The organism is Streptomyces sp. 7R007, assembly GCF_054850255.1.
Genome location: NZ_JBTWMV010000024.1, coordinates 56,797 through 113,854 on the forward strand (window position 1 = coordinate 56,797; position 57,058 = coordinate 113,854).

Below are 57,058 nucleotides of genomic sequence, written 5' to 3' on the forward strand. Positions count from 1 at the left end.
CTCCGCCACGAAGATCCGCTCTCCCGCGTACTCGTCGAGGATCAGCCGCCACTGGCGGTAGATCTCGTGCACCCCGTCCTGGTCGAAGAACGGCATGACATCGTTGCCCAGCAACTTGAGTTGGTCATGCGCCCCGAGGTCGGGCAGCCCCTCCGCCTTCACCAGGCCGTGGGCCACGTCGATGCGGAAGCCGTCGACGCCCATGTCGAGCCAGAAGCGCAGGATAGAGCGGAACTCGTCGCCCACGGCCGGGTGTTCCCAGTTGAAGTCGGGCTGCTCCGGCGCGAAGAGGTGGAGGTACCACTCCCCGTCCGCCACCCGCGTCCAGGCCGGCCCGCCGAAGATCGACTCCCAGTCGTTGGGCGGGAGTTCGCCGTTGACGCCCTTGCCGGGACGGAAGTGGTAGCGGTCGCGCAGCGGGGAGCCGGGGCCCTCGCGCAGGGCCCGCTTGAACCACTCGTGCTGGTCCGAGGAGTGGTTGGGCACCAGGTCGACGATGATCCGCAGGCCCAGCTGGTGGGCGTCGCGGATCAGCGCGTCGGCGTCGAGCAGGTTGCCGAACATCGGGTCCACGGCCCGGTAGTCGGCGACGTCGTAGCCGGCGTCGGCCTGCGGCGAGGCGTAGAAGGGGCTGAGCCACACGGCGTCCACGCCCAGGTCGCGCAGGTACGGGAGTCGGGATCGTACGCCTTCCAGGTCACCCATGCCGTCGCCGTTGCTGTCGGCGAAGCTGCGTGGGTAGACCTGGTAGATCACCGCGTCCCGCCACCAGTCGCCGCGCTTGGCTTGGGCGGGGGTCGGGGCCGGGGCGATGGCGGTGTGCTGCTGGCTCATGGCGTCCTTGGGGCTCAACGGAGTCATCGGGTCAGGTGTGCATACGGTGATGACGAGACGGCCGCGGTGACAGCGGGGTCGGATGGACACCGCGGCCGTCTCGGGCAGGGGGGTGCGGGGCGCGGTCAGCCCTTCGTGCCGCCCGCGGTCAGGCCCGTCACCAGGTTCTTCTGCACGAGGTAGAAGAACGCGGAGACGGGTATCGCGATCAGCACGGCCGTCGCGGCCATCAGGTTGCGCTGGGCGTCGTGCTCGCTGACGAAGGTCTGCAGACCGACGGCGAAGGTGTACTTCGTGTCGGACAGCATGAACGTCGAGGCGAACGCGACCTCGCCGAAGGCCGTGAGGAAGCTGTAGAAGGCCGCGACCGCCAGGCCCGGCCTGGCGAGCGGGAGGATCAGTCGGGCGAACGTGCCGAAGGGGCTCAGCCCGTCGACGCGTCCGGCCTCGTCGATCTCGAACGGGATGGTGTCGAAGTAGCCCTTGAGCAGCCAGGCGCAGTACGGCACCGCCGTCGAGCAGTAGACGAGGACGAGACCGAGGTAGCTGTCGATGAGCTGCAGGTCCGACAGGATCTGGTACATCGGCACGATGAGGACCGCTATCGGGAACATCTGCGTGAGCAGCAGCAGCCACATGAACTTCCGGTAGCCCGGGAAGCGCATGCGCGAGACGGCGTAGCCGGTGGTCGCGGCGATCAGCACACCGATGACGGTGGTGCCGAGCGAGACGATCAGCGAGCTCTTCAGCCAGTCGAAGAACTCCGTGTGCCGCAGCACGAACGAGTAGTTCGTGAACGACATCTTCGCCCAGATGCCGCCCGGGTGGAGGTAGTCGTCCTTGTCCGGGCCGAGGGAGAGGAAGACCAGCCAGGCGATCGGGAACAGCGCGATCAGGCTGGCGACGATCAGGATGCCGTGGGAGGCGGACTTCGCGGCGAGGCTCTGCTCACCGCGCCGGCGGAACGGGCGCGGCCGCGAGGCGGCGAGGACCTGCGGGGTCACCGGACGATCCGCCGTGATGTCGGGGGGTGTTGCGGTGTTCATGGTGACTCCTGCCTCAGATCGCGAGCTGCTGCTCATTGCGGTTCAGCCAGCGGCGGTAGAAGGAGGTGAAGACGATCAGGATGGCCAGCAGCAGGATGCCGTACGCGGCCGACTGCGCGAAGTCGCGCGGCTGCTGCCCGAAGCCGAGGTAGTAGGCCCAGGTGACGAGGATCTGGGCGTCCGGGGCGGTGTTGCCGAACAGCAGGAAGATGACGGCGAACTGGTTGAACGTCCAGATGATGCCCAGGAGCACGACGGTGGAGCTGACGGACCTCAGTCCCGGCAGGGTGACGTAGCGGAAGCGCTGCCAGGCGCTCGCGCCGTCCATCTCGGCGGCCTCGTACAGGGAGGTGTCGATGGACTGCAGTCCGCCGAGCAGCGAGACCATCATGAACGGCACGCCGCACCAGGTGTTGACCATGACGGCGGCGAACCGCTGCCAGAAGGTGTCCTCCAGCCAGTCCGGCGCCGGCAGGTGCAGCGTGTGCAGGAAGGAGTTGACGATGCCGCCGTCGGCGAGCATGAAGCGCCAGCCGAAGACGGTGACGAAGGTCGGCACCGCCCAGGGCAGGATGAGGATCAGCCGGTACAGGGTGCGGCCGCGCAGCTTCTGGTTGAGCAGCAGCGCGAGGCCGAGGCCGATCGTGTAGTGGAGGGCGACGCAGAGCGCGGTCCACACGATCGTCCAGATGAAGTGCGACCAGAAGCGGTCGTAGGCCGTCGGGCCGAACAGGATGTCCTTGTAGTTGTCGAGCCCGATGAACTTGTAGGTGGCGTCGATGTGGTTGACGCCGATGGTGCGCGCCGTGTTGAGGCTGTTGGCGTCGGTGAGGGTGAGGTAGAGGCCGTACACCAGGGGGTACAGCACGAGGACGCCGAGCACGACGGCCACGGGGGCGATCATCGCGTAGGCGTACCAGTTCTTCTGGTAGCTGTGCTTGAGGCGCTGGCCCAGCCCGGGGCGCTGCCCGCGGTCACCGCGGACCTTGCCGGTCGCGCGGTCGATGGCGACTGTCATGGTTCGACACCTTCGAGTTTTCGGGGGGAGTACGGCGCGCAGGCCGACGGCCGCCGGATCGCTCCCCCCATGATCAGGGCGATCCGGCGGCCACCGGTGCTTACTTGCTGAAGTCCGGCACCAGCTTGGCGATGGCGAGTTCGGCGTTGCTCAGGCCCTTGTCGAGGGACTCGTTGCCGCCGGCGATCTTCGGCAGCTCGGTGTCCAGCGGGCCCCACAGGGAGCTGTACTCGGGCAGTGCCGGGCGCGGCTGGGCGGCGGGCAGGACCGTCTGGAAGCCGGCGATGCCCGGGTCGGCCTTGACCTCGGCGGTGTAGGCGTCGTCGCGGGTGGGCAGCGTGGAGTTCTTCAGGGCGATCTCCGTCTGCGCCTTGGCGGAGGTCATGAAGTTGACGAACTTCAGGGCCGCCTTCTGGTGGGCGGAGTCCGAACCGGCGTAGACCGACAGGTTGTGGCCGCCGGTCGGGGCGCCCGACTTGCCGCTGGAGCCGGCCGGGACGGTGGCGATGCCAAGGTTGGACTTGTCGCTGAAGGCCGAGCCCTTGTAGAAGTTGGTGATCTCCCACGGGCCCTGGATGATCGCGGCGACCTTGCCGCTGACGAACGCGTCCTGGATGTGGGCGTAGGCGTCGGCGGTGACGTCGGCCTTGTGCAGGCCCTGGCCGGAGAACATGCTCAGCCAGGTGCCGTACGCCTTCTTCGCGGCGGCGGAGTCCACGGTGATCTTCTTGGCGGAGGCGTCGACGGTGTCGGTGCCCTCACCGTAGAGGAAGGTCTGGGCATAGTAGGCCTGGGTGGAGCCCCAGTAGCCGTAGACGTGCAGCTTGGCGTCGATCTTCGCGGCGTCGGACTTCAGCTCGTCCCAGGTCTTGGGGGCCTCGGTGATGCCGGCCTTCTTGAACAGGGCCTTGTTGTAGACCAGGGCGAGGGTGTCGGTGACGAGCGGCACGCCGTACGTCTTGCCCTCGTACTGGGCCTGCGTGATCAGGTTGGGCTGGAACTTGTCCTTGTCGGCGAGGGCCTCGGTGCCGTCCAGCGGCAGGAAGTAGCCCTTCTTGGCGAAGGCGGGGGTCCAGCCGACCTCGGAACGCAGCACGTCCGGGGCGCCCTTGGAGCCGGCGGCGGTGTCGAACTTGTTCTGCGCCTGGCTGAAGGGGACGTTGACGTACTTGACCTTGATGCCCTTGTTGGCGGCCTCGAACTCCTTGACCAGGGCCTTGTACGTCGGCGCCTCATTGGTGGCGTTGGAGGTGTCCCACCAGGTGATGGTGACCGGCCCGCTGCTCTTGTCGCTGCCGCTGTCACTGCCGCCGCAGGCCGTCGCCGCGAGGGCGAGGGACGCCACCAGCGCGGTGGCCGCTATGCCACGCCGCATGAGTTCTCCTTGAGGGTTAAAGCCCGTGTGGTGCAGGGGCCGGCCCCGTCTGCCGTCCCTGCTGTGCCGACTGCGCCGTTGCGGCCGCCGGGCGTCAGGGAACGTAACAGCGTTGTAAGCGTTGCGAAAGACCTTGCAGCAAAAAACTGCAAGGAGGGTGCGGAGTTATCGCGTCGTGACCCCGTCCAGACCCCTTCGCAACCGCCTGTTGCAGCCTTTGAGCGCGCCGGGGAACACTTGTGCAAGACTCTGCAAGCTCTTGCCATCCAGCTCCGGCACGGCAATCATCCCCTTGCGGGACAAGCGGCGCCGACCAGAACAGAGGGACCGCGATGACGATACGGCCGGTACAGTCCGGTGGCGTGACCACACGGCTTGCCGACATCGCTGCTCAGGCGGGGGTGAGCGAAGCGACCGTCAGCCGCGTCCTCAACGGGAAGCCGGGCGTCGCCGCCACCACCCGCCAGTCCGTGCTGGCCGCCCTGGACGTGCTGGGCTACGAACGCCCGGTACGCCTGCGGCAGCGCAGCGAGGGTCTGGTGGGCCTGATCACCCCGGAGCTGGAGAACCCCATATTCCCGGCCCTGGCCCAGGTGATCGGCCAGGCGCTGACCCGGCAGGGCTACACGCCCGTGCTGGCCACGCAGACCCCGGGCGGCTCCACCGAGGACGAGCTGACGGAGATGCTCGTCGACCGGGGCGTCGCCGGGATCATCTACGTCTCGGGACTGCACGCCGACACCACCGCCGACATGGAGCGCTACGAGCGGCTGCGCGCGCAGGGCGTGCCGTACGTGCTGGTGGACGGTTTCTCGCCGAAGGTGCAGGCGCCGTTCATCTCGCCCGACGACCGGGCGGCGATGACGCTGGCGGTGACGCACCTGGTCTCGCTCGGCCACACACGCATCGGCCTGGCGCTCGGGCCGAAACGGTTCGTGCCGGTCCAGCGCAAGATCGAGGGCTTCGTGCGCACGATGCAGGACCAGCTGGGCCTCGGCGCCCAGGAGATCGAGTCGGAGCTGGTCCAGCACTCCCTCTACACCCTGGAGGGCGGTCAGGCCGCCGCCACCGCGCTGATCGACCGCGCCTGTACGGCGGTGGTGTGCGCGAGCGACATGATGGCGCTGGGCGCGATAAGGGCGGCGCGACAGCACGGCCTGGACGTGCCGAAGGACATCTCGGTCGTCGGGTTCGACGACTCCCCGCTGATCGCCTTCACGGACCCGCCGCTGACGACGATCCGCAAGCCGGTGCCGGCGATGGGCCAGGCGGCGGTGCGCACGCTGCTGGAGGAGATCGGCGGGACGCCCGCGCCGCACAGCGAGTTCGTGTTCATGCCGGAGCTGGTGGTGCGCGGTTCGACCGCCTCGGCCCCCGGGGACCGCCATCGTCCTCGGGGCGGAGAAATCCGGGGTACGGGCAGTGCGGCGGGAGGAGGCGAGGGGGTCCGCCCGCGGTAGAACGTGCGGCCTGAACCCGACCAGGGGATGATCGGGGGGAGAAGGCGTTTCTGGCAGACTTTGTGCCTATGGGTGACTCGACCGTGACCAGGCCGGACGACCGCGAGCAGGCGGCCGTTCCGCAGCCGGTCGCGGCCCCGCGGACGCCGGGTCCGCTCCGGCGGCTGCGCGTCCCGCGCCGGCCGCGGCTGTGGTTCGAGGTCCTGCTGATCGCGGTGAGTTACTGGACGTACTCCCTGATCCGCAACGCCGTTCCGGAACAGCGCGGCAAGGCGCTGCGCAACGCGGACTGGATCTGGCAGACCGAGCACCACCTCGGCATCGCCGTCGAGCAGTCGGTCAACCACACGCTGAACTCGGTGACTTGGCTCATCGTCGGCATGAACTACTACTACGCCACCCTGCACTTCATCGTGACGCTGAGCGTGCTGGTCTGGCTCTTCCGCTGCCATCCCGGCCGGTACGCGGCGACGCGGCTGGTGCTGTTCGCGACGACGGGCGTGGCCCTGGTCGGTTACTACCTGTATCCGCTGGCGCCCCCGCGGCTGATGCGCGGCAGCCACTTCATCGACACGGTCACCGCACACCACACCTGGGGTTCGATGGCCTCCGGCGACCTGAAGCACATGTCGAACCAGTACGCCGCGATGCCGTCCATGCACATCGGCTGGTCCCTGTGGTGCGGGCTGACGATCTTCGCGCTGGCCAGGGTGCCGTGGGTGCGGGTGCTCGGGCTGTGCTATCCCGCGGCGACGCTGATCGTCATCGTCGCCACCGCCAACCACTTCTGGCTGGACGCGGTGGGCGGCATCCTGTGCCTGGCGTTCGGCTTCGGGGTGGCGTGGGCGTGGTACGGGAAGCTGCCGTACGCGCTGCCGAGGACGGTGGCGGCGCGCGGGGCCAGGGGTCCGCTGCTGCCGACGAAGGCGTAGGCGGGCACCCGCTAGCCGCCGTAGAACAGCTCCTCCACCACGCCCCTGGCCCGGCGCGCCGTACGGCGGTAGGCGTCCAGCATGTCCCCCACGTGTCCGTCCCCGTACCCCAGGTAGCGCCCCACCGCGGCGAGCTCCCGCCCGCCGGAGGGGAACGTGTCCCCGGCCCGCCCGCGCACGAGCATCACCGCGTTGCGCACCCGGGTGGCCAGCACCCACGCCTCGTCGAGGATCGACGCGTGCTCCTCCGAGACCAGCCCGGCGTCCCGCGCGGCACCGAGGGCCTCCCGGGTGCGCGTGGTGCGCAGGCCCGGCTCCCGCGCTCCGTGCCGCATCTGCAGCAGCTGGACCGTCCACTCCACGTCCGACAGGCCGCCCGGCCCGAGCTTGGTGTGCAGCTTGGGGTCGGCGCCGCGCGGCAGCCGCTCCGACTCCATGCGCGCCTTCAGCCGCCGGATCTCGCGTACGGCGTCGTCGCCGAGGCCCGCCGCCGGGTACCGCAGCGGGTCGACCAGCTCGACGAAGGCCCGCCCCAACTCCTCGTCCCCGGCGACCGGTTCGGCCCGCAGCAGGGCCTGCGACTCCCAGACCAGCGACCAGCGGCGGTAGTAGGCCTCGTACGACTTCAGCGTCCGCACCAGCGGCCCCGACTTGCCCTCCGGACGCAGGTCGGCGTCGATGAGCAGCGGCGGGTCGGCGCTCGGCAGCTGCAGCAGCCGGCGCATCTCGGCGACCACCTTGTTCGCCGCCTCTGATGCCTCCCGGTCGCCCACGCCCGCGCGCGGCTCGTGCACGAAGAGGACGTCCGCGTCGGAGCCGTAGCCCAGTTCGTGCCCGCCGAAGCGGCCCATGCCGATGACGGCGAACCTGGTGGGCAGCTCGTCTCCCCAGCCCTCGCGCACCACCGCGCGCAGCGTGCCCGCCAGCGTGGCCGCCGTCAGGTCGGAGACCGCGCCGCCGACCCGGTCCACCAGGGCGCCCTGGTCGGCCTCGGCGGGCCGGGCCTCGGTGCCGTAGGAGCCGACGATGTCGGCGGCGGCCGTACGGAAGAGCTCGCGGCGGCGGACGCCACGGGCCGCCGTGACCGCCTGGACCGCGCCGTCCGCGCGGCCCACCGCGGCGAGGATCTCCTGCTCCAGTTGCTCCCGCCCGCGCGGCGCCAGCCCTCCGGCGTCGCCGTCGCCGAGCAGCGCCACCGCTTCGGGGGCGCGCATCAGCAGGTCGGGGGCGAGCCGCCCGGCGGACAGCACGCGGGCGAGGTTCTCGGCGGCGGCGCCCTCGTCCCGCAGCAGCCGCAGGTACCACGGTGTCTTGCCGAGCGCGTCCGACACCTTGCGGAAGTTGAGCAGGCCGGCGTCCGGGTCGGCGGAGTCCGCGAACCAGCCGAGCAGCACCGGCAGCAGGGTGCGCTGGATGGCGGCCTTGCGGGTGACCCCGGAGGCCAGCGCCTCCAGGTGGCGCAGGGCGGCGGCCGGGTCGGCGTACCCGAGCGCGACGAGCCGCTCGCGGGCCGCCTCCGGGCTCAACCGGGCCTCACCGGGCGCGAGTTGGGCGACGGCGTCGAGCAGGGGCCGGTAGAAGAGCTTCTCGTGCAGCCGGCGCACGACGGCCGCGTGCCGCCGCCACTCGCGGTCGAGCTCGGCGACCGGGTCGGCGCGCAGGCCGAGGGAGCGGCCGATGCGGCGCCGGTCGGCCTCCTCCTCGGGGACGAGGTGGGTGCGGCGCAGCCGGTAGAGCTGGATGCGGTGCTCCATGGAGCGCAGGAAGCGGTAGGCGTCGTCGAGCTGGACGGCGTCCGCCCGCCCCACGTACCCGCCCGCCGCGAGGGCCTGCAAGGCGTCCAGCGTCGTCCCGCTGCGCAGCGAGGCGTCGGCCCGTCCGTGCACCAACTGCAGCAGCTGGACGGCGAACTCGACGTCCCTGAGGCCGCCGGGGCCGAGCTTCAGCTCGCGCTCGACCTCGGCGGCCGGGATGTTCTCGATCACCCTGCGGCGCATCTTCTGCACGTCCGCGACGAAGTTCTCCCGCTCGGCGGCCTGCCACACCAGCGGCTCCAGCGCGGCGACGTACGCCTGGCCGAGCTCGGTGTCGCCGGCCACCGGGCGGGCCTTGAGCAGCGCCTGGAACTCCCAGGTCTTCGCCCAGCGCTGGTAGTAGGCGAGGTGCGAGGAGAGCGTGCGCACCAGCGGGCCGTTGCGCCCCTCGGGCCGCAGGTTGGCGTCGACGGGCCAGATGGAGCCCTCGACGGTGGTCTCCGAGCAGATCCGCATCATGTGCGAGGCCAGCTTGGTGGCCGCGCGCAGCGCCTTGCCCTCGTCGGCGCCCTCCGCCGCCTCGCCGACGAAGATGACGTCCACGTCGGAGACGTAGTTCAGCTCGTGCCCGCCGCACTTGCCCATCGCGATCACCGCGAGCCGGCACAGCGCCGCCTCCTCGGGGGCGGCGGCCCGGGCGAGGGCGAGCGCGGCGCGCAGGGTGGCGGTGGCCAGGTCGGCGAGCTCGGCGGCGGTCTCGGCGACGTCGGTGGTGCCGCAGACGTCCCGGGCGGCGATGGACAGCAGGCAGCGGCGGTAGGCGACGCGCAGCGACACCGGGTCGGTCGCCTCGGCGAGCCCCCGCTCGAACTCCTCCACGCCGGGGTGCAGGTCGCGCGGCTCGTACATGACCAGCGCGTGCCAGTCCCGGGGGTGGCGGGCGAGGTGGTCGGCGAGGGCGGCGGAGGCGCCGAGCACCCCGAGCAGGCGGTCGCGCAGCGGCTTGGCCGCTATCAGCGTGTCGAGCAGCTCGCGGCGGGCGGTGGGGGCGGGCTGGGCTTCGAGCAGCCGGACGAGGCCGTGCAGGGCGAGGTCGGGGTCGGCGGTCGCGCCGAGGGCGTCCAGCAGCACCGGATCGTTGCGTACCGGCATCAGCTCGGCGCTGTCCAGGAGCCGCTCGGCGGCCGAGGGATCGGTGAACCCGTGCCGCAGCAGCCGTGTGAAGGTACTGCTCCTGCGCCCCGGCGCCGTCATCCCCGGCCTCCCGTCGGATCAAGGTCGTACTGGGGCCGAGCCTAACCGGAGACACTGACAGCAGCGCCCGGGCGGGCGGGGCCTTCCTGCGGGGCGAGGAAGCGGAACCGGGTATCCCGGTGGCGCGCGGGCCGGATGTGGGCTTGTGTAAGGGGTCGTACACACCGGTCCCACGCATCCGAGGGGTCAGCTCATGGACATGACGCTCGAAGTGATCCTGTTGCCGGTCACCGACGTGGACCGGGCCAAGGAGTTCTACCGGGACAAGGCCGGCTTCCACGTGGACCTCGACGGGGAGGTGATGCCGGGCGTGCGGATCGTGCAGCTGACGCCGCCCGGGTCGGGGTGCTCGATCGCGCTGGTGGACGGCCTCCAGGTGCCGACCGGGATGCCGGAGCCGGGGTCGTACCACGGGATGCAGCTGTGCGTGACGGACGCGAAGGCGGCGTACGAGGAGCTGACCGCGCGGGGGCTGGAGGTGAGCGAGCCGCAGCAGTTCGCGCCGCAGGACGGGGCGACGTTCATGTACTTCAAGGACCCCGACGGGAACGGCTGGGCGATCCAGGAGTACCGGCGGCGGGCGACGGAGCCGCTGTACCAGGTGCTGGCCGAACAGGCGCAAACGCGCGGGTAGTCGACGAGGGGACGATTCGCCGGGCTGCCGTTCACCGGATCTTCATCCTCCCGGCCGGACGGCTTCCGGCGGGGGCACTTTGGCGTGTGCATGCTCTCCCCGCACCGCCGTCCCCGCCTTCCCCTCACCGGAGGTTGATGTGTCCGGCACTTCCGTGTTCCGCCGCGGCCGCGCCGCCCTGGCGTCCACGCTCGCCCTCACCGCGGCGGCCGTCGGCCTGTGGACCGGCCTCGGCGGCTCCTCGCAGGCCGCCTCCGCCGTGCCGACGCCCGACCACGTCGTCGTGGTGGTCTTCGAGAACCACGCCTACAGCCAGGTCATCGGCTCCTCCAGCGCCCCGTACATCAACTCGCTGAAGACCGGCGGCGCCAACCTCACCCAGTCCTACGCCGAGACCCACCCGAGCCAGCCCAACTACTACGCCCTGTTCTCCGGCTCCACCCAGGGCGTCACGGACGACAGCTGCGTCACCCCCGGCTTCTCCTCGGCCGCCAACCTCGCCTCCGAGGTGATCGCGGCCGGCGGCAGCTGGGCCAGCTACAACGAGTCCCTGCCCAGCCAGGGCTCCACGACGTGCAGCAGCGGAAACTACGCGCAGAAGCACAACCCGTGGTTCGGCTTCGGCAACGTGCCGACCTCGACCGCGAAGACCTTCGCGCAGTTCCCGGCCGACTACTCCACCCTCCCGGACATCTCCTTCGTCGTACCGAACCTGTGCAGCGACATGCACGACTGCTCGGTGTCGACCGGTGACACCTGGCTGAAGAACAACCTGGGCGCCTACGCCACCTGGGCCAAGACCCACAACAGCCTGCTCGTCGTCACCTTCGACGAGGACAACCGGCTCTCCGGCAACCGCATCCCGACCGTCCTGTACGGCCAGCCGGTCACCGCGGGCTCCAGCAGTTCCACCACGTACAACCACTACAACCTCCTGCGCACCCTGGAGGACACCCAGGGCCTGACCACCCACGCCGGCAACGCGGCCTCCGCGTCCGACATCACGGGGATCTGGGCCTCCTGACATGTACGTAGCGGACAGCCGCGCGAGCGATCCCGCCGCGCCGGCGTCCGCGGCAGGCGCCGCCCGGCCCGTCAGCGCCGGGCGGCACCTGACCGCGGTCGCCCCGACCACCGTCCTCGCGCTCGGCACGGTCAGCCTGATCACGGACGTGTCCTCGGAGATGGTGACGGCGGTGCTCCCGCTGTACCTGGTGACGGGCCTGGGCCTGTCCCCCCTCGGCTTCGGGCTCCTGGACGGCGTCTACAACGGCTTCTCGGCCCTGGTACGCCTGGCCGGGGGCCACCTGGCCGACCGCGGCGGCGGCCGGCACAAGTGGGTGGCGGGCCTCGGGTACGGCATCTCGGCCGCCTGCAAGCCGCTGCTGCTGCTCGCGCAGTCGTTGACGCCGATCGGGCTGGTCCTGGCCGCCGACCGCACGGGCAAGGGCCTGCGCACGGCCCCGCGCGACGCGCTGATCTCGCTGTCCGCCACGCCGGAGACCCGCGGGCGGGCCTTCGGTGTGCACCGGGCGATGGACACGGCGGGCGCGCTGCTGGGCCCGCTGGTGGCGTTCCTGATCCTGCGGGCGACGGTGGACGGCTACGACGCGGTGTTCACGGTGAGCTTCTGCGTGGCGGTGACGGGGGTACTGGTGCTCGTGCTGTTCGTGCCGGGCTCCTCGGCGGCCCCCGCGGTCGAAGCGGCCGTACGGCCCACCTTCCGCGCCGCCGTGCTCCTGCTGGGCCGTCGCGATCTGCGCCGGCTCGCCGTCTGCGCGCTGCTGCTGGGGCTGGCGACGGTCAGCGACTCCTTCGTCTACCTGCTACTCCAGCACCGCCTGGGCGTCCCGGACCGCTGGTTCGCCCTGCTGCCGCTGGGCACGGCCGCCGCCTTCCTGCTGCTGGCGATCCCGCTGGGCCGCCTGGCGGACCGGGTGGGCCGGCGCCGGATCTTCCTCGCCGGGCACGGCGCGCTGCTGCTGGCGTACGGCCTCCTGCTCACCTCGTGGCACGGTACGGCGCTGCCGTACGCCGTGCTGCTCCTGCACGGCGGTTTCTACGCGGCGACCGACGGCGTGCTGATGGCGGCCGCGTCGGACAGCGTGCCGCAGGAACTGCGCTCGTCGGGGCTGGCGGTCGTGCAGACCGGGCAGGCCCTCGCGCGGTTCGTCTGTTCGCTGGGCTTCGGGGCCGCGTGGTCGCTGTGGGGCGACCGTACGGCGTTGCTGGCGTCGACGGTGGCGCTGGCGGTGTGCGCCGTGGTGTCCGCGACGGCGCTCCGGGAAGGGACCTCATGACCATCCGCAACCGCTTCCTCGTCCTGCTGGCGGCCCTGCTCGTGCTGGCGGTGGTCGCGGTGGCGTCCGTGCTGCACGCGTCGGCCCGCGCCGCCCGCCGCGACCAGGCCCAGCCGGGCGGTCCCCGCGTCACCCCGGGCACGGTCACCCTCACCACCCCCGGCCGCATGGTCTTCCGCAACATGGCCTGGGGTCCCCACCGCGACGAACTCACCACGGTCCCGGCCTCCGACCCCTCGGGCCCCCGCACCGCCTCAGGCGTCAAGTGCCTCCGCTTCCACGCCGCTTCGGGCACGGGCGTGTGCCTGCAGGCGGTGCACGGCGCGGTCTCGGACACGTACCGCGCGCTGATCCTGGACGCCCGGCTGAAGGAGAAGGCGCGCTACGACGTCCCCGGCATCCCCTCCCGCGCCCGCGTCTCCCCCACCGGGCACTACGCGGCCTGGACGGCGTTCGTGGGCGGCGACTCCTACGCGGGCACGGACTTCTCGACCCGGGCGGCGATCGTGGACGTCCGCACGGGGAAGCTCACGCCGTCCCTGGAGGCGTACCGGATCGTGAAGGACGGCCACGTCTACCACGCGGCGGACGTCAACTTCTGGGGCGTGACGTTCGCGTCGGACGACCGCACGTTCTACGCGACGCTGGCGACGCGGGGCAGGACGTACCTGGTCCGGGGCGACCTGCGCGCCCGCACGGTCACCACGCTCCACACGAACGTCGAATGCCCGTCCCTCTCGCCCGACGGGACGCGCATCGCGTACAAGAAGCGGGTGCAGGGCCTCCCGAAGGACGCCCCCTGGCACCTGTACGTCCTGAACCTGCGCACGATGAGCGAAACGCCCCTCGCGGAACCCCGAAGCGTCGACGACCAGGCGGTCTGGAAGAACGACACGACCCTGGTGTACGCCCTCCCGGGCGACTACGGAGCGGACCTGTACACGATCCCGGCGGACGGCACGGGGAGGGCTCGGCTGGTTAGTGGGGCTGCCGTGTCGGAGGCGTTTGTTCCGTGATCGGAGGCGTTTGTTCCGTGAGAGGTTCGGGACCCTGAGTGGTGCGGGTGCCGGAGCGAGGTCGAGGAATGGAGGGCAAGCGGTGCTTGCGAGGCTCCAGTTGCGGCGGGAGTGCGCGTTCAAGAGCGCGGGAGGCCTGGACCAGCTTCGTGGAGGACCGACGCAGCCAGATGGTGCTGGGCATGATGTCCAGCAGGAACAGCCGTACCAGGATCCCTCGGTGCGGCTCGCGCTCCTCGGTACGTAGGTTGACCAAGGTCACGTACATGCCGCGTTGGATCTGCGGGGCCGTGCAGAGCTCGAAGGAAGCGAACATCGTCACCTCGCCCAGACCCGCCGCCCAGGTTGCCGGCCCGGTCAAGAAGGGCCTCAGAAGAACTTCGATGTTGAACACAATGGCGAAGACGAGAGCGGTCAGCACGGCTCCCATGGCGAAGGCATACGCACGCAGCAGGTACATGCTCCTGAGGCTGACCGAGCCTGGGGCCGGCACGTCCGAGATCGCGCGGACGCCCGGGAACTCCGAGGTGTTCCGGATCGTGCCGCTCCGCGCCAGTTCGGCCGCGTAACTCAGGCAGTACGTATACAGGGACGGCCGGAACTCATCCCACCCGTGCCTGTGGTCCTGCTTGAACCACTCATGCCGTACGCCGATCCTCCCCGTCTGGCGGATGAACCACCCAGGCACCTCTTCCGCCGCACATTCCACGGCCACCGACTGGTGACGCAACCCCGCCTCCGCCACCAGTAACACCAGGTCGTCGGAGGGAGACGTCTCGGCCTTGACCTTCTCCAGCACCATGGCCCGGAACGGCGGATACGACATGTTGTCCACCACCAGGCCGGGCTGTTCGGCCACCAGATCGACCCCGATGGCCTCGGCGAGGCGCATCGCCGCCGGCGCGTCCACGGCGGCGTAACTGCTGAAGAGTTGGACCAGTCGTGCGCGGTCGTCCTGGACGAGGGTGTGGAAGAGATCCTCCAAGGCGCTCTGCGGCCTGCGGCCGTACTCCGTGCGCCATTCCTCCGCGTCCTTGAGTACGACATTGAAAAGATGCAGACGGCGCAGCCACGCATCGTCCCAGGAACCGGACGGCGCCCTGGTCAGGTACACCGACTCGTCCGCCGCGTACACCGCCCACGACGGATGGTCGTACAACTGCGTCTCCAGGAAGCAACGTCCCAGAACAAGGCTGCCGACACCCCTGTCGCCCAACTCCTGAAGGGCATCCGCGCGGCGGGACCGGGGGAGCAGGGCAAGTGCGAACGGGAGAACCTCCCCCAGGCGGGAAGCCGTATAGGCGTCGGGGTCGGCCGCGAACGCGTGGTGGGCGTCCATCAACTCGGCCCAGCCGTCCGCACGCCCTTCGGCAGCTTCCTTGGCGGCGAAGAACTCGCAGAAGGTGAGGTGGATGAAGCGGTAGCTCTCACCACTGCGTTCCTCGGAGACAAGGCCGGTCTCCTTGGCCAGTTCGCGGAAGCGCTGTTCGGCTTCTGCCCGGCCGCACTGGTAGATCTCGGCCACGGTGTCGATCGCGCGCGGCCAGGACAGGGAGTTCGCCGCCTGCTCGGGGTCACACATATGCTCGAAAGCCAGTCGCCCGAACAGGGTCTCCCGCTGCTCGCGCAGCAGGCTCTTCGCGGGAATCTCCAGCTGCCGGCCTCGCCGGGCGACGAGGAGTTCCTCGACGACCTTGGAGTAGAAGGCCGTGCGGGTGTCGACGGACATGCCCTTGGCGCCGTGCTGGTCATGGCTCACGTACATGGCCAGGACAAGCGGGTTGCCACACATCTCCCGGAGGGTGGGACGGTCCGTCAGGTTGTTGTAGAGGCGCAGGATCTCGGCACGTTTGTCCCCGGCGTAGTCAGGCCATTTCGTGAGGAAGACGTAGACGTCCTCCGGTGAGAACGGCTGGACGTGGAAGACGGGTGGGAAGTCGGCTTCCAGGTGGTCGCTGACCTGGCTGTGGAACTGGGAGCGCATGGTGAGGACGACCGAGTTGTGCGGGCTCTCGGCGGCAAGTCGGTCACTGAGCGCGCGCAGGGTGGCTGCGACGCGCGGGAAGTCACTGCCGGCGACCTCGTCCAGCCCGTCGAGGATGAGGAAGAGGCCGTTGCGTCTGACGTACGCGTCGAAAAGTTCGCCCATCTCGAAGCCCTGCACCCGAGCGACGTGCTCGCGCAGGAACTTCATGGCCCAGTCGGCTCTGGCCTTGTCGGCGGTGCGGTTCTTCGGCGGCGTGAAGCGCTTCAGTTCGACCAGGATCGGCAGCCGGTGCCCGGCCCGAAAGGCCATCGCCTCCCGGCAGGCGTCCCGGAACATCTTCTTGGCCAGGGAGGATTTGCCCGAGCCAGGGTCGCCGATCACGCGCAGCCGGGGCATGTCCTGGATCTCGGCCACGTCCCCGGAGTACACGAAGGACGCGGCACCGTTCTGGAGCTTCAGCGAGACGAACGCGCTGTCGGCCTCCAGATGCCCTGTCTCGTCCCTGCCGGGTACCTGAAGGTACCTGGTGTGGACGTCCCCCAGTCCGTACCGGCAGTACTCCCGAAGGCTCACCCGCTTGGCCAACGAACTGCGCGACCACTTCCCGAGCCGGAAAAGCCCCGCCTCTAGCCACATCCGAACGTTCTGCCGCAGGAACGCCCCGAGGCGCCTCGCCACCATAAGGATCAGCGGGGTGGCGATGAGCGTGACGGTCGCGGTGACGAGAACCGTCTTCAGGTCCATCGAAGAAATGGCCTCGTTCAGATTCAGCGCGAAGGCAGATCTCTTCGAGTCCAGCACGTCCATCCAGTCCCCCCAGGCCGCCGGTCCCCTTTGCATAGCAGACCGTGACCCCACGCCAGCCCAGGGTGACTGAATCGTGATGGCGCATGAAAGGCCCTCGAAAGGCCCTGACTGCTACAGCACCGGCAGGTTCTTCCGCAGCTCGAAGGCGGTCACCTCGGACCGGTACTCCTCCCACTCCTGCCGCTTGTTGCGCAGGAAGAAGTCGAAGACGTGTTCGCCCAGGGTTTCCGCGACCAGGTCGCTGCCTTCCATGAGGGTCAGGGCCTCGCCGAGGTTCTGCGGGAGGGGCTCGATGCCCATCGCGCGGCGCTCGGCGTTGGACAGGGCCCAGACGTCGTCCTCGGCGCCCGGCGGGAGCTCGTAGCCCTCCTCGATGCCCTTGAGGCCGGCGGCCAGCAGGACGGCGTAGGCCAGGTAGGGGTTGGCGCCGGAGTCGAGGGAGCGGACCTCCACGCGCGCGGAGCCGGTCTTGCCGGGCTTGTACATGGGGACGCGGACCAGGGCGCTGCGGTTGTTGTGGCCCCAGCAGATGTAGGACGGGGCCTCGCCGCCGGCGCCGGCCGTGCGCTCGGAGCCGCCCCAGATGCGCTTGTAGGAGTTGACCCACTGGTTGGTGACCGCGGAGATCTCCGCCGCGTGCCGCAGCAGACCGGCGATGAAGGAGCGGCCCACCTTGGAGAGCTGGTACTCGGCGCCCGACTCGTAGAAGGCGTTCCGGTCGCCCTCGAACAGCGACAGGTGCGTGTGCATGCCCGAGCCCGGGTGCTCGGAGAACGGCTTCGGCATGAAGGTGGCCTGCACGCCCTGCTCCAGCGCCACCTGCTTCATGACCAGGCGGAAGGTCATGATGTTGTCGGCGGTGGAGAGCGCGTCGGCGTAGCGCAGGTCGATCTCCTGCTGGCCGGGGGCGCCCTCGTGGTGGGAGAACTCGACCGAGATGCCCATGGACTCCAGCATGGTGATCGCCTGGCGGCGGAAGTCCATGCCGATGTTCTGCGGGGTGTGGTCGAAGTAGCCGGAGTTGTCGGCCGGGGTCGGGCGGGAGCCGTCCACCGGCTTGTCCTTCAGCAGGAAGAACTCGATCTCCGGGTGGGTGTAGAAGGTGAAGCCCAGGTCGGAGGTGCGGGCCAGGGCGCGCTTGAGCACGTACCGGGGGTCGGCGAAGGACGGGGAGCCGTCCGGCATGAGGATGTCGCAGAACATGCGGGCGGTGCCGGGGGCCTCGGCGCGCCAGGGCAGAACCTGGAAGGTGGAGGGGTCCGGCTTGGCGATCATGTCGGACTCGTAGACCCGGGCGAAGCCCTCGATGGCCGAGCCGTCGAAGCCGATGCCCTCGTCGAAGGCCTGTTCCAGCTCGGCGGGGGCCACGGCGACGGACTTGAGGAAGCCCAGCACGTCCGTGAACCACAGGCGTACGAACCGGATGTCGCGCTCCTCCAACGTCCGGAGCACGAACTCCTGCTGCTTGTCCATCTTCCGCTTCCCCATCCTTGCTGGTCAGGCCGCCTGCCCTTCGTCCCTCGGGAGGCGGTCGGGCACCTGAGCATCCCACCACAACAGCATTTCATGCGCGTTGCCGACCATGATCGTCCGTGCGACCCCGGCCTGAACGGCTGACGTACGGCGGGTGTACCGCCCGTGCAGCAGGTGTGCCGCCCGTGCGGCGGGTGTTCCGCTCTGCAGCCCATCTTGCCTGCTCGCACTGACATCCGTAATGCCCGGCCCCCGCTCCCACGTGAGCAGCGCCACGCCCGTTTAATTTGCATCTCGGATGAAAGTTTAAATAGCGTGCCGATCAGCCGAGTTCACGAGGAGCCCCCGATGCTGTCCGAGTCAGCCGCCGCCACCGTCCGCGCCACCCTGCCCGCCGTCGGCGCCCACCTCGACGAGATCACCGAGCGCTTCTACGCCGGGATGTTCGCCGCCCGCCCCGAACTGCTGCGCGACCTGTTCAACCGCGGCAACCAGGCCGCCGGCACCCAGCGCCAGGCCCTGGCGGGCTCCATCGCCGCCTTCGCCACGCACCTGCTGGAGCACCCGGACCGGCGCCCGGACGCGATGCTGTCCCGCATCGCCCACAAGCACGCCTCCCTGGGCGTCACGCCCGAGCAGTACGCGATCGTCCACGAGCACCTGTTCGCCGCCATCGCCGGCGTCCTCGGCGAGGCCGTCACCCCGGAGGTCGCGGCCGCCTGGGACGAGGTCTACTGGCTGATGGCGAACGCCCTGGTGGCGATCGAGAAGCGGCTGTACGAGGAGAGCGCCGACGAGGCCGGCTGGCGGCGCTGGCAGGTCGTCGAGCGGTTCACCGAGACCGCCGACGTCGTCACCTTCCGGCTGCGCCCGGTAGACGGCGGGCCGGTGAAGGACTTCCGCGCCGGACAGTACGTCTCCGTGCGCGTCGAACTGCCCGACGGCGCCCGCCAGATACGCCAGTACAGCCTCTCCGGGGCGCCCGGCGCGAGCGAGCGGCAGATCAGCGTGAAGCGGGTCCGGGAGGACGGCACCGCCCCCGAGGGCGAGGTCTCCCACCACCTGCACGCGCGCGTGCGCGCCGGTGACGTGGTGGAGCTGTCCGCCCCGTACGGCGACCTCGTGCTCGACGACGCCGCCGGCACGCCGCTGGTGCTCGCGTCCGCCGGCATCGGCGTCACCCCGATCGTCGCCATGCTGGCCCGCCTCGCGGAGACCGGCCACCGCGCGCCCGTCACCGTCGTGCACGGCGACCGCTCCCCCGCCGACCACGCCCTGCGCGCCGACCACGAGGCGTACGCGGGCAAGCTCCCGGAGGCGGCCGTGCACTTCTGGTACGAGCAGGACGCGACGCCGGGCGCCCGGACCGGCCTGGTCGACCTGGCCGGCGTCGAGGTGGCGCGGGGCACGCGCGCGTACCTGTGCGGTCCGCTGCCCTTCATGCGCGCGGTGCGGGCCCAGCTGATCGAGAAGGGCGTGGCCCCGGCCGACATCCACTACGAGGTGTTCGGCCCGGACCTCTGGCTCGCCGGAAGCTGATCACGGCTCCGGCCTCCTAGGAGGCCCTGCCGATCTGCAGCAGCAGCGGTCCGGTCGGCGCGGCCACCATGTCCGCCACCGTCAGCGGGTCCAGCGAGGCGTAGAACGCCTCCTGGGCCCGCTTCAGCGCGCCGCGCAGCCGGCAGGCGGAGTTCAGGGGACAGGGCGTGGCGCCCTCGCACTCGACGACGTCGCCGTCGCCCTCGAAGGCGCGCACCACGGCGCCCACGGACGCCGTACGCCCCCGCTCGGTCAGCGACAGCCCGCCGCCCCGCCCGCGGCGGGCGTCGACCAGGCCCATGTGCTGGAGTTCGGCGACGACCTTCGCCGCGTGCGTGTACGGCACGTCCATGGCGCCCGCCACCTCGCGGGTGGTGGGGCTGGTCCCCGCCGTGACGGCGAGCCGCATGAGGACCCGCAGAGCCAGGTCGGTGGAGCGCAACAGCCGCATACAGGCAGCGTAGGTAATACGCATCCCTGGTTCAAATTATGGGTTGGCTGTGACCCGTCTACGGAAGCGCCCTCCCGCCCCACTACGATCAGCGGACCCGACCGGCCCCCTTTCCCCAGAAGGACACACCATGGGTTCCGCCAAGGCCAGGAAGAGCGACAGCGCGGCCCGCCGGGCGCGCATAGAGGAGATGCGGCGCGCCGAGCAGGCCCGCGAACGCCGCAACCGCATCCTCACGGTCGCGGCGAGCGTGGTGGTCGTCGCCGGTCTGGTGGTCGGCGGCGTGGTGCTCGTGAACGCGCGGTCGGACGGCAAGGACACCGCGGGCGACGCGAAGTCCGGGGACGCCGGCCACTTCGTCACCGGCAAGGACGGCGTGCGGACCTGGACGGGCAAGCTCTCCCGCAATCACGTCGGCGGCACCGTGAACTACCCGATGCACCCGCCGGTCGGCGGCAACCACAACCCGGTGTGGCTCAACTGCAACGGCAACGTCTACACCAAGGCCGTCAAGGACGAGAACGCCGTGCACGCGCTGGAGCACGGCGCGGTCTGGGTGACGTACACCAGCAAAGCGGGGAAGACGGACGTCGACGCGCTCGCGGCGAAGGTGAAGCAGACGCCGTACTCGCTGATGAGCCCGTACGAGAACCAGACCGCGCCGATCGAGCTGTCGGCCTGGGGGCACCAGCTGAGCGTGACGAGCGCCGACGACCCGAAGGTCGCGAAGTTCTTCGAGACGTACGTGCAGGGCAAGCAGACCCCCGAACCGGGCGCCTCCTGCACGGGCGGGACGATGTGACGTGAGGAAGCACATCGGCTGGATCGCGGGCACGGCGGCGGCGGCCCTCGTCGCGGCCGGCGCGATCACGTACGCGACGGCCGAGGACGGCGGATCGGCCGCCGCGACGCCGGCCGCGGACTCCGCGGACGCCGGGTTCGCGCGGGACATGGCGGTCCATCACCAGCAGGCCGTCGAGATGTCGTACATCGTCCGCGACCGTACGACCAACGCGGAAGTGCGGCGCCTCGCCTACGACATCGCGCAGACGCAGGCCAACCAGCGCGGCATGCTGCTGGGCTGGCTGGATCTGTGGGGGCTGCCGAAGGCGTCGTCGAAGCCGCCGATGTCCTGGATGGGCATGGGCGACATGCCCGAGCGCGGGGACGGCTCGCTGATGCCCGGCATGGCCACCGACACCGAGCTGAGGAAGCTCGGCACCCTGAACGGCCGGCAGGCCGAGGTCTTCTACCTCCAGCTGATGACGGACCATCACAAGGGCGGCATCCACATGGCCGAGGGCTGTGTCGCCAGGTGCACGGTCGGCGTGGAGAAGCGGCTCGCGCAGGGCATGGTGGACGCGCAGCAGTCGGAGATCAAGCTGATGGCCGACATGCTGAGGGAACGTGGCGCGAAAGCGCGTTCGACAACGGGCTCGTAACGCTACCGAGCGAACAAAGCGCCCAAATCGCCCTACATGAACGTTACTTGGGTTTCTCTTGGCTTCCGGTTTCCCCTGGCATGAACGGTTCATCGCAAGAGTGGCCACCATCGCTTGATCCCTTGCCCGCGCCTCCGCCGCGGAGCGGGTTCTACGCGGATCAAGCGACGACCGACCACACATGCGAAGAACCGCATCGCAGGGGGTTCCATGAGATCCAATCGCGCCAAACTCCGCGCCACGAGCATGGCGGCAACTCTGCCCATGCTCGCCGGTGCGCTGGCGCTCGGCATACCCGCGGCGCACGCCGCTGACAACCCCGGCCGGGACGCGCTCGCGGGCACCAAGCCCGCGTGGGCCACGGCCAAGGCGGACAAGGGCGACGCCTCGAACGGCGCCCAGGTCTCCCTGAGGGTCTATCTGGCCGGCAAGGACGCGACGGGTCTCGCCGCGTACGCGAAGGCCGTCTCCGACCCCAGCTCGCCGCTGTACGGCAAGTACCTCAGCGCCAAGAAGGCCGCGGCCCGCTTCGGCGCGACCAAGGCCCAGGTGGCCGCGGTCAGGTCGTGGCTGACGGGCAACGGCCTGAAGGTCACCGGCGTCACCCGGCACTACGTCTCCGTCACCGGTGACGTGGCCGCCGCCGAGAAGGCGTTCGGCACCCAGCTGCACAACTACGCCAAGGGCTCGAAGACCTACCGCGCCCCGTCGAAGGCCGCCTCCGTCCCGGAGAGCCTCCACGGCGCCGTCCTGACCGTCACCGGCCTGGACAACGCGCCGCACAAGGCGAGCCACGACGACCAGCTCCCGCCGCCGGAGACGGTGTTCCGCAACTCCGGGCCGTTCTCGACGTACTACGGCTCGAACATCGCGACCACGCTGCCGGACGCGTACGGCTCGAAGATCCCGTACGCCATCAAGGGCTACACCGGCAAGCAGCTGCGCGCCGCCTACGGCGCGGGCGCCTACACCGGCAAGGGCGTCCGGGTCGCCATCACGGACGCGTACGCCTCGCCGACCATCGCCCTGGACGCGCAGACCTACGCGACCAAGCACGGCGACGCCAAGTGGTCCACCGGTCAGCTGCACCAGGTGCTGCCGAAGAACTACACGAAGACCACCGAGTGCGGTGCGGCCGGCTGGTACGGCGAGGAGACCCTCGACGTCGAGGCCGTGCACGCGGTCGCGCCGGCCGCGGACGTCACCTACGTGGGCGCCGCGTCCTGCTACGACGACGACCTGCTGGACTCGCTCAGCAAGGTGGTCGACAACCACCTCGCGGACATCGTGTCCAACTCGTGGGGCGACATCGAGGCCAACCAGACCCCGGACCTCGCGGCCGCCTACGACCAGGTCTTCCAGTTCGGCGCGGTCGAGGGCATCGGCTTCTACTTCTCCTCCGGCGACAACGGCGACGAGGTCGCCAACACCGGCACGAAGCAGGTCGACACCCCGGCCAACTCCGCCTGGGTGACGGCGGTCGGCGGCACCTCGCTGGCCGTCGGCAAGGGCGACAAGTACCAGTGGGAGACCGGCTGGGGCACCGAGAAGGCGCTGCTGTCGGACGACGGCAAGAGCTGGGTCAACTTCCCCGGCGCCTTCACCTCGGGCGCGGGCGGCGGCACCAGCAAGACGGTCGCCGAGCCCTACTACCAGAAGGGCGTCGTCCCGGACTCGCTCGCCAAGGCCAACAGCGCCGACGGCAACCGCGTCGTCCCGGACATCGCGGCGGTCGCCGACCCCAACACCGGTTTCCTGGTCGGCCAGACGCAGACCATGCCCGACGGCAAGACGCAGGCCTACGACGAGTACCGCATCGGCGGCACCTCGCTCGCCGCGCCGGTGATCGCCGCCGTGCAGGCCCTGGCCCAGGAGGCGCGCGGCGGCAAGGCGATCGGTTTCGCCAACCCGCTGATCTACTCCAAGTACGGGTCGAAGGCGTACCACGACGTGACCGACAACCCGACGGGCTCCGGCCTGGCGGAGGCCCGCGTGGACTTCGTCAACGGCTACGACGCCACCGACGGCCTGGTCACCTCGGTCCGCAGCCTCGGCAAGGACAGCTCGCTGTCGGCGGTGAAGGGCTACGACGACGTCACCGGCGTCGGCACGCCCGCGAGCGGCTACGTGCAGTCGTACGGCCGCCGCTGAGGTCTCCCCGGTCATCGGGACATTGTGCGCCCGTCCCCGCGTGGGGCGGGCGCACACGTATACCCGGTAGGGGTAGGGTGCTCGGCATGACCCGGTCGAGGAGAGCCACGTACGGACGGCTGCTGCTGTTCGCGACGCTGCTTCTCGGCATCGTCACCATGCACACGCTGGGCCACCCCTCGGAACACGGGGGCGGCGGTCCGTCACCGATGACGACCCACGGACCACTGAAGCCGTCACCGGCCCTACGGGCGCACGACCCGTCACCGGCCCTCCGGACGCACGACCCGTCGGCCGCCCGTCCGGCCCATGAGCCGTCGACTGCGCTCCGAGCCGCCGAACCGGTGGCACTCTCGCAGACCGCCGAGCCGATGGCTGCCTCCCCGGCCGCCGAGCCAGTGACGGTCTCACGGGCCGCCGAACCGAGGGCCGCCTCCCCGGCCGCCTGGCCGATGACGGCCTCCCAGGCCCCCGAGCCGATGGCCATCTCGCGGGCCCCCAAGCCGAAGGCCGCCTCCCCGGCCCCCGAGCCGATTACGGTCTCGCAGGACGCCGAGCCGAGGGCCGTCTCCCCGGCTTTTGAGCCCGTGGCCGTCTCCCAGATCCCTGAGCCGATGGCCGTATCGCGGGCCCCCAAGCCGATGGCCGCCTCCCCGGCCGCCTGGCCGATGGCCGCCTCCCAGGCCCCCTGGCCGATGACGGCCTCCCGGGCCCCCGAGCCGATGGCCGTCCCCCAGGCCGCCGAGCCGATGACCGCCCCCCAGACCGCCGAGTCGATGGCCGTCTCCCCGGCTTTTGAGCCCGTGGCCGTCTCCCAGACCCGGAGCGTGAGTGTCGAGGCCGCCATGGGTGGTATGGACCCCTCGTCCGTGTGCCTGGCGGTGCTGGGCTCCTACACGCTCGGCCTGCTGCTGACGGCCGCGCTGAGTTCCGCCGGCGCCACCGCCGTGACCGCGCCCCCGCTCGCGCGCATGCTGCGGGCCCTGTGGCCCGGCCCTCCCCCGTCCCGACACCTCCTGTCCTCCCTGTCGGTGCTGCGCATATAGGCCTGCACACCGGCTGCTTCGGCCTGCCCGCCGCCGGCTGGGAACCTCCCGGCGCCGAGCGGTGTACCAGAAGCAGCAGACGCGTTCAGGCCATCCATCCGCACCACTCACCACGAGGTGTCAGCAAGTCATGCGTACTCCCACGCGCCGCTCCGTGCTCGGCGCATCCCTCGCCGTCGCCGGGACGGGAATCCTGGCCGCCTGCTCGCGCTCGGCCCACTCCGGCCACGGCGGCTCCACCGCGAGCGCCCCCGAGGGCTACGTCGACCCGGCGGGCCAGGAGGTCGCCGCCGCCGAGAAGAAGCGGGCGGCGAGCGGCAGCGGCACCGTCCGCCAGGTCCGCCTCACCGCCGCCGAGACCACCCTCGACCTCGGCGGCCGTACGGTCAGGTCCTGGGCGTACGGCGACCGGCTGCCCGGCAAGGAGATCCGCGTCACCGCCGGCGACACGCTCGCCGTGACCCTGGCCAACCACCTGCCGGACGCCACGACGATGCACTGGCACGGCATCGCCCTGCGCAACGACATGGACGGCGTCCCCGGCCTCACCCAGCGCGCGATCAAGTCGGGCGCCGACTTCACCTACCGCTTCACCGTCCCCGACCCGGGCACGTACTGGTTCCACCCCCACTCCGGCGTCCAGCTCGACCGCGGTCTGTACGCCCCGCTGATCGTCGAGGACCCCAAGGAGCCCCTGTCGTACGACAAGGAGTGGGTGGTCGTCCTGGACGACTGGCTGGACGGCGTGGACGGCTCGACTCCGGACGCGGTGCTGGACGAGCTGCGCGGAGGCATGGGCCAGTCGGACTCGGGCCACGCCATGTCGAACATGACAGGCATGTTCGACATGGCGATGCGGCTGGCCTCCCCGTCCCCTTCGGGCGGCCCCTCCCGCATGATGATGGGCTCCTCCAGCGATCTGCTGGGCGGTGACGCGGGCGATGTGGCGTACCCGTACTACCTGGTCAACGGCCGTACGGCGAAGGCGCCTTCGGCCTTCCGCGCCAGCCCCGGGGACCGCATCCGCATCCGGTTCGTCAACGCGGGCGGGGACACGGCCTTCCGGGTCGCCCTCGGCGGCCACCAGATGACGGTGACGCACACCGACGGCTACCCGGTGCGGCAGGCCCGCACGGACGCGCTGCTGATCGGCATGGGCGAGCGGTACGACGTCGTGGTGACGGCGGGCGACGGCGTCTTCCCGCTGACGGCGCTGGCGGAGGGCAAGAACGCGTCGGCCATGGCCCTGCTGCGCACCGGCGGCGGCACCGCGCCGACCGCCTCCACCCGCCCCAAGGAGCTCGACGGGAAGCTGCTGACGGCGGACGCGCTGCGGCCGGCGGACTCCGTGGCCCTCACATCGAAGACCCCGGACCGCACGATCGACCTGCAACTGACCGGCAGCATGGCGCGGTACGACTGGGCCTTCGACCGGACCCCGTACACCGCCTCGCAGCGCCACCCCGTGCGCGCCGGTGAGCGGGTGCGTCTGCGGTTCCGGAACTCCACGGCCATGTGGCACCCGGTCCACCTGCACGGCCACACCTTCGCCCTGTCCCAGGGGGCCCGCAAGGACACGGCGATCGTGCTGCCGAGGCGCACGGTCACGGTCGACCTCGACGCCGACAACCCCGGCCTGTGGATGCTCCACTGCCACAACGTGTACCACGCGGAGGCGGGGATGATGACGGTGCTGGGTTACCAGAGCTGAGCAGCGCAACGCCGGAGGGGCCGAGTCGGCTCCTCCGGCGTTCGGGGGGCGGGGCAGGGCCCCTCAGCGCTGCACCACCTCGGACGCCTCCGGCACGTGCACCGCGACCAGGCGGCCCCAGCCGGCGCCGTCGTCCCGGGGCGCCCGCCGCCGGTCCACCGCGTACGCGACCGCGGCGACCCCCAGTCCCAGCACGGCCAGGGCCGCCCCGGCGAGGGCCGGGGACGTCACGCCGAATCCGGCCGCCAGCGCCAGTCCGCCGATCCACGCTCCCCCGGCGTTCGCCAGGTTGAAGGCGGCCTGGTTCGCCGAGGACGCCAGGGACGGGGCCGCCGACGCCTTCTCCATGACCATCAGCTGCAGGGGCGAGCCGGTGACGAAGGCCGCCATCCCGAGCAGGGCCACCGCGACGGCGGCGCTCCAGGAGGCCGACATCAGCACCGGGAACAGGCCGAGCACCAGCACCAGGGCGGCCAGTCCGCCGAACAGCGTCCCGCGCAGGGAGTGGTCGGCGAGCCGCCCGCCCACCAGGTTCCCGACGGTCGCGCCGACGCCGAACAGCGCCAGCAGCAGGGTGACGCTCCCCTCGGCGTACCCGGCGGCCGAGGTCAGCATCGGCGTGATGTAGCTGTAGGCGGCGAACAGCGCGCCGAAGCCGGCGACGGTCGTGCCGAGCGCCAGCCACACCGGCAGCGACCGCAGCGCGGCCAGTTCACCGCGCAGTCCGGTGGCGGAGGCGTGCTGGTGGTCGTGCGGGATCAGCGCGGCCAGCGAGACGATCGCCGCCAGCCCGATCGCGCCGACGCCGAGGAAGGTGGCCCGCCAGCCCAGGTGCTGGCCCATGAGCGTGGCGACCGGCACACCGGCGATGTTGGCGACCGTCAGCCCGAGGAACATCAGCGAGACGGAGCGCGCCTTGCGTTCCGGGGCGACGAGGTGGGTGGCGACGACCGCGCCGACGCCGAAGAAGGCCCCGTGCGGCAGCCCGCTCAGGAAGCGGGCGGCGAGCAGCGCGTCGTAGCCGGGGGCGAACGCGGAGAGCGCGTTGCCGGCGACGAACAGCACCATCAGCCCGATCAGGACCGTGCGGCGGGACATCCGGGAGGTCAGCGCGGCGAGCAGCGGGGCGCCGATGACGACGCCGAGCGCGTACGCCGAGACCAGGTGTCCGGCGGTGGGGATCGAGACGTGCAGGTCGGCCGCGACGTCGGGCAGGAGCCCCATCATCACGAATTCAGTCGTGCCGATACCGAAAGCGCCGACGGCCAGTGCGAGCAGGGCCAAGGGCATGGAGGGGCCTGTGCCTTTCGAGGGAGAGCGGAGTTCCGTGCAGCTTACGCGTATGTTCAGCTACGGAACAAAGCCTCTCAGGCCCCGTATTCCAGCAGGTTAAGAGGACGTGTCGAGCTTCACACGGGCCGCGATCGGCAAGTGGTCGCTCCCCGTCTGCGGCAGCGTCCAGGAGCTGACCGGTTCGATGCCCTGCACCATGATCTGGTCGATGCGCGCCATCGGGAACGACGCCGGCCAGCTGAAGCCGAAGCCGCTGCCCGCCGCGCCCTGGGTGGAGCGCATCTGGGAGGTGACGGCGTTGAGCGAGCGGTCGTTCATCGTGCCGTTGAGGTCGCCCAGCAGGATCTTGCGGGGCAGCTTCTCGTCGGCGATGGCCTCGCCCAGCGCGTCCGCGCTCGTGTCCCGCTGCCGGGCCGTGAACCCGGCCTCCAGCTTCACCCGCACCGACGGCAGATGGGCGACGTAGACGGCGACCTGCCCCTCGGGGGTGTTCACCGTGGCGCGCATGGCGCGGGTCCAGCCGAGCTTGATGTCGACCGGTTTGACCCCGGTGAGCCGGTACTTGCTCCACAGCCCGACGGTGCCCTGCACCGAGTGGTAGGGGTACGCCGAGGCGAGCGCCTTCTCGTACACCGGGACCGCCGAGGCCTTCAGCTCCTCCAGGGCCAGCACGTCCGCGCCGGAGGCCGCCACGTCCCGGGCGGTGCCGGCCGGGTCGGGGTTGTCGGCGTTGACGTTGTGCGTGGCGACGGTGAGGTCGCCGCCGCCACCGGTCTTGTCGGTGAGCAGCCCGCCGAAGAGGTTCAGCCACACGGCCGCCGGCAGCACGACCGCGATCAGCGCGGTCGCCGACTTGCGCACCAGGCCCAGCACCAGCAGCACCGGGACGAGCAGCCCCAGCCAGGGCAGGAACGTCTCGGTGAGACTGCCCAGGTTGCCGACCCGGTTGGGGATGCGCGAGTGCAGCAGCATGACCAGGGCGAGGAGCACCGCGAGGGCGGCGACGACCAGGCCCCGGCGCCAGATTCTCGGGTCGCCCCGCCAGCCGGAGAGCAGACGGCTCATCAGGCGCCGGAAGCGTCCCCGGCGCTCGGGACCCGAGCCTCCGTTGTCCGTCTCCGTCATGTACGCCTGCTGCGCCATACCGCGTCGCCTCACTGCCTGCCGTGCACACCGTCCGTCCCCCGTGTCTACGACATTAGGGGATGATCGGCTCCGTCCCCGCCGTCCCCCGCTGTCCGGGACGGCCGTACGGGCAGTGGGACGTGGAAGCCGGTGCCGGAAGTTCCGCACGGGGGCGGGGAAAACGCCTCTGTGACGGAACCCGCACACTCGGGCCGCTGCGCGCTTATGCGGAGCTGACGGGCCGTAGTCCTTCGAGGAGGGTGTCGACGATCCGTTCCGACAGGCCCTCGGAGAGGTCGGTCTCCACGTCCGCCTCCGGGCGCATGACGGTGCGCAGCAGCATGGCGCCGACGAACAGGTCGTTGACGAGTTCGACGTCGACGTCGTCGCGCAGTTCGCCGTTGCGCTGTCCGCGGCGCAGGACCTCGATCTGGAGCCTGCGCCGCGGCGCGACGACGGAGGCGTGGTAGGCGGCCCAGACCTTGGGGCTGCTCTTCATCTGGGCGAACACGCTGTGCAGCAGCGCCGAGGTGCGGGTCATGACACCGCGCTGGCGCAGCGGTTCCAGCAGGGCGACGAGGTCGTCGCGCATGGAGGTGCCGGGCAGTTCCGGGCCGGCGGGCTCGGCGGCGCGTACGACGTCGACGAAGAGCTCCTCCTTGCCCTTCCAGCGGCGGTAGATGGTGGCCTTGCCGACCCCGGCGGTGCGGGCGATGCGCTCGATGGAGAGCTCGGCGAGCGGGACGCCGTCCTCCAGGAGCTTCATCACTCCTTCTATGACGGCGCGTTCCACCGCCTCGCTGCGGGGGCGCCCGCGGGCCGGGACCCCGGCGGCGGCTGGGCTGTCGGCAAGGCTCACTGCTGCGTCCCTTCGTCGTGCTGGTCCGATTCTCCCCGTCACCCCCCGGTCGCGCGGAAGAACCTATTCCGCCGCTGTGACCAACTCCTGCTCCTCCCGGCCCCCTTGAGGCGCCGGCTGCTTCCCGGGCAGGAACACGAAGACCACGAGGGCGCCGAGCAGCGCGACGACCGTGCCGCACAGGGCGGTGACGTGCATGGCGTGCAGGAAGGCGTCGTTGGCCGGGTCGACGAGGGCCTTGCCCCGCGGTCCGAGTTTGGCGGCGACGCCCAGCGTGGCCTCGATGGACTCGCCGGCCGCGTCCCTGAGGCCGGCCGGCAGCAGGCCGAGGCTGCCGTCGATGCCGTCGCGGTAGGACGTGGAGAGCACCGAGCCGAGGACGGCGATGCCGAGGGCGCCGCCGACCTGACGGAAGGTGTTGCTGAGCGCGGAGGCGGAGCCGGCCTTCTCCCGCGGCAGGGCCTGCATGATGACCACGCTGGTCGGGGTCATGACGTGGGCCATGCCGGTGCCCATCAGGAAGAACACGATCTCCAGCACCCAGATCGGCGTGTCCGCCGTGAAGCCCGCGAACGCGGCCAGCATGCCGGCGAGCAGCACCAGACCGCCGCCGGTGGTGGCCTTGTGGCCGAACCGGTCGACGACCAGGCGGGCCCGCGGCGCGAAGACCATCTGCGCGGCGGCCAGCGGCAGCATCAGCAGACCGGACTCCAGCGGCGAGTACCCGCGCACGCTCTGGGTGTAGAAGACGGAGAAGAAGGTCACGCCCATCAGCGCGAAGAAGACCAGCGCGATGGCGGCCATGGCGGCCGAGAAGACCTTGTTCTTGAAGTAGGAGACGTCCAGGGAGGGGTGGTCGCTGCGCTTCTCGAAGACGATGAACGCGGTGAGGACGACGAGGCCGGCGGCGATGGTCGCCAGCACCTGGGCGTCGGTGAAGTCGGCGAGTTCGCCGCCCTTGATGATGCCGTAGACCAGCAGGACCAGGCCGACGACGGACAGCACGACGCCGACCGGGTCGATGCGGCCCGGCCTCGGGTCGCGGGAGTCGGGCACGAGCCAGACCATCAGCGCGAGCGCGAGCAGCACGATCGGCACGTTGATGAGGAAGACCGAGCCCCACCAGAAGTGGTCCAGGAGGACACCGCCGGTGATCGGGCCGATGGCGATCGCGAGGCCGACGCCGCCCGCCCAGATGCCGATGGCCTTGGGCTGCTCCTCGCGCTCGAAGACGTTCATCAGGACCGCGAGGGTGGCCGGCATGACGAAGGCGGCGCCGAGGGCCATCAGCGCGCGGAAGGCGATGAGCTGGGCCGGTGAACCGGACTCGGCGGCCAGCGCGGAGCCGATGCCGAACACCACCAGGCCGCCGAGCAGCACCTTCTTGCGGCCCACCCGGTCGCCGATGAGCCCCGCGGTGAACAGCAGGCCTGCGAAGACCAGCGTGTAGGAGTTGATCGCCCACTCCAGCTCGCTCTGCGTGGCGCCCAGGCCGGTGGGGGCGGGGGTGGAGATGGTCTTGATGGCGACGTTCAGGATCGAGTTGTCCAGCACGACGATCAGCAGGCTGAGCATCAGCACGCCGAGGATCGCCCAGCGGCGTCGGTGCACCGCTTCGGGTATGCGGGGGGTCGGGACGGCGGGAGTGGTCATGGGTCCAGACTAGGCGAATTCCGATACGAGACCGTGCCGTATCGTAAATACTTTACCCGTTCCTTACGTGACGGAGGTCCTCTTGGCTGCGCCTGGCACGAGGTGCCACCATGGGGGGTGATCCGGGGACGCCGTCAGGGCGCCTCGAGATGACTGAAGGAGCCGGTGCAATGACGCAGCTTTCGGCTGCCCAGACTGTGCAGACCACATCCTCCGACGGCAGCAGGGCGCTGTACGGAGGCAAGGGCACCCGCCGTATCACCGTGCGCGACATCGCCCTCGCCAAGGAACGCGGCGAGAAGTGGCCGATGCTCACCGCCTACGACGCGATGACCGCGTCCGTCTTCGACGAGGCCGGGATTCCCGTGATGCTCGTCGGCGACTCCGCGGGCAACTGCCACCTCGGGTACGACACGACCGTGCCCGTCACCATGGACGAGATGACCATGCTGTCGGCCGCCGTCGTGCGCGGCACGCGGCGCGCCCTCATCGTCGGCGACCTGCCCTTCGGCTCCTACCAGGAGGGCCCGGTGCAGGCGCTGCGCTCGGCGACCCGGCTGGTGAAGGAGGCCGGGGTCGGGGCCGTGAAGCTGGAGGGGGGCGAGCGGTCGCACGAGCAGATCCGGCTGCTGGTCGAGTCCGGCATCCCCGTGATGGCGCACATCGGGCTGACCCCGCAGTCCGTCAACGCCATGGGCTACCGCGTGCAGGGGCGCGGCGAGGAGGCGGCGGCGCAGCTGCTGCGGGACGCGAAGGCCGTGCAGGACGCGGGCGCCTTCGCCGTCGTGCTGGAGCTGGTGCCGGCCGAGCTCGCGGCCGAGGTGACGCGGGTGCTGCACATCCCGACGGTCGGCATCGGCGCCGGACCGGAGACGGACGCGCAGGTCCTCGTCTGGACCGACATGCTGGGACTGACCGGCGGCCGGGTGCCGAAGTTCGTCAAGAAGTACGCCAACCTGCGTGAGGTCATGGGCAACGCGGCGAAGGCGTTCGCGGAGGACGTGGTCGGCGGGACGTTCCCGCTGGAAGAGCACTCCGTGCACTGAGCCACCACGGCACGACCGCGGCCCGCCGATCATCCCCCGTCGGCGGGCCGCCGGCTTTGCAGGCGGTCCGTAGGCGCCGACAGAGCGCTGTCGGTCGTCTGTCGGTGGTTTGTCGGTCGGGGCTGTCACTGTCGGTGGCATGACGCGAATCGACAACAACCGCGGCGGCGGGAGCACCGCCGTCACCGTGCGGGGACTGGTCAAGCACTACGGCGAGACCAAGGCGCTGGACGGCGTCGACCTGGACGTGCGCGAGGGCACCGTGATGGGTGTGCTCGGGCCGAACGGAGCCGGCAAGACCACCCTCGTGCGCATCCTGTCCACCCTGCTGACGCCGGACGACGGGCAGGCGACCGTCGCCGGCTACGACGTCCGGAGCCAGCCCCGGCAGCTGCGCCGGGTGATAGGGCTGACCGGGCAGTACGCCTCGGTCGACGAGAAGCTCCCCGGCTGGGAGAACCTGTACATGATCGGGCGGCTGCTCGACCTGCCCCGCAAGGAGGCGCGGGCACGGGCCGACGAGCTGCTGGAGCGGTTCTCGCTGACGGACGCCGCCAGGCGGCCGGCGAGCACCTACTCCGGCGGTATGCGCCGCCGCCTCGACCTCGCCGCCTCCATGATCGGACGCCCCGAGGTGCTGTTCCTGGACGAGCCGACCACCGGACTCGACCCGCGCACCCGCAACGAGGTGTGGGACGAGGTCAAGGCCATGGTCGGGGACGGCGTGACCGTGCTGCTCACCACCCAGTACATGGAGGAGGCCGAGCAGCTCGCCACCGAGCTGACCGTCGTCGACCGGGGCAAGGTCATCGCCGGCGGCGAGATCGACGAGCTGAAGGCCAAGGTCGGCGGACGGACGCTGCGGGTGCGGCCCGCCGACCCGCTGCAGCTGCGGCCGCTCGCCGCCGCCCTCGACGAGCTCGGCATCACCGGGCTGGCCTCCACCACCGTCGATGCCGCGAGCGGCGCCGTGCTGGTGCCGATCCTCAGCGACGAGCAGCTCACCGCCGTCGTCCAGGCCGTCACCGCGCGCGGCATCACCCTCTCCGCCATCACCACCGAACTGCCCAGCCTGGACGAGGTGTTCCTGTCCCTCACCGGCCACCGCGCCAGTGCCCCGCAGGACGCCGTACCCGCCGAAACCCGTGAGGAGGTCGCCGTATGAGCGCGGCAACCGTGACCGCGACCGACGCGCGCATTCCGCTGCGCGGCCATCTCCGGCACACCGGGGCCCTGATCCGCCGCAACCTGCTGTGGATCAAGCAGGACCCCGAGTCGATGTTCGACGCCCTGCTGATGCCGGTCGTCTTCACCCTGCTGTTCGTGTACGTCTTCGGCGGCTCGATCGGGCAGTCGCTGGGCGGCGGACAGGACCAGTACGTGCAGTACGTCATCCCGGGCATGATCGCGATGATGAGCATGACGCTGTCCCAGGGCGTCGGCACCGGCTTCAGCCAGGACTTCAACTCCGGTGTCATGGACCGCTTCCGGTCCCTGCCGATCGGGCGCGGCTCGGTGCTCTTCGCGAAGGTCGCGGTGGAGCTCGGGCGGATGATCTTCGCCACCACCGTGCTGATGATCGTCTCCGTCCTGGTCGGCTTCGACATCACCAACTGGCCCGGCCTGTTCGCGACCGTGGGTCTGTCGGCGGTGTTCGCCTCGTCGATCATGTGGGTGTTCCTCACCCTGGGCGTGGTGCTGAAGAACGCGCAGTCCGTGCAGGCGATGGGCTTCCTGGTGCTGTTCCCACTGCAGTTCGGCTCGTCGATCTTCGCGCCGACGAACTCGATGCCGGGCTGGCTGCAGGCCTTCACCGACTACAACCCGCTGTCCACGCTCGCCGACGCGGCGCGCGGGCTGATGGTGGGCGGCCCGGTCGCGCACGACCTGTGGGTGACCCTGGCCTGGTCGGTGGCGATCACAGCGGTTGCGGCGCCGTACGCGATCCACAAGTTCCGTACCAAGAGCTGACGTTCGCCCGGCTCGTGTCGGTGCGCGTCAGACCAGGGCGGCGGCCTCCTGAAGGGAGAGTCCGCCGCCCTCCGCGTGCGCGGCCTCGAAGGCGGCGTCGCCGAGGACCCGGCGGGTGTGCCGCTCGGCGCGGGCGTACACCTCGCGCTCCATGGAGGTCAGCACGTGACCGGGCGGAAGCAGCGTCCGGGCGGTCCCGAGGCAGCGGGCGCCGTCGCCGGCCCGGCCGCCGCCGTCGACCTCGGCGAGCGAGATCGCCGCCATGGCCAGGTACAGGGGGCGCATGTGCGGGGCGATGGCCTCCGACAGCGGGTCGCGGGCCCGCTCCAGCGCCTGGCGGATCAGGTCCAGGGCGAGGTCGTGGTTGCCGTCGACCGTCTCCAGCCAGGCCTCGCCGCCGAGGATGAACGCGTCGAAGACGATGAAGTGGGCGATCTTGAACTCCTCGCGCACGCGCCGCAGTTGCTCGCGCGCCTGCGGGACGCGGCCGGTCATGGCGAGCCGGCTCGCCAGGAACATCCGGGCGGCCGGCAAGGCCTCGTTGTGGGCGCCGTCGTGGGTCTCGATCACCTCGTGCAGGATGCGCTCGCCCCGCTCGCTCTGGCCCGCCTCGATCAGCGCGCTGCCGAGCCGGGCGCGCAGCACCGTCGTCTGGGCGTGCGCGCCCAGCAGTTCGGCCTGTTCGATCGCCGCCTCGTAGTCGGCGGCGGCGAGCAGGTACTCGCCGACCCGCTCCCGGGCCTCGCCGCGCGCGGAGAGCGCCTCGGCGATGCCCCAGGCGTCGTCGAGCCCGCGGAAGATCTCCAGTGACTCGTCGGCGTCCCGGGTGGCGTCGCCGGCCCAGTCGCTGCGGTTGGCCAGGAGGTTGGCGCGCATCTGGAGAGTCGCGGCGAGCTCCCACTCCATGCCCGGGGTGGACCGGCAGGTGCGCACGGCGGAGTCGAGGATCACCGGCAGCCGCTCGACGCTGCCGGTGAGCATCACGGCGTAGAACCAGAGCATGCCCGGGGTGCGGCAGGTCTGCGGGTAGCCGGGCTCGTAGACCTCGGTGATGACGCGCAGCTTCTCCTTCGCCTCCGGGCGCTCCCATGCCTCCAACTCGGTGTCCATGCACGCCAGATGGGCAAGGTGGACACCGCGCCGGGCCTCGGCGAGGAGTTCGCCGGTCAGCGGGGGCGGCACGTCGGTGCAGCGCTGCCAGACGGGGGCGGCGCGCCGGACGGGGGCGGCGAAGGGGTCGGGGCCGAGGGCCATGACCTCGGCGCACCAGTTGCGGGCCTCGATGCGCAGGTCGCGCATCTGCCAGTACCAGGCGAGCGACAGGATCAGGCAGAGGGCCTCCTGCTCGTCCCGGGCGGCCACGGCACGGCGCAGGGCGGTGCGCAGGTTCTCGTACTCGCGCTCCAGCCGTGCGATGGCGGTGAGTTGGCCGGGGCCGCGCAGCAACGGTTCGGTGCTGCGGGCGAGTTCGCGGTAGTACGTCAGGTGCGCGCGCTCGGTGGCGGCGCGGTCGCCGCTCTCGTCGAGCCGTTCGGCGGCGTACTCGGCGACGGTCTCCAGCAACCGGTAGCGCATCTCGCCCTCACCCGAAGGGGCCGCCACCACCAGGGACTTGTCGACGAGGGAGCCGAGCGCCTCCAGGGCGGCGGGGCCGCAGACGGCCTCCGCGGCGGCGAGGTCGCAGCCGCCGGCGAAGACGGACAGCCGCCGCAGGACGTCCCGCTCCTCCTCGTGCAGCAGCTCCCAGGACCAGTCGACCACCGCGCGCAGGGTCTGCTGGCGGGGCAGGACGGTACGGCTGCCGGAGGTGAGCAGCCGGAAACGGTCGTCGAGGCGGTCGGCGATCTGGCGCGGCGTCAGCATCCGCAGCCGGGCCGCCGCCAGCTCGATGGCGAGCGGCAGTCCGTCCAGGCGGCGGCAGATCTCCGCGCACGCCTCCGGATCGTCGTCGACGCTGAACCCCGGCCGGGCGGCGGCCCCGCGGTCGGCGAGCAGCCGCAACGCGACCGGCTCCGGCAGCGGTTCCACCGGGCGCAGCAACTCGCCGGGCACGCCGAGGGGTTCACGGCTCGTGGCGAGCACCGTCAGGTGGGGGCAGCGCTCCAGCAGCTCCTCCACCAGGCGGGCGGCGGCGTCGACGACGTGCTCGCAGTTGTCGAGGACGATCAGCATGCGGCGCCGGCCGCAGTGTTCGGCGAGCCGCTCCACGGGGTCGCCGGAGCGCTCGCTGCCGGCCCGCATCGCCTCGGCGCCGGCGCCGTACAGCACGGTCTCGCGGGCGCCGACGGCGGTGAGGACGGCCTCGGGTACGGCGTCCGGGTCGTCGACGGGAGCGAGCTCGGCCAGCCACACCCCGTCCCGGGCGGCGTCCCGCACGGTCTCGGCGGCCTCCTGCGACAACCGCGTCTTGCCGGCCCCACCGGGTCCGAGCAACGTCACGAGCCGCGCCCCGCCGAGATCCCTGCGGATGGCTTCGATATCGGCCTCCCTGCCGACGAAGGAGGTGAGACGGGCACGGAGGTTGCCGGGGGGCGGGGAGGGAGCGCCGGCGGTGCCGGGGTGAGCGGGAGCTTCGGAGGCCGGGTGGGCGGGAGCTTCGGGGGTGAGGTGGGTGGGGGCTTGGGAAGTGGGCTGGGCGGTCGGGATCGGGGTGGGGGTGGGGTTCGCGCTCCGAAGGGCGTCGGTGTCCGCCCCAGGCGCACACGGCGCACCCGCGCCCACCCCGGTCTGCGCTCCGGCGCCCGCCCTGGTCGACGCACCCGTCCCCGTCGCCGCACCCGCGCCCGCCCCCGTCCGTCCGCCGTGCGGCCCGTGCCCCCTGCGTGACGTGTCTCCGTTGGACATGCCGTCCGCGGACGCGTCCCGTGCCGGCCGGCGAGGTTGCCACGTCGGTCCGTGTGTCTGGCCCGTGCCGCTCTCTCCTCGGAGCAACTCCCCGTGCAGCGCCCTGAGTTCCGGTCCCGGGTCCGCTCCCAGGCGGTCGGCCAGGAGCTGTCGTACCTCCTCGTACGCGGCCAGTGCCTCCGCCGTGCGGCCCGCGTCGCGCAGTGCGCGCAGGCGCAGGGCCTGGAGGGGCTCGTCGAGGGGGTGGGTGTCGCACAGGGCGGTCAGTTCCGGCAGGGACTGCTCCGCGTGCCCCAGGGCCAGCGCGGCACCGTGGCGGGCGCGCAGCGCGTCCAGGCGCCGGGCCTCCCAGCGGGCCGACTCCGCCGCGCGGCCGGGAAGGTCGGCGAGGACGGGCCCCCGCCACAGCGCGAGGGCGTCGTCGAGGACGACGGCCGCCTTGGCGGGGTCACCGTCGGCGAGGGCGCGGGTGCCCTCCCCGGTGAGCCGTTCGAAACGGTGCAGGTCGACGTCGTCGGGGCCGGCGGTGAGCCGGTAACCCCCCTCCGCCGAGGCGACCGCGTCCGCGCCGAGCGCCCGGCGCAGCCGTCCGACGAGCGCCTGCAACGCTCCCGTCGCGTCGGCGGGCGGGTCCCCGTCCCAGACCTCGTCGACCAGCAGGCTCGCGGTGACCACGCGGCCGGGGCGCAGCGCGAGCACGGTCAGCAGCGCACGCAGCCGCGCCCCGCCGAGCGGGACGGCCGTGCCGTCGGGACGGAGAGCCTGGGTGGTGCCGAGGATGCGGTAGCGCACGGGGTCCATTGTCTCCGGTCGTCGCGGGGCCGGTCACGGGATTCGAACGCGACGGCGTGTGGGCCGACGGAGCTCCGGAAACCGTGCACCGGCATGAACGACCCAGCCTCGCGGAACCCCAGCCCCACCGCGAGACGTTTTCCGCATGTGCCCGGTACCGTCGGGCAGTCGCACCGCAGCACACCGCACACCACCGCACCGCGCCCACGCACCGTCCAGGGAGCCCCATGACCGCCGCCACCACCGCCCGCCGCGCCGAGCGGCGGATCAGTCCCGTCTTCCTGGGGATCCTCGCCGTCACCGCGGTCGCGGGGTGGGCCACCTGGACCGGGTTCGCCGAGCAGCCGGGGCTCGCGGTGTTCCTGTTCGTGACGTCGGCGTGGATCGTCTCCCTGTGCCTGCACGAGTACGCGCACGCGCGCACCGCCTGGCACAGCGGCGACATCACGGTGGGCGCGAAGGGCTACCTCACGCTCAACCCGATGAAGTACACCCACGCCCTGCTGAGCATCGTGCTGCCGGTGCTGTTCGTGATCATGGGCGGGATCGGGCTGCCGGGCGGCGCGGTGTTCATCGAACGCGGCCGGATCAGGGGGCGGTGGCGGCACAGTCTCATCTCGGCCGCGGGACCGCTGACGAACGTGCTGTTCGCGGCCGTGTGCACGGCCCCCTTCTGGCTGCACGCGCTGGACGGCGTGCCGCAGGACTTCCGGTACGCGCTGGCGTTCCTCGCGCTGCTCCAGGTGACGGCCGCGATCCTGAACTTCCTGCCGGTGCCCGGCCTGGACGGCTACGGCGTGCTCGAGCCCTGGCTGTCGTACAAGATCAAGCGCCAGGTGGAGCCCTTCGCCCCGTTCGGCCTGCTCCTGGTGTTCGTGGTGCTGTGGCTGCCGCGGGTCAACAGCGTCTTCTTCGACCTGATCGACGCCGTGCTGCGCGCCCTCGGGGTCGAGGACTGGGACACCTCGGCCGGCTGGAGCCTCTACCGCTTCTGGGAGTAGGCCGGCCGGCCGCGGCGCGCGTAGTACCAGCACATGTTGCTGGACAGCCCGGCCAGCAGCACCCATACGATCCCCAGCCAGCTGCCCTGCACGAAGGAGACCACGGCGGCGGCTACCGAGAGCACGCAGACGATCAGCGCGTAGAGGCCAAGGCGGGGCATGGGGGTCGACTCCTGTCGGGGGACACTGCTGACGCACTCAGTGTCCCCCATCCGCTCAGACGTCCGTGACGCGGAGCCCGGCGTGTGCCTTGTAGCGCCGGTTGACGGAGATCAGGTTGGCGACCAGGGACTCCACCTGGTGGGCGTTGCGCAGCCGCCCCGCGAAGACGCCGCGCATGCCGGGGATGCGCCCGGCGAGGGCCTGGACGGTCTCGACGTCGGCGCGCTCCTCCCCCAGCACCATCACGTCGGTGTCGATCTCCTCGATCTCCGGGTCCTGGAGCAGGACGGCCGACAGGTGGTGGAAGGCGGCGGTGACCCGGGAGTCCGGCAGCAGGGCGGCGGCCTGCTCGGCGGCGCTGCCCTCCTCCGGCTTCAGCGCGTAGGCGCCCTTCTTGTCGAAGCCGAGCGGGTTGACGCAGTCGACGACGAGCTTCCCGGCGAGTTCCTCGCGCAGGGACTCCAGCGTCTTGCCGTGGCCCTCCCAGGGGACGGCGACGATCACGAGGTCGCTGCGGCGCGCGCACTCGGCGTTGTCGGCCCCCTCGACACCGTGCCCGAGCTCGTCGGCTGCGGCCCGGGCGCGCTCGGCGGCCCGCGAGCCGATGATCACCTTCTGCCCGGCCCGCGCGAGCCGGTAGGCCAGGCCCTTGCCCTGCGGCCCGGTCCCGCCCAGGACGCCGACGACGAGCCCGGAGACGTCGGGCAGGTCCCACGGATCCTTGGCGGGGGCCTTCGCGGGGGTCTGTGCAGCACTGTCGGTAGAGGTCATGGGCCGACTTTACGTCCGCCCCGACGGCCCCCGCCGGTCAGGTGAGCCGCGTCACGGGCACCCGGCGGAAGACGATCCGCTCGTAGGCGCCGAAGTCCCCGGTCTCGTACAGCAGCCCGACGGTCGAGTCGTCGACGCGCACGAGGTCGGAGTAGGCGGCGGGCAGCCCGTCGACGGTGTGGACGGGCCGCCAGGTCCGGCCGCTGTCGGTGGAGGCGCGCAGCGTCATCAGGGCGCGGCCGCCGGGGAAGGCCGGTCCGGAGAAGAGCAGGACGTCCGGTTCGCCGAGGTGCAGCAGGCTGCCCTGGCAGACGGGGCCGTCGAGGCCGGCCTGCGGGCGGAAGCGGGTGTGCAGGGTTTCGCCGCCGTCCTCCGAGACGGCGTCGGCGCGGTTGCCGGGCGCGGGGGAGTCGTTGCGGGTGTTGAAGTAGACGCGGCCGTCGGGGAGTTCGGCGGCGGTGGTCTCGTTGACGTTGATGTAGCCGTCGGTGTTCTCGTCGAGGTAGCCGATCGACCAGGTGGCGCCGCGGTCGTCGCTGAGCAGGCAGTGGCCGCTGTTGTACCGCGGCTCGGTGCCGGTGTCCGTGCCCGTGGGCGGCAGGGTGTGGTTGGCGGGCACGACGACCCGCCCGGACGTCAGCTGCAGGGCGTGCCCCGGGGTGGTGGCGTACCACCGCCACCCGGGCCGTTTGACCGACTCGGTGATCTCGGCGGGCGCCGACCAGGTGGCGCCCTCGTCGTCGCTGTACTGCACCCACACCCGCCGCCCGTCGGCGTCGCTCACCTTGCCCTGCAGGATCGCCTTTTCGGCCGCCGAGGCCGCGGAGCGGACGTGGACGAGCAGGATGCGGCCGGTGTCGAAGACGACGGGGGCCGGGTTGCCGGCGAGGTCGGTGCCGTTGCGCGCGGCGACCTGGAGCGGCCCCCAGGTGCGTCCGCCGTCCGTCGAGCGCTTCAGCACGATGTGGATGTGCCCGTGATCGCTCGCGCTGTCGACCCGCCCCTCGCAGAAGGCGAGGAGGGTGCCCTGGGCGGTGGCGACGACGGCGGGGATGCGGTAACTGGCGTATCCCTCGCGGCCGGCGCGGAACGGGACGGTGGCTTCGGTCATCCGCGCACTGTCGCCAAGTCGGGCGAATTCGGGGTGAACTCCGGGTCAAGAATGCCCGGTTGGTGCAGGATGCGGACGTATGGACGCCGTACGTGTCGCCTTGCTGCGTGAAGTGCTCGCCGGGACGGAGTGGTTGGGCTCCACCCGGCGCTTCGCCGGAACCCTGCGCGGATCGGTGGTGTCGCACGGGGGCGGACTGCTCCTGCTGGGCACGCCGGAGTACGAACCGTGGCACCTCGCCGCCCACTTGGTGGACGAGGCCGCGTGGTCGGGCACGCCGGAACTGGCCCCGACGCTCGTACGGCACGAGGCGCGGCCGTCGGATCCGGCGCATCTGGCGGTCGGCCTGGGCCGTCTGGCCGCGGCCCGGCGCGGCGAGACACTGCTCGTGGTCTCCCCGCACAGCCCCGACGCGCCCCTGCTGGAGCGCGTGCACGACGCCCGCCGGGCGGGCGCCACGGTCCTCGCCCTGGGGCCCGCCGAGGGCGAACTGCTGCCCATGGCCCACGACTCGCTGCCCGTGCCGGCCGCCTCCGAACTGGACCTGGACACCGTCCAGCACCTGGTCAGCGCGGCGGCCGGCGAGCCCTCCCTGCCCGCGCCCCGGGGCCGACGGCGCTTCCGGGACCGGCTGTCGCGGCTGGCGGACCAGCTCACGGCCCCGCCTCCCGCCCCCTGGTGAAACCCGATTGCCCCCCGCACCCGTCCAACACCACCATGACCCTTCGTGACCGATGAAGCCCCCGGACCCCCCACCGGCCTGCGCGCCCTCCTCCCCGACCTCGCCCCGTGGCGCGCCTCGGCCGACTTCCGCCGGCTGTGGGTGTCGGGCACGATCTCCAACTTCGGCAGCTTCCTCACCTTCGTGGCCGTGCCGGTCCAGCTCAAGGGCCTCACCGGCTCGGCGGCGGCGGTGGGCGCGATCGGCGCGGTGGAGCTCCTGCCGCTGGTCCTCTTCGGCCTCTACGGCGGCGCGCTCGCCGACGCCCTGGACAAGCGCACGCTGATCATCCGGACGGAGGCCGGCCAGGGCCTGCTCTCCGCGGCCCTCCTCCTCAACGCCCTGCTCCCGCACCCCGCGACCTGGCCCCTGTACGTCGTGGCCGCCCTGTCCTCCGCCCTGGTCTCCGTCCAGCGCCCGGCGATCGACTCGCTCTGGCCGCGGATCGTGGCCCACGAGCACATGCCCGCCGCGACCGCGCTGAACTCCCTGCGCTGGACGGTGGGCGGCGTGGCGGGCCCGGCGCTGGCGGGCGTGGTGGTGGCCTACGCGGGACTCGGCTGGGCGTACGGCGCGGACGCGCTGACCTTCGCCGTCTCCGTGGCCCTCATGCTCCCCATCGCCGCCTCGCCCGCCTCCCACGAGGCCGCGAAACCCTCCCTCCGGGCGATCGCGCAGGGCGCGCGGTACGCGTGGAGCCGCAAGGAACTGCTGGGCACCTACGTGGTGGACCTGGCGGCGATGTTCCTGGCGATGCCGCTGGCCGTGCTGCCCTTCCTGGCGGACGACCTGGACGCGGCCTGGTCCCTGGGCCTGATGTACGCGACGGTGCCGTTCGGTTCGCTCCTGGTGAGCGTGACCAGCGGCTGGACGTCCCGCGTCCACCGCCACGGCCGGATGGTGGTGCTGTCGGCCGCCCTGTGGGGCCTGGCCGTCGCGGCCGCGGGCGTCGTCGGCAACGTCTGGCTGGTGCTGGTGTTCCTGACCGTGGCCGGCGGCTGCGACATGGTCAGCGGGATCTTCCGGGGGGCCATGTGGAACCAGACGATCCCGGACGAGCTGCGCGGCCGGCTCGCCGGGATCGAACTGCTGTCGTACTCGATCGGCCCGACCGTGGGCCAGGTCCGCGCGGGCGGCTTCGCCGCCTGGTGGGGCGTGCGGACGTCGGTCTGGTCGGGCGGCCTGCTCTGCGCGGGCGCGGTGGGCCTGCTGGCGTTGTGTCTGCCCAGGCTGATGACCTACGACGTCCGCACCGACGAACACGCCCTGCGGGTGCGGGCCCGGCGCGGCGAGGCGGCCCCGCAGCCGCAGGGCTGATCAGCTCCCGTCAGCTCTCCTCGCCACCGCCGGCCGGGGCGTCGTGCCACTTGGGGTCGTTCTCCCACTGGAGGTTGCGCTCGCGGGCCGTCTCCATCGCGTGCTCGGCCTCCTGCCGGGAGGCGTACGGCCCGAACCGGTCCTTGGCGGGGCACTCCGGCCCTTCCTCGACCTTCTTGTGCTCCAGGCAGTAGTACCACTCACCCGGCTTGCCGACGGTCCGCTTCTTGAACAGGGCCATGACCAGCTCCTCTCGCCACCCACATGTTCCCCCACACCCGCTGGTTAGACTCGCTGGCATGTCTGGCCAGTCGCTGCTCGTACCAGGGGAGCTCTCCCCCACCCGTTCCGTGCCCGGAAACATCCGCCGCCCCGAGTACGTCGGCAAGCCCGCGCCGACGCCGTACACCGGCCCGGAGGTGCAGACCCCGGAGACGATCGAGGCGATGCGGGTCGCCGGCCGGATCGCGGCCCGCGCGATGGCGGAGGCGGCGAAGCTGATCGCCCCCGGGGTGACCACCGACGAGCTGGACAAGGTGGCGCACGAGTACATGTGCGACCACGGCGCCTACCCCTCCACCCTCGGCTACCGCGGCTTCCCCAAGTCGCTGTGCACGAGCGTCAACGAGGTGATCTGCCACGGCATTCCGGACTCGACGGTGCTGCGGGACGGCGACATCGTCAACCTGGACGTGACGGCGTACATCGGCGGTGTGCACGGCGACAACAACGCCACGTACCTGGTGGGCGAGGTCGACGAGGAGAGCCGGCTGCTGGTCGAGCGCACCCGCGAGTCCCTCACACGCGCGATCAAGGCGGTCAAGCCGGGCCGCCAGATCAACGTCATCGGCCGCGTGATCGAGTCGTACGCCAAGCGCTTCGGCTACGGCGTGGTCCGGGACTTCACCGGCCACGGCATCAACTCGTCGTTCCACTCGGGCCTGATCATCCCGCACTACGACAGCCCGCACGCGACGACGGTCATGCAGCCCGGCATGACGTTCACGATCGAGCCGATGCTGACGCTGGGCACGCACGAGTACGACATGTGGGACGACGGCTGGACGGTGGTCACCAAGGACCGCAAACGCACGGCCCAGTTCGAGCACACACTCGTGGTGACGGAGACTGGCGCGGACATCCTCACCCTGCCCTAGCCCGGCACTCCTGACGCTCCGGCCGGCCGCCTAGCGCTCCGGCTGGCGTTCCAGGAACACCCGGCCGCCGATCTCCACCCAGCCGCCCGGCTGCGGGGCCGTCAGGATCTGCGAGCCGGCCCCCTGCGTGATGTTGAGGGCGCGTCCCAGCCGGTCCGTCAGTTGCATGGCCGCCGCGCCCGTGGCCTCGTCCTCCTCCACGCCGTCCCCCCGGCCGGGGAAGCCGCGGGCGCGCACGCGGCCGGCCGGCTCGTCCTCCCAGGCCCAGGCGTAGATCCACTCCCCGGGCGGCGGCACGGTCAGGGCGTCGACCTCGGCGGGGCTCGCGTACCGGCGCAGGGTGCGCGGCAACGGCCAGTCCGCCCGCGCCTCGATCCAGCTGAACTCCCCGTCCTGCCGGGCGCCCACGACCCCGGCCGGGGTGACCAGTTCGGGCACGTCCAGCAGCCAGGCGGCGCCGACACAGGGGTAGCCGGCGAAGGGCAGGCGGACGCTGGGCGTGTAGATGTCGATGACACCGCGCTCGGGGTCGTCCACGAACACGGTCTCGCTGAAGCCGAGCTTCCGGGCGAACGCCTGCCGGTCGCTCCGCCCGGGTATCGCCGTACCGTCGCGGACGACGCCGAGCTCGTTGCCGTAACCGCCGTTGGGAGCGCAGAAGACGCGGAGCACGTCGTAGTCAGTCACGGGGAGATTGAAGCACCGCCGGTGAGCCGCCGCCGCGCGCGGGGACGGCGCCGCATCCTTGAATTCCCTTTGACAATCCCTTGGGGTTTGTTTTAGGCCACCGTGATCGCCCCGTTCCCATACAGCGTCCATGAGAGCTGAATCACCGTATGGGCGGGTACCACGTAGGCAAGGCTCAGATAAGTTAGGCGAGCCTCACCATCCCTGCGTGAGCCTCGACACGCGATTTTTCGCCAGCCTCAGGAGCCTGCATGCGAGCCGCCGGACTCTCCGTCGTCACCGCCGTCGCCACCGCGGCGGCTCTGACCGCCGTCACGGGCTGCACCGAGAAGAGCACAGCGGACGGTGACGACGCGATCCGGGTGACCGCCGCCGACTCGAAGTGCACGACCTCCGCCACGTCCGTGCCGGCCGGCCAGGTCACGCTGAAGATCGAGAACAAGGGCTCCAAGGCCACCGAAGTGGAGATCCTCTTCCCGGACGACCGGATCGTCTCCGAGAAGGAGAACATCGGGCCGGGCACCAGGTACACGCTGACGGCCGAGGTGAAGGCGGGCAGCTACGAGATCGCCTGCCGGCCCGGCATGAAGGGCCACGGCGTGCGGCAGAAGCTCACGGTCACCGGCTCGGGCGCCGCCGCCGAGCGCGACCCGCAGCTGGACAAGGCCGTCGCCGCCTACCGCGAGTACGCGCAGGAGCAGGCCGACCAGACGATCCCCAAGGTCGAGACGTTCGCCAAGGCGATCAAGGCCGGCGACCTCACGGCCGCGCGCGACGCCTACGCCCCCTCCCGCGTCGGCTGGGAGCGCACCGAACCGATCGCCGAGTCCTTCGGGGACATCGACCCCAAGACCGACACCCGCGCCGACGGCCTGGAGAAGGGCCAGAAGTGGACCGGCTGGCACGCGCTGGAGAAGGCGCTGTGGCAGGACAAGAAGATCGGCAGCGCGCAGAAGGCCCTCGCCGACCAGCTGGTCACCGACCTGAAGGACTGGCAGCAGCGGGTCGGCAAGGCCGAGATCACCCCGACCTCCATGGCCAACGGCGCCAAGGAACTGCTCGACGAGGTCGCCACCGGCAAGGTCACCGGCGAGGAGGACCGCTACTCGCACACCGACCTCAGCGACTTCAAGGCCAACGTCGAGGGCGCGCAGAAGGCGTACGAGCTGCTCAAGCCGGTCGCGCAGAAGAACGACAAGGCGCTGACCACCGAGCTGGACAAGCAGTTCGCCGCGCTGGACGCGCTGCTGGAGAAGTACCGCACCGACAAGACCTCGGACGGGTTCGTGTCGTACGACACCGTCACCGAGACCCAGCGCAAGCAGCTCTCGGACGCGGTGAACGCGCTCGCCGAGCCGCTGTCCAAGCTCGCCGCCGCCGTCGTGAAGTAGGGGACGACTGACCATGACGGACACCCAGGAAACCGAGGCCACCGCCGCCGGCGCGCCAAAACAGCCCTCGCGCCGCTCCCTGATCGGCTGGGGCGGGGCCGGGCTCGCGCTCGGGGCCGCCGTGGCCGGCGGCGCGGCCGCGATGACCCGCGTCGGCGACGACGTGGACCCGGCCGCCGCCGAGACGGGCGCCGCGATCGCCTTCCACGGCGCCCACCAGGCGGGCATCGCCACGCCCGTGCAGGACAGGCTGCACTTCGCCGCGTTCGACGTGGAGACCGACGACCGCGCCGAGTTCGTGCAGATGCTGAAGGACTGGACGGCCGCCGCGCGCCGGATGACGGCCGGCAAGCCGGTCGGCGACGGCGCCTACGGCGGGCTCGCGGAGGCGCCGCCGGACGACACCGGCGAGGCGCTGGACCTCAAGCCCTCGCGGCTGACGCTGACCATCGGCTTCGGCCCGTCGCTGTTCGAGAAGTTCGGCCTGAAGGACCGGCGCCCGGAGGCCCTGGTCGACCTGCCGCAGTTCCCCAACGAGAACCTCGACAAGAGCCGCAGCAACGGCGACCTGTGCGTGCAGGCGTGCGCCGACGACCCGCAGGTCGCCGTGCACGCGATCCGCAACCTGGCCCGCATCGGCTTCGGCAAGGTCTCCATCCGCTGGTCGCAGCTCGGCTTCGGCAAGACGTCCTCGACGACCCCGGACGCGCAGACCCCGCGCAACCTGATGGGCTTCAAGGACGGCACCCGCAACATCGCGGGCACCGAGACGGACCGGCTGAAGAAGTTCGTGTGGGTCGGCGAGCAGGACGGGCCCGCGTGGATGACCGGTGGGTCGTATCTGGTCGCCCGGCGCATCCGGATGCACATCGAGACCTGGGACCGCACCTCGCTGCAGGAGCAGGAGGACGTCTTCGGCCGCGACAAGGGCACCGGCGCCCCGGTCGGCAAGGCCAAGGAGCACGACGCGCCGTTCCTGAAGGCCATGAAGCCCGACGCGCACGTCCGGCTCGCGCACCCCGACTCCAACCACGGGGCGACGATCCTGCGCCGCGGCTACTCCTTCACGGACGGCACGGACGGCCTCGGCCGGCTGGACGCGGGCCTGTTCTTCATCGCCTACCAGCGTGACGTGCGCGAGGGGTTCATCCGCATCCAGCGCAACCTCGCCAACGACGCGCTCAACGAGTACATCCAGCACGTGGGTTCGGCGGTCTTCGCCGTCCCGCCGGGCGTCCGCGACGAGGACGACTGGTGGGGCAGCACGCTGTTCGCCAAGGAGGCGTAGCCGTGTTCTCCAACTACCTGATCGGTCTGCGCGAGGGCCTGGAAGCCAGCCTCGTCGTCTGCATCCTGATCGCCTACCTGGTCAAGACGGGCCGCCGGGACGCGATCCGGCCCATCTGGATCGGCATCTCCATCGCCGTGCTGATCGCGATGGGCTTCGGCTGCGTGCTCGAGTTCGGCTCCCAGGAGCTGACGTTCCAGGCGCAGGAGGCCCTCGGCGGCTCCCTGTCCGTCGTCGCGGTCGGCCTGGTGACGTGGATGGTGTTCTGGATGCGGCGCACCGCCCGGCATCTGAAGGCCGAGCTGCACGGCAGGCTGGACGCGGCCCTGGCGATGGGCACCGGCGCCCTGGTCGCCACCGCGTTCCTCGCCGTGGGCCGCGAGGGGCTGGAGACGGCCCTGTTCGTGTGGGCGTCGGTGCACGCGGCCAGCGACGGCACCCCGCGCCCGCTGATCGGCGTCGCCCTGGGCCTGGCCACCGCGGTCTTCCTGGGCTGGCTGTTCTACCGCGGCGCCCTGAGGATCAACCTGGCGAAGTTCTTCACCTGGACCGGCGGCATGCTGGTCGTGGTCGCGGCGGGCGTGCTGGCGTACGGCTTCCACGATCTGCAGGAGGCCGACTGGCTGCCGGGGCTGACGAACCTGGCCTTCGACATCAGCGGCACCATGCCGCCGGACAGCTGGTACGGCACGCTGCTGAAGGGCGTGTTCAACTTCCAGCCCGACCCGACGGTCCTTCAGGTCACGGTGTGGCTGCTGTACTTGATCCCGACGCTCGCGCTGTTCTTCGCCCCGGTAGGGTTCGCCTCCGGGAAGGGGAAGGTGAAGGATCGCGATGAGCAGGGATCGCAGCCGTCCGAGGCGTCGAAGGCTTGAGCGAAGCGCGCTGATAGCGGCCTCGCTGACCGCTTTGTCGTTGACGGCGAGCGGTTGTGTGGTGGTCCACGGGGAGAACTACGTCCTGCCCGCGACCACGCGTGCCGAGGCCGCGGAGGCGCTGACGCAGTTCACGACCGCGTACAACAAGGCGGACAAGGCGTACGACCACTCGCTCGACGCCGGCCATGTGACCGGCGCCCTCGGGGACATCGACGAGGCCCGGCTCAAGGCCGGTCACGCCAACAATCCGGGCGGCAACCCGGCGTACTCGCCGCTGAAGCTCACGGACGCGACGTTCACGATCCCGAAGAAGGCGGGCTGGCCGCGCTGGTTCGTCGCCGAGGCGCAGGGCAACAAGGGCGGCAGCCTGCACTGGCTGCTGGTGTTCACCCGGCACGGTCTGGACGAGACCTGGAAGGTGGCGTATCTCACGCTGGTCACCCCCGGCAGCCTGCCCGAGATCAAGAAGGACGCGGACGGCTACGCCGAGACGGTGCCCGCGGACGCGACCGGGTTCGCCGTGGCGCCGGGGGATGTGAGCCGGGACTACGCCACCTATCTGAAGGACGGCGGCAAGACGTTCGCCAACGGCCCGCACACCGACCAGTGGCGGGCCCAGCGCGCGAAGGCGGCCAAGAAGCCGGGTCTGGTCACCCAGTACATCGACGAGCCGGTCACCAGCGGCGACTACGCCCCGCTGGCGCTGCGCACCACGGACGGCGGCGCGCTGGTGTTCTTCGCCACCCGCCGCTACGAGAAGCAGACGGCCGCCGCGGGCACCTCGATCCCCACGCCGAACGCGAGCGTGCAGGCGCTGACGACCGGTGAGATCAAGCAGTCGCTGACGACGGAGTTCATGTCGAACGGCGTGGCCCTGGACCCGGCGCGGGGCCAGGTGTCGGTGCTGGCCCGGCTGGAGGGCCTGACCTCGGCGCAGGGCAGCTAGCCGGTCCCCGCACGGCAGTTCAGTGGCGCAGGGGCCAGGCCGCGTTCGCGTGGTCGGGCTCCTCGCCGGCGTGGCGGGCGCAGGCGTCGGTGAGGGTCTCCAGCAGGCTCAGCGGGTCCGGCAGGGCGTGCTCCGGGCCGCGCACCCACTGCACGGTCGCGCCGTCGTCGCCCGGCAGCCGGGCGGGCGGCACCAGGACGTACGAGCCGCGGCAGTGCCAGCGCAGTCCGGGGTGCTCGTCCATCGTCTCGGGGTGGCAGTCGAGCTCGCACGGCCACCACTCGTCCTCGTCCTCGGGGGTGCCGCGGGTGAGCGTGAAGAAGAGGAGCCGGCCGTCGCCGCTCTCGGCGACCGGGCCGACCTCGACGCCGGCGGACAACAGCCGCTCCAGGGCCTCGCGGCCCGCCTCCAGCGGCACGTCCAGGACGTCGTGCACCATGCCGGTCGCGGTGATGAAGTTGGCCTGCGGCTGGTGGCGGGCCCAGCGCTCGATCTGGGCGCGGTCGGTGGTGGACTGCGTCTGCCAGGCGAACGACACCGGGTGCCGGGCCGGGGTGGGGCAGCCCACGCGGTCGCAGGAGCAGCGGTAGCCGGGGGCGGGGTGGGCGGCGGGGGCGAGCGGCAGGCCCGCTCCGGCGGCGGCCAGCAGCAGGGCCTCACGGCCGCCGTCGTCGGCGCCGGCCTCCTTCGGGCGGCGTCCGCGCAGCCACTGGGAGAGTCTGCCCTGCCGGCCGGTCCGGCCGCCGAACTCCGCGCTCATCTATCCCCTCGCCTCGCTGTCGTGCGGAACAGCATGCCCTATGGTCCCATCTTCCCCGGCTCCGGGGGGCCGGGAGGGGGACATGAGCGGTAGGGGGTGCCTCACACCGGGATGGGGCGTGATCGCACTCTTTGTCATGACTTCGGCGGCGGCCAGGCGTCTCCCCAGTCCGCGTCCCGGGCGGCCTTGTAGAGGTCGCCGTGGCGTTTGGTGACGGTGGTGCGGCCCAGTCGTACGCCGGTCTCGCACAGGTCGAGCAGGACCTGGCCCTTGCGGATCTGCGGGCGCCGCACGATCCGGTCGGAGGCGGGGGTGGCCGGGAGGCGGGTGGCGGCGACGTAGCTGAACTTCTCGTCCTCGTAGGGGAGGGAGCCGCCCTTGACCTGGCGGTGCAGGGAGGAGCGGCTGACGCGGGCGGAGAAGTGGCACCAGTCCTCGCCCGGGGCGATGGGGCAGGGGGCGCTGTGCGGGCAGGGGGCGGCGACGTGGAAGCCGGCGCGGACCAGGCGGTCGCGGGCCTCGACAACGCGGGCGTAGCCGGCGGGGGTGCCGGCCTCGACGATCACGACGGCCCGGGCGGCGGTGGCGGCGGCGTCGACGAGGGCGGCGCGGTCGGGCTCGGTGAGTTCGTTGAGGACGTAGGAGGCGGTGAGGAGATCGGTGCTCTCGATGGTGAGCGCCGATCCGATGCGGGAGCGCTGCCAACGGGCCTGGCTCAGGGCGGGGTGGGCGGCGGCGATCTCGCGGCCGAGGGCGAGGGCGGGTTCGGACCAGTCCAGCACGGTGACGTCGCGCCGGCCGGGCCAGGTGGCGGTGACGGCCCAGGTGGCGGCTCCGGTGCCGCCGCCGACGTCCGTGTGCGTGCCGGGGGTCCAGTCGGGCACGGTCGCGGCGAACGCGTGCAGAGCCGAGCGGGTCGCCTCGAAGGTGGCCGGCATGCGGTACGCGGCGTAGGCGGCCACGTCGGCGCGGTCGCGGAGGATGGGGGCGTCGGTCGGGGTGGCCCCGCGGTAGCTGGCGATCAGCCGGTCGACGGCCTGGGCGGCGTGCCGGGGCGGCAGACCGTCGAGGAGGTCGGCGAGGGCGGTGCGAAGGGTGTCGGCCGGGGATGCGGGGTCGTTCACCCGGCGATTCTAGGTCGCCCGGCGTCTCGCAGGGCCGCGGCGGTTCTCGCCCCCTCCGCCCCTGCCCGTCCCGTCCCCGGAGACTGCGCCCCCGGACCCCGCTTCGGACCTGGACGGGCCTGGTCCTCGCACGCCGGACGGGCTAAAGGGGGCGGCGGGTGAGGGCCGCTCTGGCCAGTCTGGTCGCCGCCGCGGCCCTCGGGCGGTTGTCCGGAGGGCGACGGCGAGGGTGGACCGTGTTGGCCAGGAGGACCAGGAACGTGTCCGTGGCGCAGTCCAGGACCAGGGAGGTGCCCGTGAAGCCGGTGTGGCCCGCCGCGCCCTGGCCCGCGAGCTCGCCCATGAACCAGGGCTGGTCGACCGCGAAGCCCAGGCCGGGCGGGGTGAGCAGGAGTTCCACGAAGTCGGGGCCGAGGATGCGGGCGGGGCCGTAGGAGCCGCCGGCGAGCAGGGTGCGGCAGAAGACCGCCAGGTCGTGGGCGGTGGAGAAGAGGCCGGCGTGGCCCGCCACGCCGCCCAGCGCCCAGGCGTTCTCGTCGTGGACGACCCCCCGCAGCATCCCCCGGTCCACCTTGGCCCAGGGCCGCCGCTGGTCCTCGGTGGCCGCCGCCTCGGGACACGGACCGAACGCGGTGGACGTCATGCCGAGCGGGCGGGTGATGCCGTCGTGGATCAGGGCGTCCAGGGTGCGGCCGGTGATGCGTTCCAGCACGTACTGGAGCAGCAGCATGTTCAGGTCGGAGTACGTGTAGGTGCCGGGGACCCCGACGGGGGCCTCGGCGCGGAGCAGATCCATGCGGGTGGCGGCGTCCGGGCAGTCGTAGAGCGGGAGTTCGGGGCGCAGGCCCGAGGTGTGGGTGAGCAGTTCGCGGATCGTGATGCCGTGCCGGGCGGCGGCGTGGAACTCCGGCAGATACGCCCCCACCCGCGCGTCGATGCCCAGCGTGCCGCGCTCGATCTGCTGCACCGCGGCGACGGACGTGAACAGTTTCGTCAGCGAGGCCAGGTCGAAGGGCGTGCCGACGGTCATCGGCACCCGGGCCTTCGCCGGCAGCTCCACGCCCGCGTCGACCTCCTCGTCGTACCCGGCGTACCGCACGGCCCAGCCCGCCGCCTCCGCGACGGCGATCACCGGGCCGCGCCCGGCGACCACGACCGTGCCGGCCGCCCAGGGGCGTTCTCCGGTGGTGAGCTCGGCGACCTCCCGGGCGAGGTGACGCAGTTCTCCCGCGTCGAGCCCGGCCCGTTCCGGGGTGTCGCCGCGCAGTCTCGGTGCGCTCAGCTCCCTGCTCCCTCCGCCCCCGCACGTGTGTTCCAAGGACGGCACATTCCCATGAAACAGCTGAGCGCTACCAGTGCGGCCGCCAATTGGACGACGGCCATCGGTACGGCGGTGTGCTCGCCGGCGATGCCGACCAGCGGGGAGGCGACGGCGCCGATGAGGAAGGAGACCGTGCCGAGCAGGGCGGACGCGGAGCCGGCGGAGTGCCTGGTGCGGGTGAGGGCGAGCGCCTGGGTGTTGGGCAGGGTCACGCCCATCGCGGACATCAGGACGAACAGGGCGGCCGCCACCGGTGCCAGGCCCGTCTCGCCGAGGACGCCCGTCGCCATCAGCAGCAGCGCGGTCGCCGCGGCGATCACGACCGTCAGGCCGATGCCCAGCACCTTCTCCAGCCTGACCCGGCCGACCAGCACCTTGCCGTTGAGCTGGCCGACGGCGACGAGTCCGACCGAGTTCAGGCCGAACAGGAGGCTGAAGGTCTGCGGGGAGGCGCCGTGGATCTCCTGGATGACGAAGGGGGACGCCGAGATGTACGCGAACAGGGCCGCGAAGGCGAAGCCGCCGGCCAGCATGAAGCCGGTGAAGGGCAGGTCGGCCAGGAGGCGGCGCATCGCGTGCAGGGCCTCGCCCACTCCCCCGGCGTGCCGTTGCTCGGGCGCGAGCGTCTCGGGCAGCCGGGCCCACACCAGGCCGCCCAGCAGCAGTCCGACGCCCGTCAGGACCACGAACACGCCCCGCCAGTCGGTCACCCGCAGGATCTGCCCGCCGATCAGCGGCGCGACGATCGGGGCGACCCCGGAGATCAGCATGAGGGTGGAGAAGAAGCGGGCCATCGCGGTGCCGTCGTAGAGGTCGCGGACGACCGCCCGGGCGATCACTATCCCGGCGGCGCCCGCCAGGCCCTGCACCAGCCGGAAGGCGACCAGGGAGGCGGCGTCCGGCGCGAGGGCGCACAGGGCGGTGGCGACGACGTACACCGCGAGCCCGGTCAGCAGCGGGCGCCGGCGGCCCCAGCGGTCGCTCATCGGGCCGACCACGAGCTGTCCGAGGGCCATGCCGGCCAGGCAGGCGGTGAGGGTGAGCTGGACGGTGGCCGCGGGGGCGTGCAGGGAGCGGGTGACGGCCGGAAGGGAGGGGAGGTACATGTCCATCGCCAGCGGGGGCGTGGCGGTGAGGCCGCCGAGGATGAACGTGACCAGCAGGCCGGTGCGGCGGGCGGCACGGGCGGCGGCCGGTTCCGCTTCCGGTCCGGCCGCCTGCTCCGTGTGCGGTGTCCTGGCCTCCTGCTCGGGCATGCTCCCCTCCCCTTTTCCCGGTCGTACGCCCGTCTGGGCGCCTCCATCGTCTCAGCCCGTCAGGCCGGCTGGAGCCCCTGCGCCCCCGCCTCCGTCACGAAGGAGGCGGCCGTGGAGATCGGGGCCCCGGTCCGGGTGACGTAGGGCACGGTCTTGAAGTCGGCGCGTGCCTGCGTCTGCTCCAGGGTGACGGTGACGTACCCGCGACGGCCGTCGTAGAACTTCAGGTGCGGGTTGGCGGTCATGTACGTGTTCCAGTTCGCGGGTTTCTCCGCGCCGTCCTTGCCGCTGGCGATCGACGTGGCGACGATCTCGGTGCCGAGGGTGCGCGAGGCCGGGTCGTCGAAGTCGTCCTTGATGTCGAAGGCGTAGCCGACGTGCACGTCGCCGCTGAGGACCATCAGGTTCTCGATGCCGGCGGCCTTGGCGCCGTCCAGGATGCGGCGGCGCGAGGCCGGGTAGCCGTCCCAGGCGTCCATGGAGACCTGGGCGACGGCGTTGAGGTCCATCTTGCGCTGGGAGAAGCAGACCTGCTGGGGCACGACGTTCCAGGTGGCCGTCGAGGCGAGCCAGCCGCCCAGCAGCCAGCTCTCCTGGGCGCTGCCGGTCATGGTGCGCGCCGGGTCCTCGGACTCGGGGCCGGGCACGTGCTTGCCGTCGCCGTAGGCCTGGTCGGAGCGGTACTGGCGGGTGTCGAGGACGTCGAACTGGGCGAGGGAGCCCCAGTTGAGGCGCCGGTAGAGCTGCATGTCGGGGCCGACGGGCAGCTGCGGGGCGCGCAGCGGCTGGTTCTCCCAGTAGGCGCGGTAGGCGGCGGCGCGGCGCAGCAGAAACTGGTCCGGCGGGTCGTTGTTCTCGGAGATGGCGCCGGCGTAGTTGTTCTCGGTCTCGTGGTCGTCGAAGGCCACCACGAAGGGGTGTGCGGCGTGCGCGGCCCGCAGGTCGGGGTCGGTCTTGTAGAGGGCGTAGCGCAGCCGGTAGTCCTCCAGCGTGGTGCTCTCGTGGTTGTAGAGCGCGGGCAGCACGCGGTCGGTGTACGCGCGGGCGCCGCCGGCGGCGTCGACGGCGTACTCGTACATGTAGTCCCCGACGTGGAAGACCAGGTCGACGTCGTCCTCGGAGAGATGGCGGTAGGCGGTGAAGTAGCCGTCGGTGTAGGCCTGGCAGGAGACGGCGGCCAGGGTGAGGGAGGCCACGGCGCTGCCGGCGGCGGGGGCGGTGCGGGTGCGGCCGGTGTCGCTGATCCAGGTGCCGGTGCGGAAGCGGTAGTAGTACTCGCGGCCCGGGTCGAGGCCGGCCGGCTCCACGTGGACGGTGTGGTGGTACTCCGGGAAGGCGGTCGCGGTGCCGCTGCGGACGATCGTGGCGAAGTTCTCGTCCTCGGCCATCTCCCAGTCGACGTCGACGGGCTGGGCGGGCAGCCCGCCGTCGGGTTCGTAGGGCGAGGGCGCGAGCCGGGTCCACAGGACCACGGAGTCGGGCAGCGGGTCGCCGGAGGCGACGCCGAGGGTGAAGGGGAAGTCGTCGATGCGGGCCGCGTCCAGGGTGGCGGCGGCCGCGGCGCCGGGGGCGGGCAGGTCCACGGCGAAGGCGAGGGCGGCGGCGGTGAGGCCGAGAAAGCGGCGGCGGCCGAGGTGGCGGGCGGCTGCGCGGAGTTCGGGTGTCTGCCACTGCGGCCGGCCTGATGTGATCGTCATGTTTTCCTCCCGTCATAGTTCAGGGAGGAGGCAGGCGCCGGGCGGGGGGCGACACGCCTTCACCGGGGGCACTGCACCCGGATGGCGGACAGCCGGTCCCGCATGCCGGAAGCTCGCCTACGCTGCCGGGCATGACTGACACGAAGATCGCCGTGGTGACGGGGGCCGGTTCGGGCATCGGGCGGGCCGTCGCGGTGGAGCTGCTGCGCGCGGGCTGGTCGGTGGCGCTGGCGGGGCGGCGCCCGGAGCCGCTGGCGGAGACGGCCGCGCTGGTGCCCGGGGGCGCGAGTCTGGCCGTACGGACCGACGTCGCGCGGCCCGAGGACGTCACCGCGCTGTTCGCGGCGACCGTGGAGCGGTTCGGGCGGGTGGACCTGCTGTTCAACAACGCGGGGACGTTCGGGCCGGGCGGGGTGCCGGTGGAGGAGCTGGCGTACGACGCCTGGCGGCACGTGGTGGACACCAACCTCAACGGGGCGTTCCTGTGCGCGCAGGCGGCGTACCGGCAGATGAAGGAGCAGGACCCGCAGGGCGGCCGGATCATCAACAACGGGTCGGTCTCGGCGCACACGCCCCGGCCGCGGTCCGTCGCCTACACCGCGACCAAGCACGCGCTGACCGGCCTGACCAAGTCGCTGTCGCTGGACGGGCGGCCCTACCGGATCGCGGTCGGGCAGATCGACGTCGGCAACGCGGCGACCGACATGACCCGGCGCATGGAGACGGGGGCGTTGCAGGCCGACGGCCGCGTGGTCGCGGAGCCGGTGATGGACGTGGCCGACGTGGCGCGCACGGTCCGGCACATGGCGGAGCTGCCGCTGGAGGCGAACGTGCAGTTCGCGACGGTGCTGGCGACCGCGATGCCGTACATCGGCCGCGGCTGAGCGCACCGGCGGTCCCTCAACTCGTCAACTTGCACAAACGGAATATGGACTTCCGGTCCATTGCGCCCGGTAGGCGGCCTATGCTCGAATCTCCTCCACAAGAGCTTCACACTTGGAGGAGCGCAGTTCCGCTGGCCAAACCGAGGGGGGAGGCGGCAGTCGTTCCACCGCATCGGGTGGGGGTGGATCCCGCGTGGGACCGCGGGATACGCACCGGTGCGTGGAACGGCTGCCGCGCGCGCCTCAGTTCGCCGTCTCGCCGCCACGACGCCTGCGCAGCGCCCACGCCCCGCCCGCCAGCAGCGCCACCGTGCCGCCCGCGCCCTCCAGCAGCCGCCAGGGCGAGGGGCCGCCCGCGGCCGAGCCGGGCGCGCCGGCCGCCTGCGCCGCCTTCCGGGCCGGCGCCGGCGTCACCTTCGCCCCGCCCTCGCTGAGCGGCTCGACCAGCGTGCCCACCGCCTTCGCCGAACTCCCCTTGCCGAAGCCCCAGTCGAGCAGCGCGGCCGTCTCCTCGTAGACGGCGTTGTAGCCGCTCTTCGGGTGCATCACGGTGACCAGCAGGGTGCGCCCGCCCCGGGTGGCCGCGCCCGTGAAGGTGTTGCCGGCGTGGCTGGTGTAGCCGTTCTTGACGCCGATGAGTCCCTGGTACGTCCGCACGCCGTACGCGCCCGTCAGCAGGCGGTCGGTGTTCTGGATCTGGAAGGTCTTCCTGCCGCCGGCCGGGAAGTCGGCGGTCCTGGTGTGGCAGTAGGCGCGGAAGTCGGCGTTCTTCA

Annotated in this window: 47 protein-coding genes and 1 pseudogene (2 of these 48 running past the window's edge); 24 read left to right on the forward strand and 24 right to left on the reverse strand. The window is 71.6% G+C overall.

The features are described 5' to 3' along the window. The 4 genes from ACYF6T_RS27980 to ACYF6T_RS27995 all read right to left on the reverse strand — a co-directional run. Positions 1-834, reverse strand: the 5' portion of a protein-coding gene (locus tag ACYF6T_RS27980; RefSeq protein WP_461699845.1) for a glycoside hydrolase family 13 protein. Its footprint begins 828 nt before the window's first position; the window shows 834 of its 1,662 coding nt (coding positions 1-834); its start codon is at positions 832-834; its stop codon lies off the left edge, out of view. A 125-nt stretch (positions 835-959) separates the two neighbouring features. Beyond that, on the reverse strand, positions 960-1,880 hold the full coding sequence (locus ACYF6T_RS27985; RefSeq protein ID WP_461699846.1) for a sugar ABC transporter permease: 921 nt from the start codon (positions 1,878-1,880) through the stop codon (positions 960-962). Positions 1,881-1,893: 13 nt separating this feature from the next. Then, complete coding sequence (locus ACYF6T_RS27990) at positions 1,894-2,898, reverse strand: carbohydrate ABC transporter permease (RefSeq protein WP_461699847.1); 1,005 nt, start codon at positions 2,896-2,898, stop codon at positions 1,894-1,896. Between the two features lie 100 nt (positions 2,899-2,998). Then, complete coding sequence (locus ACYF6T_RS27995) at positions 2,999-4,273, reverse strand: extracellular solute-binding protein (RefSeq protein ID WP_461699848.1); 1,275 nt, start codon at positions 4,271-4,273, stop codon at positions 2,999-3,001. A 362-nt stretch (positions 4,274-4,635) separates the two neighbouring features. Here ACYF6T_RS27995 and ACYF6T_RS28000 point away from each other — a divergent pair, with 362 nt between their 5' ends. Together ACYF6T_RS28000 and ACYF6T_RS28005 are read left to right on the forward strand one after the other, a co-directional pair. After that, positions 4,636-5,733, forward strand: a complete 1,098-nt coding sequence (locus ACYF6T_RS28000; RefSeq protein WP_461699850.1) for a LacI family DNA-binding transcriptional regulator — start codon at positions 4,636-4,638, stop codon at positions 5,731-5,733. 68 nt (positions 5,734-5,801) lie between these two features. After that, positions 5,802-6,665 (forward strand): phosphatase PAP2 family protein, encoded by an 864-nt coding sequence (locus ACYF6T_RS28005; protein ID WP_461699851.1) that lies wholly within the window; start codon positions 5,802-5,804, stop codon positions 6,663-6,665. An 11-nt stretch (positions 6,666-6,676) separates the two neighbouring features. On the opposite strand, the gene ACYF6T_RS28010 is transcribed toward ACYF6T_RS28005, so the two are convergent. After that, positions 6,677-9,673, reverse strand: coding sequence for a bifunctional [glutamine synthetase] adenylyltransferase/[glutamine synthetase]-adenylyl-L-tyrosine phosphorylase (locus ACYF6T_RS28010; protein WP_461699853.1), 2,997 nt, complete (start codon positions 9,671-9,673; stop codon positions 6,677-6,679). 193 nt (positions 9,674-9,866) lie between these two features. Between ACYF6T_RS28010 and ACYF6T_RS28015 the strand changes: the two genes are divergently transcribed. The 4 genes from ACYF6T_RS28015 (at position 9,867) to ACYF6T_RS28030 (ending at position 13,623) form a co-directional block, all read left to right on the forward strand. Beyond that, positions 9,867-10,307 carry a VOC family protein gene (locus ACYF6T_RS28015; RefSeq protein ID WP_461699854.1) on the forward strand — a complete coding sequence of 147 codons (441 nt, stop codon included), beginning with the start codon at positions 9,867-9,869 and terminating at the stop codon, positions 10,305-10,307. 139 nt (positions 10,308-10,446) lie between these two features. Continuing rightward, the gene (locus ACYF6T_RS28020; RefSeq protein ID WP_461699855.1) at positions 10,447-11,331 is read left to right on the forward strand and encodes an alkaline phosphatase family protein; all 885 of its coding nucleotides are present in this window, start codon (positions 10,447-10,449) and stop codon (positions 11,329-11,331) included. Position 11,332: 1 nt separating this feature from the next. Then, positions 11,333-12,607: an MFS transporter gene (locus ACYF6T_RS28025; RefSeq protein WP_461699857.1), complete on the forward strand. Its 1,275-nt coding sequence runs from the start codon at positions 11,333-11,335 to the stop codon at positions 12,605-12,607. Further along, positions 12,604-13,623, forward strand: a complete 1,020-nt coding sequence (locus ACYF6T_RS28030; RefSeq protein ID WP_461699858.1) for a TolB family protein — start codon at positions 12,604-12,606, stop codon at positions 13,621-13,623. The genes ACYF6T_RS28025 and ACYF6T_RS28030 overlap by 4 nt, the downstream gene beginning before the upstream one ends. On the opposite strand, the gene ACYF6T_RS28035 is transcribed toward ACYF6T_RS28030, so the two are convergent. Both ACYF6T_RS28035 and glnA read right to left on the reverse strand, forming a co-directional pair. Then, on the reverse strand, positions 13,586-16,417 hold the full coding sequence (locus ACYF6T_RS28035) for an NACHT domain-containing protein (RefSeq protein ID WP_461699860.1): 2,832 nt from the start codon (positions 16,415-16,417) through the stop codon (positions 13,586-13,588). The genes ACYF6T_RS28030 and ACYF6T_RS28035 overlap by 38 nt on opposite strands. 111 nt (positions 16,418-16,528) lie before the next feature. Then, complete coding sequence (glnA, locus tag ACYF6T_RS28040; RefSeq protein WP_461699861.1) at positions 16,529-17,890, reverse strand: type I glutamate--ammonia ligase; 1,362 nt, start codon at positions 17,888-17,890, stop codon at positions 16,529-16,531. A 348-nt stretch (positions 17,891-18,238) separates the two neighbouring features. Between glnA and ACYF6T_RS28045 the strand changes: the two genes are divergently transcribed. After that, positions 18,239-19,429 carry a globin domain-containing protein gene (locus tag ACYF6T_RS28045; RefSeq protein WP_461699863.1) on the forward strand — a complete coding sequence of 397 codons (1,191 nt, stop codon included), beginning with the start codon at positions 18,239-18,241 and terminating at the stop codon, positions 19,427-19,429. 16 nt (positions 19,430-19,445) lie between these two features. On the opposite strand, the gene ACYF6T_RS28050 is transcribed toward ACYF6T_RS28045, so the two are convergent. Further along, positions 19,446-19,880: an RrF2 family transcriptional regulator gene (locus tag ACYF6T_RS28050; RefSeq protein ID WP_461699864.1), complete on the reverse strand. Its 435-nt coding sequence runs from the start codon at positions 19,878-19,880 to the stop codon at positions 19,446-19,448. Positions 19,881-20,010: 130 nt separating this feature from the next. Here ACYF6T_RS28050 and ACYF6T_RS28055 point away from each other — a divergent pair, with 130 nt between their 5' ends. The 5 genes from ACYF6T_RS28055 (at position 20,011) to ACYF6T_RS28075 (ending at position 26,230) form a co-directional block, all read left to right on the forward strand. Next, positions 20,011-20,682: a DUF3105 domain-containing protein gene (locus tag ACYF6T_RS28055; protein WP_461699865.1), complete on the forward strand. Its 672-nt coding sequence runs from the start codon at positions 20,011-20,013 to the stop codon at positions 20,680-20,682. 1 nt (position 20,683) lies between these two features. Continuing rightward, positions 20,684-21,322: a DUF305 domain-containing protein gene (locus ACYF6T_RS28060; RefSeq protein WP_461699866.1), complete on the forward strand. Its 639-nt coding sequence runs from the start codon at positions 20,684-20,686 to the stop codon at positions 21,320-21,322. Positions 21,323-21,532: 210 nt separating this feature from the next. Then, positions 21,533-23,473 carry a S53 family peptidase gene (locus tag ACYF6T_RS28065; RefSeq protein WP_461699867.1) on the forward strand — a complete coding sequence of 647 codons (1,941 nt, stop codon included), beginning with the start codon at positions 21,533-21,535 and terminating at the stop codon, positions 23,471-23,473. 86 nt (positions 23,474-23,559) lie between these two features. Continuing rightward, positions 23,560-24,519: a hypothetical protein gene (locus tag ACYF6T_RS28070; RefSeq protein WP_461699868.1), complete on the forward strand. Its 960-nt coding sequence runs from the start codon at positions 23,560-23,562 to the stop codon at positions 24,517-24,519. Positions 24,520-24,649: 130 nt separating this feature from the next. Further along, on the forward strand, positions 24,650-26,230 hold the full coding sequence (locus ACYF6T_RS28075; protein ID WP_461699870.1) for a multicopper oxidase family protein: 1,581 nt from the start codon (positions 24,650-24,652) through the stop codon (positions 26,228-26,230). A 63-nt stretch (positions 26,231-26,293) separates the two neighbouring features. Here ACYF6T_RS28075 and ACYF6T_RS28080 read toward each other — a convergent pair whose 3' ends face one another. From ACYF6T_RS28080 to ACYF6T_RS28095, 4 genes and pseudogenes are all read right to left on the reverse strand, one after another. Further along, positions 26,294-27,520, reverse strand: coding sequence for an MFS transporter (locus ACYF6T_RS28080; RefSeq protein WP_461699872.1), 1,227 nt, complete (start codon positions 27,518-27,520; stop codon positions 26,294-26,296). A 99-nt stretch (positions 27,521-27,619) separates the two neighbouring features. Beyond that, positions 27,620-28,568 (reverse strand): annotated as a pseudogene (locus ACYF6T_RS28085) (endonuclease/exonuclease/phosphatase family protein). 303 nt (positions 28,569-28,871) lie between these two features. Then, positions 28,872-29,507, reverse strand: a complete 636-nt coding sequence (locus ACYF6T_RS28090; protein ID WP_461699873.1) for a TetR/AcrR family transcriptional regulator — start codon at positions 29,505-29,507, stop codon at positions 28,872-28,874. 63 nt (positions 29,508-29,570) lie between these two features. Next, entirely contained in the window at positions 29,571-31,160 is a 1,590-nt protein-coding gene (locus ACYF6T_RS28095) for an MFS transporter (RefSeq protein WP_461699875.1), read from the reverse strand. Positions 31,161-31,330: 170 nt separating this feature from the next. Here ACYF6T_RS28095 and panB point away from each other — a divergent pair, with 170 nt between their 5' ends. The 3 genes from panB to ACYF6T_RS28110 all read left to right on the forward strand — a co-directional run bounded on the left by panB (position 31,331) and on the right by ACYF6T_RS28110 (position 34,177). Beyond that, positions 31,331-32,206: a 3-methyl-2-oxobutanoate hydroxymethyltransferase gene (gene panB, locus ACYF6T_RS28100; RefSeq protein WP_461699876.1), complete on the forward strand. Its 876-nt coding sequence runs from the start codon at positions 31,331-31,333 to the stop codon at positions 32,204-32,206. Positions 32,207-32,345: 139 nt separating this feature from the next. Beyond that, positions 32,346-33,371 (forward strand): ATP-binding cassette domain-containing protein, encoded by a 1,026-nt coding sequence (locus tag ACYF6T_RS28105; protein ID WP_461699877.1) that lies wholly within the window; start codon positions 32,346-32,348, stop codon positions 33,369-33,371. Then, entirely contained in the window at positions 33,368-34,177 is an 810-nt protein-coding gene (locus tag ACYF6T_RS28110; protein ID WP_461699879.1) for an ABC transporter permease, read from the forward strand. Before ACYF6T_RS28105 ends, ACYF6T_RS28110 begins: the two co-directional genes overlap by 4 nt. Positions 34,178-34,204: 27 nt before the next feature. Here ACYF6T_RS28110 and ACYF6T_RS28115 read toward each other — a convergent pair whose 3' ends face one another. Beyond that, on the reverse strand, positions 34,205-37,822 hold the full coding sequence (locus tag ACYF6T_RS28115) for an AfsR/SARP family transcriptional regulator (protein WP_461699880.1): 3,618 nt from the start codon (positions 37,820-37,822) through the stop codon (positions 34,205-34,207). 218 nt (positions 37,823-38,040) lie between these two features. Between ACYF6T_RS28115 and ACYF6T_RS28120 the strand changes: the two genes are divergently transcribed. Continuing rightward, positions 38,041-38,814 carry a site-2 protease family protein gene (locus ACYF6T_RS28120; protein WP_461699882.1) on the forward strand — a complete coding sequence of 258 codons (774 nt, stop codon included), beginning with the start codon at positions 38,041-38,043 and terminating at the stop codon, positions 38,812-38,814. Here ACYF6T_RS28120 and ACYF6T_RS28125 read toward each other — a convergent pair. Genes ACYF6T_RS28125 through ACYF6T_RS28135 form a run of 3 tightly spaced genes read right to left on the reverse strand, consistent with a single transcriptional unit; the run spans position 38,796 to position 40,858 of the window. Next, on the reverse strand, positions 38,796-39,026 hold the full coding sequence (locus tag ACYF6T_RS28125) for a hypothetical protein (protein ID WP_461699883.1): 231 nt from the start codon (positions 39,024-39,026) through the stop codon (positions 38,796-38,798). The two genes, ACYF6T_RS28120 and ACYF6T_RS28125, sit on opposite strands and share 19 nt — an antisense overlap. Positions 39,027-39,030: 4 nt before the next feature. Beyond that, positions 39,031-39,747: an NADPH-dependent F420 reductase gene (npdG, locus tag ACYF6T_RS28130; protein ID WP_461699884.1), complete on the reverse strand. Its 717-nt coding sequence runs from the start codon at positions 39,745-39,747 to the stop codon at positions 39,031-39,033. A 37-nt stretch (positions 39,748-39,784) separates the two neighbouring features. Then, a complete protein-coding gene (locus ACYF6T_RS28135; RefSeq protein ID WP_461699886.1) occupies positions 39,785-40,858 on the reverse strand; it encodes a sialidase family protein in 1,074 nt (357 codons plus the stop codon). A gap of 79 nt (positions 40,859-40,937) precedes the next feature. Here ACYF6T_RS28135 and ACYF6T_RS28140 point away from each other — a divergent pair, with 79 nt between their 5' ends. Beyond that, the gene (locus ACYF6T_RS28140) at positions 40,938-41,540 is read left to right on the forward strand and encodes a hypothetical protein (RefSeq protein WP_461699887.1); all 603 of its coding nucleotides are present in this window, start codon (positions 40,938-40,940) and stop codon (positions 41,538-41,540) included. Positions 41,541-41,585: 45 nt separating this feature from the next. After that, positions 41,586-42,896, forward strand: a complete 1,311-nt coding sequence (locus ACYF6T_RS28145; RefSeq protein ID WP_461699888.1) for an MFS transporter — start codon at positions 41,586-41,588, stop codon at positions 42,894-42,896. A gap of 10 nt (positions 42,897-42,906) precedes the next feature. Here the strand turns inward: ACYF6T_RS28145 and ACYF6T_RS28150 are convergent, their stop codons facing one another. Further along, on the reverse strand, positions 42,907-43,137 hold the full coding sequence (locus ACYF6T_RS28150; protein WP_461699889.1) for a hypothetical protein: 231 nt from the start codon (positions 43,135-43,137) through the stop codon (positions 42,907-42,909). A 58-nt stretch (positions 43,138-43,195) separates the two neighbouring features. Between ACYF6T_RS28150 and map the strand changes: the two genes are divergently transcribed. After that, a complete protein-coding gene (gene map / locus ACYF6T_RS28155; RefSeq protein ID WP_461699891.1) occupies positions 43,196-44,053 on the forward strand; it encodes a type I methionyl aminopeptidase in 858 nt (285 codons plus the stop codon). Positions 44,054-44,083: 30 nt separating this feature from the next. Here map and ACYF6T_RS28160 read toward each other — a convergent pair whose 3' ends face one another. Further along, positions 44,084-44,740 (reverse strand): PhzF family phenazine biosynthesis protein, encoded by a 657-nt coding sequence (locus tag ACYF6T_RS28160; protein ID WP_461699892.1) that lies wholly within the window; start codon positions 44,738-44,740, stop codon positions 44,084-44,086. A gap of 251 nt (positions 44,741-44,991) precedes the next feature. On the opposite strand from ACYF6T_RS28160, the gene efeO reads away from it, so the two are divergent. From efeO to ACYF6T_RS28180, 4 genes are read left to right on the forward strand one after another with little or no spacing between them, the layout of a single operon-like run. After that, positions 44,992-46,131 (forward strand): iron uptake system protein EfeO, encoded by a 1,140-nt coding sequence (efeO, locus tag ACYF6T_RS28165; RefSeq protein ID WP_461699893.1) that lies wholly within the window; start codon positions 44,992-44,994, stop codon positions 46,129-46,131. Between the two features lie 13 nt (positions 46,132-46,144). After that, entirely contained in the window at positions 46,145-47,419 is a 1,275-nt protein-coding gene (efeB, locus tag ACYF6T_RS28170) for an iron uptake transporter deferrochelatase/peroxidase subunit (protein WP_461699894.1), read from the forward strand. A gap of 2 nt (positions 47,420-47,421) precedes the next feature. Next, positions 47,422-48,294: an iron uptake transporter permease EfeU gene (efeU, locus tag ACYF6T_RS28175; protein ID WP_461699895.1), complete on the forward strand. Its 873-nt coding sequence runs from the start codon at positions 47,422-47,424 to the stop codon at positions 48,292-48,294. Next, positions 48,254-49,243 (forward strand): hypothetical protein, encoded by a 990-nt coding sequence (locus ACYF6T_RS28180; RefSeq protein WP_461699897.1) that lies wholly within the window; start codon positions 48,254-48,256, stop codon positions 49,241-49,243. The genes efeU and ACYF6T_RS28180 overlap by 41 nt, the downstream gene beginning before the upstream one ends. A gap of 19 nt (positions 49,244-49,262) precedes the next feature. Here ACYF6T_RS28180 and ACYF6T_RS28185 read toward each other — a convergent pair whose 3' ends face one another. The 5 genes from ACYF6T_RS28185 to ACYF6T_RS28205 all read right to left on the reverse strand — a co-directional run bounded on the left by ACYF6T_RS28185 (position 49,263) and on the right by ACYF6T_RS28205 (position 55,401). Further along, the gene (locus ACYF6T_RS28185; RefSeq protein WP_461699898.1) at positions 49,263-50,003 is read right to left on the reverse strand and encodes a bifunctional DNA primase/polymerase; all 741 of its coding nucleotides are present in this window, start codon (positions 50,001-50,003) and stop codon (positions 49,263-49,265) included. A 134-nt stretch (positions 50,004-50,137) separates the two neighbouring features. Next, a complete protein-coding gene (locus ACYF6T_RS28190) occupies positions 50,138-51,127 on the reverse strand; it encodes a small ribosomal subunit Rsm22 family protein (protein WP_461699899.1) in 990 nt (329 codons plus the stop codon). 142 nt (positions 51,128-51,269) lie between these two features. Then, complete coding sequence (locus ACYF6T_RS28195; RefSeq protein WP_461699901.1) at positions 51,270-52,454, reverse strand: serine hydrolase domain-containing protein; 1,185 nt, start codon at positions 52,452-52,454, stop codon at positions 51,270-51,272. Then, positions 52,406-53,704 carry a multidrug effflux MFS transporter gene (locus ACYF6T_RS28200; protein WP_461699903.1) on the reverse strand — a complete coding sequence of 433 codons (1,299 nt, stop codon included), beginning with the start codon at positions 53,702-53,704 and terminating at the stop codon, positions 52,406-52,408. Before ACYF6T_RS28200 ends, ACYF6T_RS28195 begins: the two co-directional genes overlap by 49 nt. A 59-nt stretch (positions 53,705-53,763) precedes the next feature. After that, positions 53,764-55,401 (reverse strand): alkaline phosphatase D family protein, encoded by a 1,638-nt coding sequence (locus ACYF6T_RS28205; RefSeq protein WP_461699905.1) that lies wholly within the window; start codon positions 55,399-55,401, stop codon positions 53,764-53,766. Positions 55,402-55,532: 131 nt separating this feature from the next. Between ACYF6T_RS28205 and ACYF6T_RS28210 the strand changes: the two genes are divergently transcribed. After that, positions 55,533-56,285 carry an SDR family oxidoreductase gene (locus ACYF6T_RS28210; protein ID WP_461699907.1) on the forward strand — a complete coding sequence of 251 codons (753 nt, stop codon included), beginning with the start codon at positions 55,533-55,535 and terminating at the stop codon, positions 56,283-56,285. Positions 56,286-56,528: 243 nt separating this feature from the next. Here ACYF6T_RS28210 and ACYF6T_RS28215 read toward each other — a convergent pair whose 3' ends face one another. Further along, positions 56,529-57,058, reverse strand: the 3' portion of a protein-coding gene (locus tag ACYF6T_RS28215) for a D-alanyl-D-alanine carboxypeptidase family protein (RefSeq protein ID WP_461699908.1). 604 nt of this gene lie beyond the right edge of the window; 530 of the gene's 1,134 nt are visible here — the last part of the coding sequence; its start codon lies off the right edge, out of view; its stop codon occupies positions 56,529-56,531.

Coding starts and splice junctions, on each gene's coding strand:
- ACYF6T_RS27985 (WP_461699846.1), bottom strand. CDS start 1,880: ATGAACACCGCAACACCCCCCGACATCACGGCGGATCGTCCGGTGACC.
- ACYF6T_RS27990 (WP_461699847.1), bottom strand. CDS start 2,898: ATGACAGTCGCCATCGACCGCGCGACCGGCAAGGTCCGCGGTGACCGC.
- ACYF6T_RS27995 (WP_461699848.1), bottom strand. CDS start 4,273: ATGCGGCGTGGCATAGCGGCCACCGCGCTGGTGGCGTCCCTCGCCCTC.
- ACYF6T_RS28005 (WP_461699851.1), top strand. CDS start 5,802: ATGGGTGACTCGACCGTGACCAGGCCGGACGACCGCGAGCAGGCGGCC.
- ACYF6T_RS28010 (WP_461699853.1), bottom strand. CDS start 9,673: ATGACGGCGCCGGGGCGCAGGAGCAGTACCTTCACACGGCTGCTGCGG.
- ACYF6T_RS28015 (WP_461699854.1), top strand. CDS start 9,867: ATGGACATGACGCTCGAAGTGATCCTGTTGCCGGTCACCGACGTGGAC.
- ACYF6T_RS28025 (WP_461699857.1), top strand. CDS start 11,333: ATGTACGTAGCGGACAGCCGCGCGAGCGATCCCGCCGCGCCGGCGTCC.
- ACYF6T_RS28030 (WP_461699858.1), top strand. CDS start 12,604: ATGACCATCCGCAACCGCTTCCTCGTCCTGCTGGCGGCCCTGCTCGTG.
- ACYF6T_RS28035 (WP_461699860.1), bottom strand. CDS start 16,417: ATGGACGTGCTGGACTCGAAGAGATCTGCCTTCGCGCTGAATCTGAAC.
- glnA (WP_461699861.1), bottom strand. CDS start 17,890: ATGGACAAGCAGCAGGAGTTCGTGCTCCGGACGTTGGAGGAGCGCGAC.
- ACYF6T_RS28045 (WP_461699863.1), top strand. CDS start 18,239: ATGCTGTCCGAGTCAGCCGCCGCCACCGTCCGCGCCACCCTGCCCGCC.
- ACYF6T_RS28050 (WP_461699864.1), bottom strand. CDS start 19,880: ATGCGGCTGTTGCGCTCCACCGACCTGGCTCTGCGGGTCCTCATGCGG.
- ACYF6T_RS28055 (WP_461699865.1), top strand. CDS start 20,011: ATGGGTTCCGCCAAGGCCAGGAAGAGCGACAGCGCGGCCCGCCGGGCG.
- ACYF6T_RS28065 (WP_461699867.1), top strand. CDS start 21,533: ATGAGATCCAATCGCGCCAAACTCCGCGCCACGAGCATGGCGGCAACT.
- ACYF6T_RS28070 (WP_461699868.1), top strand. CDS start 23,560: ATGACCCGGTCGAGGAGAGCCACGTACGGACGGCTGCTGCTGTTCGCG.
- ACYF6T_RS28075 (WP_461699870.1), top strand. CDS start 24,650: ATGCGTACTCCCACGCGCCGCTCCGTGCTCGGCGCATCCCTCGCCGTC.
- ACYF6T_RS28080 (WP_461699872.1), bottom strand. CDS start 27,520: ATGCCCTTGGCCCTGCTCGCACTGGCCGTCGGCGCTTTCGGTATCGGC.
- ACYF6T_RS28095 (WP_461699875.1), bottom strand. CDS start 31,160: ATGACCACTCCCGCCGTCCCGACCCCCCGCATACCCGAAGCGGTGCAC.
- panB (WP_461699876.1), top strand. CDS start 31,331: ATGACGCAGCTTTCGGCTGCCCAGACTGTGCAGACCACATCCTCCGAC.
- ACYF6T_RS28105 (WP_461699877.1), top strand. CDS start 32,346: ATGACGCGAATCGACAACAACCGCGGCGGCGGGAGCACCGCCGTCACC.
- ACYF6T_RS28110 (WP_461699879.1), top strand. CDS start 33,368: ATGAGCGCGGCAACCGTGACCGCGACCGACGCGCGCATTCCGCTGCGC.
- ACYF6T_RS28115 (WP_461699880.1), bottom strand. CDS start 37,822: ATGGACCCCGTGCGCTACCGCATCCTCGGCACCACCCAGGCTCTCCGT.
- ACYF6T_RS28120 (WP_461699882.1), top strand. CDS start 38,041: ATGACCGCCGCCACCACCGCCCGCCGCGCCGAGCGGCGGATCAGTCCC.
- ACYF6T_RS28125 (WP_461699883.1), bottom strand. CDS start 39,026: ATGGGGGACACTGAGTGCGTCAGCAGTGTCCCCCGACAGGAGTCGACC.
- npdG (WP_461699884.1), bottom strand. CDS start 39,747: ATGACCTCTACCGACAGTGCTGCACAGACCCCCGCGAAGGCCCCCGCC.
- ACYF6T_RS28135 (WP_461699886.1), bottom strand. CDS start 40,858: ATGACCGAAGCCACCGTCCCGTTCCGCGCCGGCCGCGAGGGATACGCC.
- ACYF6T_RS28140 (WP_461699887.1), top strand. CDS start 40,938: ATGGACGCCGTACGTGTCGCCTTGCTGCGTGAAGTGCTCGCCGGGACG.
- ACYF6T_RS28150 (WP_461699889.1), bottom strand. CDS start 43,137: ATGGCCCTGTTCAAGAAGCGGACCGTCGGCAAGCCGGGTGAGTGGTAC.
- map (WP_461699891.1), top strand. CDS start 43,196: ATGTCTGGCCAGTCGCTGCTCGTACCAGGGGAGCTCTCCCCCACCCGT.
- efeO (WP_461699893.1), top strand. CDS start 44,992: ATGCGAGCCGCCGGACTCTCCGTCGTCACCGCCGTCGCCACCGCGGCG.
- efeB (WP_461699894.1), top strand. CDS start 46,145: ATGACGGACACCCAGGAAACCGAGGCCACCGCCGCCGGCGCGCCAAAA.
- ACYF6T_RS28180 (WP_461699897.1), top strand. CDS start 48,254: ATGAGCAGGGATCGCAGCCGTCCGAGGCGTCGAAGGCTTGAGCGAAGC.
- ACYF6T_RS28185 (WP_461699898.1), bottom strand. CDS start 50,003: ATGAGCGCGGAGTTCGGCGGCCGGACCGGCCGGCAGGGCAGACTCTCC.
- ACYF6T_RS28200 (WP_461699903.1), bottom strand. CDS start 53,704: ATGCCCGAGCAGGAGGCCAGGACACCGCACACGGAGCAGGCGGCCGGA.
- ACYF6T_RS28205 (WP_461699905.1), bottom strand. CDS start 55,401: ATGACGATCACATCAGGCCGGCCGCAGTGGCAGACACCCGAACTCCGC.
- ACYF6T_RS28210 (WP_461699907.1), top strand. CDS start 55,533: ATGACTGACACGAAGATCGCCGTGGTGACGGGGGCCGGTTCGGGCATC.